The organism is Leclercia sp. LSNIH8 (assembly GCF_002920195.1).
Classification (GTDB): domain Bacteria; phylum Pseudomonadota; class Gammaproteobacteria; order Enterobacterales; family Enterobacteriaceae; genus Enterobacter.
The window spans coordinates 57,672-114,984 of the sequence record NZ_PQJY01000002.1 but is presented as its reverse complement, the minus strand read 5'-3'; the positions used below and the strand labels follow the sequence as shown (position 1 = coordinate 114,984).

The window sequence follows — 57,313 nt, the reverse complement described above, 5'->3', positions numbered from 1 at the left end:
GAATAAAGGCGTATTAAAAAATCTCGGCCTGCTGACGCCGGAATTAGAAGACGCCAAAAACGGCGATCTGATGATTGTGATTAAAGGCGAGGCCGCCAACGACGACACCCTGGCCGCCATCGAAGCCCTGTTTACCCGCAAAGAGAGCGCAGGCTCACACGAATCGCGCTACGCCACGCTCGCCAGCGCCAAAACCCACCGCCCGGACGCCAACCTGGCGGTCATTTCTGTGAACGGCACCTTTGCCGCCCGCGAGGCGCGCCAGGCGCTGGAGAACAACCTCAACGTAATGCTCTTCTCCGATAACGTCTCCCTAGACGATGAGCTGGCGCTCAAGCAGCTGGCCCACGAAAAAGGGCTGCTGATGATGGGGCCGGACTGCGGTACCGCCATCATTAATGGCGCCGGGCTCTGCTTCGCCAACGCGGTCCGTCGCGGATCCATTGGCATCGTCGGCGCCTCCGGCACCGGCAGCCAGGAGCTGAGCGCGCGCATCCACGAGTTCGGGGGTGGCATCTCCCAGCTGATCGGCACAGGGGGTCGCGACCTGAGCGAAAAAATCGGCGGCCTGATGATGCTGAATGCTATCGCCATGCTGGAAGCGGACGACGCCACCCAGGTCATCGCCCTGATCTCCAAACCGCCTGCGCCTGCGGTGGCGGAAAAGGTGCTGGCCCGCGCCCGTGCCTGCCGCAAACCGGTCGTAGTCTGTTTCCTCGGCCGCAATGAACCCCCAGCCGATGAAGCGGGATTAGTGTTTGCCCGCGGTACCAAAGAGGCGGCACTGAAGGCGGTGCTGCTCACCGGGATCAAAAAAGAGTCCCTCGATCTGCACCCGCTCAACTGGCCGCTGATTGAAGAGGTGCGCGCCCACCTGACCCCGCAGCAGAAGTACATTCGCGGCCTCTTCTGCGGCGGTACCCTGTGCGACGAAGCGATGTTCGCCGCGCTGGAAAAATATGACGACGTCTGGAGCAACATCCAGCCGGACCCGGCGAAACGCCTGAAGGACATCAACGTCAGCCAGGCCCATACCTTCCTCGATTTCGGCGATGACGATTTCACCAACGGCAAACCGCACCCGATGATCGACCCGACCAACCGCATCAGCCGCCTGTTGCAGGAGGCACGCGATCCGGAAGTGGGTGTGATCGTGATGGATTTCGTCCTCGGCTTTGGATCGCATGACGATCCGGTAGGGGTGATGATCGAGGCGATCAAGGAGGCGCAGGCGATCGCGAAAGCCGATAACCGACCGCTGGTCATCCTCGGCTATGTGCTTGGCACCGACCAGGATCCCCAGTCTCTGGCGCAGCAGTGCCAGCGGCTCACCGACGCGGGCGTCATCTGGGCCAGCAGCAGCACCAACACCGGATTACTGGCACGTGAATTTGTCTTCAAAGGAGAGAAAGCCTGATGACCACCTTATTTAACCAGCCGCTAAACGTCATTAACGTCGGCATCGCCCTGTTCAGCGACGACCTGAAAAAGCAGCACGTTCCGGTCACCCATCTCGACTGGACCCCGCCGGGGCAGGGCAATATGCAGGTGGTTGAGGCGCTGGATCAACTGGCTGAAAAATCGCTGGCGGAGAAGATCGCCGCGGCTAACAAGGTTGCCCTTGAACGCATTATTCAGTCGCATCCGGTGCTGGTGGGTTATGACCAGGCGATCAACGTCGTGCCAGGCATGACCCGCACCACCATTCTACATGCCGGTCCGCCGGTGGCATGGGAAAACATGTGCGGGGCGATGAAAGGAGCGGTCACCGGGGCGCTGGTGTTTGAAGGTTTAGCCAGGGATCTGGAAGAGGCGGCACGACTGGCGGCCTCCGGGGAGATCACCTTCTCGCCGTGCCACGAGCACGACTGCGTGGGGTCGATGGCGGGCGTCACCTCGGCGTCGATGTTTATGCACATCGTCGAGAACAAAACCTACGGCAACCGCGCCTTCACCAACCTCAGCGAACAGATGGCGAAGATCCTGCGCATGGGGGCCAACGACCAGAGCGTGATTGATCGTCTGAACTGGATGCGCGACGTTCTCGGCCCGATGCTGCGCGACGCCATGAAAATCATCGGCGAAATCGACCTGCGCCTGATGCTGGCTCAGGCGCTGCACATGGGCGACGAGTGCCACAACCGTAATAACGCAGGCACCACGCTGCTGATTCAGGCCTTAACCCCGGGGCTGATCCAGGCGGGCTATCCGGTGGCGCAGCAGCGCGAGGTGTTTGAGTTTGTCGCCAGCAGCGACTACTTCTCCGGCCCGACCTGGATGGCAATGTGTAAAGCTGCGCTGGATGCCGCCCACGGCATCGAGTACAGCACCGTGGTCACCACCATGGCGCGCAACGGCTACGAGTTCGGCCTGCGCGTTTCCGGTCTGCCGGGGCAGTGGTTCACCGGTCCGGCGCAGCAGGTGATTGGCCCGATGTTCGCGGGATACAAGCCGGAAGATTCCGGGCTGGATATCGGGGACAGCGCCATCACCGAAACCTACGGCATCGGTGGCTTTGCCATGGCGACGGCCCCGGCGATTGTCGCCCTGGTGGGCGGCACGGTGGAAGAAGCCATCGACTTCTCCCGTCAGATGCGCGAGATCACCCTCGGCGAAAACCCGAACGTCACCATTCCGCTGCTGTCGTTTATGGGTATTCCCACCGCCATCGACATCACCCGCGTGGCGGGCAGCGGTATTCTGCCGGTGATCAACACCGCCATTGCCCATAAAGATGCGGGCATCGGCATGATTGGCGCCGGGATCGTTCATCCGCCGTTTAGCTGTTTTGAAAAGGCGCTGTTGGCCTTCCGCGATCGCTATTTCCTTTAAGGTAAGCATCCATGAAAAGCATGAAACTGGAGTGGAAAAGAGGTGACTGGGCGGCGTACTTCGGGTTGATGACCAACAACCTGACGAACCTGCTGACCATGATGGGGTTGCTCATTTTTGTCGTCGGCATCCCGAAAGAGATTGTTTATGGACGTATTGCGCCAGCCTTCGGGCTGGCGGTACTGGTGGCGAGCATCTGCTACGCGTGGTTTGGCCTGCAGATGGCGCGCCAGACCGGGCGTAACGATGTGACTGCACTGCCGTCAGGGCCGAGCGCGCCCTCGATCTTTACCGTCACCTTTCTGGTGCTGATGCCGGTCTACCAGCAGACCGGTGATGCGGATTTCGCTATCCAGATTGGTCTGGTGTGGTGCTTCGTCGAGGCGATGATCCTCGCGGGCGGCTCTTTCCTTGGCGAAACCATCCGCAAGATGATCCCGCGTACCGTGCTGCTCTCATGCCTCTCCGGTCTGGGTCTGCTGCTGTTGGCGATGAACCCGATGTTGCAGGCCTTCGAAGCGCCGACGGTCTCCTTTATCGTGCTTCTGCTGATCTTCATTAACTGGTTTGGCAAAAAGCCGATCTTTGCCCGCATTCCCACCGGTCTCCTGCTGCTGATTGCCGGTACGGCATTAGCGTGGATCTCCGGCCTGCAAAGCCCGGAAGCGATCAAGGCGTCGATGTCCTCCTTCGGCTTTAACCCGCCGGAAGTGCATATCGACAGCTTTATGCAGGGTCTGCCGCACGCGCTGCCCTATCTGGCCTCTGCCGTGCCGCTGGGGCTGGCGAACTACATCTTTGACCTTGAGAACATCGAAAGCGCCCACGCGGCGGGGGATGAGTACCCGACCCGCAAGGTGATGCTGGCCAACGGTCTTTCGTCCATGCTCGGCTGCCTGATGGGGAACCCGTTCCCGGTGACGGTCTACGTCGGCCACGCGGGCTGGAAAGCGATGGGCGCGAGCATCGGCTATACGCTTGCCTCCGGCGTGACCATGTTCATCGTGCCGCTGTTCGGGCTGGGAGCCTTTATGCTCGCCATCATCCCGATGACCGCCATCGTGCCGATTCTGGTCTTTATCGGCGTGGTCACCGCCAACCAGGTGGTGAGGGAGACGCCCAAAGTGGAGGTGCCCGTCATCTTTATCTGTCTGTTCCCATGGATCGCCAACTGGGCGCTGACCATGATGAACAGCGTGATGGGGGCGGCGGGCACCAGCGCGGCGAAAATCGGTACCGACGTGCTGCACAGCAAAGGGATTTACTACGAAGGGCTGATGCACCTCGGCAACGGCGCACCGCTCGCCAGCATGCTGTGGGGCTGTATCGCCATCTTCGCCATCATCAACAAGCCGCTACGCGGTGCCGTTGCCGCCGCGGTCGGTGCGCTGCTGGCGCTGTTCGGGGTCATCCACGCCCCGGTGGTGGGCTTCGCCGAGGGCAGTTCTCTGACCTTTGTGCTGGCCTACCTGATGATGAGCGGCATGTTTGTGTTGAAGCATGTTCTGGATAGCCGCGAAGCGGCAAGCGCGACGTCGGGCACCGTTATAAAGGACAACGTATGAAAGAGCTTATGGTCGTTGCCATTGGTGGCAACAGCATTATCAAAGATAACGCCAGCCAGTCGATTGAGCACCAGGCGCAGGCGGTGAAAGCGGTGGCCGAGTCGGTGCTGGAGATGCTGGCTTCCGACTATGACATCGTACTCACCCACGGCAACGGCCCCCAGGTGGGGCTGGATCTGCGCCGCGCCGAGATTGCGCACGAGCGGGAAGGGCTGCCGCTGACCCCGCTGGCAAACTGCGTGGCCGATACCCAGGGCGGCATCGGTTACCTGATCCAACAGGCGTTGAATAATCGCCTTGCCGCCCGCGGGGAGCAGAAAGCGGTCACGGTGGTCACCCAGGTGGAGGTGGATAAAAACGATCCCGGCTTTACCCATCCTGCCAAGCCCATCGGGGCGTTTTTCAGCGAGACGCAGCGCGATGAGCTGCAACGCGCCCATCCCGACTGGCATTTCGTCGAGGATTCAGGCCGCGGATACCGCCGGGTGGTGGCCTCGCCCCAGCCGGTGCGCATCGTTGAGGCGGACGCCATCAAGGCCCTGACGCAACAAGGCTTTGTGGTGATTGGCGCGGGCGGTGGCGGCATTCCGGTGGTGCGTACCGAACAGGGCGACTACCAGAGCGTGGATGCGGTGATCGACAAAGATCTCTCTACCGCGCTGCTGGCGCGGGAGATCCGCGCCGACGTGCTGGTGATCACCACCGGGGTGGAGAGAGTGTGCATTAACTTCGGCAAGCCAGACCAGCAGGCGCTGGACACTGTCAACGTGGCGCAGATGACGCGCTATATGGAAGAGGGGCACTTCCCGGCGGGCAGCATGCTGCCGAAAATTGTGGCCTCGCTGGAATTTCTGCACCACGGCGGCAAACGGGTGATCATCACCTCGCCGGACTGCCTGCCCGCAGCCCTGCGTGGTGAAACCGGGACCCATATTGTGGCTTAACCCTGGCGGGCTTCCCGCCCGCTGTGTGAATGCGTAAGTAAAAGGACAAGACAATGAGTGAGAATAAAAGCCGCCGGGAGTTTCTCAGCCAGAGCGGTAAAATTGCCACCGCTGCAACCGCCTGCGCCCTGTTTGGCACTGCTGGCTCCGTCGCGTATGCTGCTGACACCGCAAAAGCGACCTGCGAGACGGGCAAACCGATGAACATTACCGCGACACATTACTATCTGGACAACGTGCTGCTGGAGGCCGGGTTTAACGTCGACGGGGACGTGGCCGTCAGCACCCGCACCGAACTGAAAACGCTGGAGATCAAGGACGGCAAGATCGCCGCCCTGCGCGACAACAACAGCCACGCCGACGCCACGCTGCCGCACTACGATGCGGGCGGCAAACTGCTGTTACCGGCGATGCGCGATATGCACATCCATCTGGATAAGACCTTCTACGGCGGCCCGTGGCGCTCGCTCAACCGCCCGGCGGGCACCACCATTCAGGATATGATCCGCCTGGAGCAAAAGCTGCTCCCGGAGCTGCAACCTTATACCCAGGAGCGGGCGGAAAAACTGATCGACCTGATCCAGTCGAAGGGCTCCACCATCGCCCGCAGCCATTGCAATATCGAGCCGACCTCCGGGCTTAAAAACCTGGAAAATTTACAGGCGGTACTGGCCCGGCGTAAACCCGGGTTTGACTGTGAGATTGTCGCCTTCCCGCAGCACGGCCTGTTGCTCTCAAACGCTGAAAAGCTGATGCGCGAGGCGATGCAGGCCGGAGCGCACTATGTTGGCGGGCTGGATCCCACCAGCGTTGACGGCGCGATGGAGAAATCCCTCGACCTGATGTTCCAGATTGCGCTCGATTACGACAAAGGGGTGGATATCCACCTGCACGAAACCAGCCCGGCGGGGGTGTCGGCGGTGAACTACATGGTGCAGACCGTGGAGAAGACCCCGGAGCTTAAGGGCAAGCTGACCATCAGCCACGCCTTTGCGCTGGCGACGATGAACGAGCAGCAGGTGGATGAGATAGCCACCCGCATGGCGGCGCAGCAGGTGACGATCGCCTCCACGGTGCCGATTGGCACGCTCCACATGCCGCTCAGGCAGTTGCGTGACAAAGGCGTGTTTGTCATGACCGGCACCGACAGCGTGATCGACCACTGGTCGCCGTATGGCCTGGGGGACATGCTGGAAAAAGCGAATCTCTACGCCCAGCTCTATATCCGCCCGAACGAGCAGACGCTCTCCCGCGCGTTGGGTATCGCCACCGGTGACGTGCTGCCGCTGAACGATCAAGGCGAGCGTGTCTGGCCGAAGGCGCAGGATGCCGCCAGCTTTGTGCTGGTGGACGCCTCCTGCTCCGCCGAAGCGGTGGCACGTATTTCCCCGCGTACCGCGACCTTCCATAACGGGAATCTGGTGTGGGGCACGGTGGGGTGATGTTGTGCCGGGTGGCGGCTACGCCTTACCCGGCCTACGAGGTAAAAGCAAAACGGTAGCGCCAGTTACCGTTTTTAGTGTTTGCGTACTCACCCTGTGGGCTGAGGGGGAGCATGCGACTCAGGAGGGGGTTCCGTTCACCTCACGTTCCTTGCTTCTCTGATACGCCTGAACCAGTGAACGTGCCAGGGGGGCTCGCCGCCTCCCCCCTGGCAACCCCGGCTCCCGGCAAAGAAAATCGCCGCTTCGCGGTCCCCTCAGCTTATTCCTTCAGGCTTTCGGGTCGGGCACCAGCCTGCATCCCTGCAGGCTATGCCCTCTCGGCGCGTCCCTGCGCCTCGCCCCGGCCTTCCGGAAACGCTTCGGCGATTTTCAGCCGGACCAGGGAGTCGCTGTAATTTATTTATTTTAATGTGATTATTTCATTGCTTTAAAGGCAATAAAATTACCGGGGATTCCTCAGCCTTGTGGAAGAGGATTGGGGTGAGGGCATCAGGCCGCACGTTCTGTAGGCCGGATAAGGCGAAGCCGCCACCCGGCGTTACAGGTGATACCCCGACAACCGCAACTCCCGGTCAATCCACTCGACAAACTGCTGGATCTTCCAGCTGCGCTCGTTCATGTGCGGCATCACCAGATGATGAGCGTTAATGGCGATCCCCATGCTGTCCGGCAGGACCTGCACCAGCGAGCCATCTTTCAGGTGATCGGTAGCCATCATTTTGCTTTCAAGAATAAATCCCAGCCCCATGCGCGCCGCCTCAAAGCTCATATAGGAGCGATCGAAGCTCAGGCTGAAGTTGAGCCAGGGCCGGTCGATATTGTGCCAGGCAAACCACTTCTCCCAGTTCACCAGGGTGCTGGTGGATGAAATCAGCGCCTGCTGTAAGAGATCCTGCGGTGACTGTACCGGGTGTTCACGCAGGTAATCCGGCGAGGCCAGCACCACCAGCGCGTCATTCTTAATGGTCATCACCCGATAGGCGTCCCAGTCCGGGATGCCGTGGCGAATATCGATGTCGATGTTATCCCGGGCGAACTGCAGGTTCTCATAAGAGCAGGTGAGGTTGAGGATGATATCGGGATATTCTGCGCGGAACTTGCCCAGGCGGCGCAGCAGCCAGGATAAACCAAAGGTCGGGGAGGAGTGTACGCGCAGCACCGCGTTCTCCTTCTCTTTGATTACCTGTTCGGTGGCGCGCCCGATGGCGCTCATGGCCGCCGAAACCTCCCGCAGATACTTCTCGCCGGTAGGCGTAAGGGTGACCCCCTTGCCGCTGCGGATAAACAGCTTTTTGCCCATCCAGGACTCCAGAGAGGCGATCTGATGGCTCACCGCCGAGGGGGTGACGTTAAGCTGCTCGGCCGCCAGGTGAATGCTCAGGGAGTTGGCGACCGCGATAAAAGACTGAATGTTTCGCAGCGAAGGGATGGGGAGCGTCTGGCGATCCTGCGCGGGCATAACCGGTCCTCCTTGAGGATGTTGCGGTAAAAAAACATAACATCCTGGCCCTGCACCGGCAATATTATTGCGGCTGAATGGATTAAACAGGATCCCCGCCACATTTTTTAAAAAACCTATATCCCCATAAACGAAGCCGTTATTTTTATGACGCGCTTCGCGAATCAAATTTATCTCAGCAATAAATGAGTTTTATTGAATGGTGTTTCAAACGTAAGCCGATATATTGAGTTCGAACGCGAAATTAAAACGACTCACGTTGTTCGAATAATGAGGTAAAATATGTCTCGTATAGAACAAGCTGTCCCCTACATAGCCACTAAAAAAACCAATTACCGCTTCGTGGTGCTGGCGTTAATATTTATTGTGTATGCCATTAATTATGCAGACAGAACCAATATTGGCGCCGTGCTTCCCTTTATCATCGATGAATTTCATATCAATAATTTCGAGGCCGGCGCCATCGCCAGCATGTTTTTTTTAGGCTATGCCCTGAGCCAGATCCCGGCGGGCTTTTTTATTGCTAAAAAAGGCATTCGCGGCATGGTGGCCCTGTCGATATTTGGCTTCTCTGCCTTCACCTGGCTGATGGGCACCGCCACCTCGGTGCTGGGGCTGAAGTTTATCCGCCTCGGGCTCGGCCTGACGGAAGGCCCCTGCCCGGTGGGGCTGGCCTCCACCATCAATAACTGGTTCCCGCCGAAGGAGAAAGCGACTGCCACCGGCGTCTATATCGCCGCCACCATGTTCGCCCCCATTCTGGTGCCGCCGCTGGCGGTGTGGATCGCCATGACCTGGGGGTGGCGCTGGGTCTTTTTCTCCTTCGCCATTCCGGGGCTGGTGATTGCCGTGCTCTGGTATCTGCTGGTGCGTACCCGTCCCGCAGAGAGCCCGATGGTCTCTAAAGCTGAGCTGGAGACCATTGTCGGGGGGCAAAACGCAGCGGAAACCCGGCGGGAAAACATCGTGATTGAACCGCGCTTCAACCGCCTCGACCGGCTGATCCGCGTGCGCGATCTGGCCCCGATAGAGACGGTGAAAGGGCTCTTCACCTCGAAGAATATTCTCGGCGATTGTGTGGCCTACTTCATGATGGTAAGCGTGCTTTACGGCCTGCTGACCTGGATCCCGCTCTACCTGGTCAAAGAGAAAGGCTTTACCTTCATGAGTATGGGGCTGGTCGCCAGCATGCCCTGCATCGGTGGCTTTATCGGGGCGATTTTCGGCGGCTACGTGTCGGATAAGCTGCTGGGGCGCCGACGTAAGCCGACCATGATGTTTACCGCCATCAGCACCGTATTGATGATGGTCATCATGCTCAATATTCCGCAAAGCACCGTGGCGGTGTGCGTGGGGCTCTTCTTTGTTGGCCTGTGTCTGAATATCGGCTGGCCCGCTTTTACCGCCTACGGCATGGCGGTAGCGGACAGTAAAACCTATCCCATCGCCGCGTCCATTATTAACAGCGGCGGTAATCTCGGTGGATTTGTTTCGCCAATGCTGGCGGGTTATCTGCTGGATAAAACAGGAAGTTTTAATTCCGTCTTTATTTATTTCGGTATTTGCGCAGCTATTGGCTTATTAATGATCACCCTTCTGGAAGAGCCGAAATAATAAATTAAACACCTCTCAATATTATGGAGTAAATATATGCTACTGAAAGATAAAGTCGCCGTTATTACCGGCGCGGCTTCCGTACGCGGTTTGGGGTTCGCCACGGCAAAACTCTATGCCGAACAGGGCGCGAAAGTGGTCATTATTGATTTAGATGCAGAGGCCAGTAAGCAGGCGGCGGCAAGCCTGGGCGAGGGGCATCTGGGGCTGGCGGCGAACGTCAGCAACGAGCTGCAGGTGAATGCCGCCATCGAGCAGGTGCTGGGCAAATACGGGCGCATCGATATTCTGGTGAATAACGCTGGCATCACCCAGCCGATCAAGCTGATGGATATTAAGCGGGAAAACTATGACGCGGTGCTGGACGTCAGCCTGCGCGGCACGCTCTTGATGTCCCAGGCCGTTATTCCCACCATGCGCGGCCAGCAGTCCGGCAGCATCGTCTGCATCTCCTCGGTGTCGGCCCAGCGCGGCGGTGGCATCTTCGGCGGGCCGCACTACAGTGCCGCCAAAGCGGGCGTGCTGGGGCTGGCGAAGGCGATGGCCCGCGAGCTGGGGCCGGATAACGTGCGGGTAAACTGCATCACTCCGGGGCTGATCCAGACCGATATCACCGCCGGCAAACTTTCGGACGAGATGAAAACCGCCATTCTGGCAGGCATTCCGCTTAACCGCCTCGGCGACGCGCAGGATATCGCCCGCGCCGCGCTGTTCCTCGGCAGCGATCTCTCCTCTTACTCCACCGGCATCACCCTCGACGTCAACGGCGGCATGCTGATCCACTAAGGAGACAGAATTATGACTGATACCACGATTCAACAGGTCGCCGCCGCCGCGTGGCGCATCCGCCGCTACGCCCTGCGGATGGGCGAAGTGCAGGGGCAGGGCTATATCGGCCAGGCGCTGGGCTACGCCGACGTGCTGGCTACCGCCTTTGCCCACGGCATGACCTTCAAAGCCGATGAGCCGGAGTGGGAAGGGCGCGACCGCTTTCTGCTCTCCCACGGCCATTACGCCATCGCCTGCTACGCGGCGCTGCTCGAGGCGGGCATTATTCCCGAAGAGGAGCTGGAGACCTACGGCGCCGACGACAGCCGCCTGCCGATGTCCGGCATGGCCACCTATACGCCGGGCATGGAGATCTCCGGCGGCTCGCTGGGGCAGGGCTTGAGCATCGGCGTGGGCATGGCCCTGGGGCTGAAGCACAAAGGGAGTGAGGCCTGGGTGGTGAACTCCATGTCCGACGGCGAGCTGGACGAAGGCTCCACCTGGGAAGCGGCGATGTCCGCCGCCCACCACGGCCTGTCGAACCTTATCGTGCTGGTGGATATCAACCGCCAGCAGGCCGACGGCAACTCCCACAAAATCCTCGGCTTTGAGCCGCTGGAAGATAAGTGGACCTCGTTTGGCTGGTACGTGCAGCGGGTCAACGGCAACGACGTGCCGGCGTTGGTGGCGGCGTTCGATAACGCGAAGCGCTATCCGGAGAATCAGCCCCGCGTCATTCTCTGCGACACCCTGATGGGCAAGGGGGTGCCTTTCCTTGAGCAGCGCGACAAGAACCATTTTATCCGCGTGGATGCTGACGAGTGGCAAAAAGCGCTCGCGGTGCTGGACGCGAACAAACCGGAAGGAGTGCAGTGATGAGCCAGACCACCGAGAAAAAACCGCGTTTAACCACCTCGGCGATGATCGCCTCTATTGCCGAAGAGGGGCAGGAGACCCGCGCCGCGCCGTTCGGCCACGCGCTGGTGAAGCTGGCGGAGCAGCGCCCGGAGATCGTCGGCATGACGGCGGATCTGTCGAAATACACCGACCTGCATATCTTTGCCCAGGCACACCCGGAACGCTTCTTCCAGATGGGGATGGCGGAGCAGCTGCTGATGGGGGCCGCGGGCGGGATGGCGAAAGAGGGCTTCATTCCCTTCGCCACCACCTATGCGGTGTTTGCCACCCGCCGCGCCTATGACTTTATTCATCAGGTGATCGCCGAAGAGCACCTGAACGTGAAGATCTGCGCCGCGCTGCCGGGGCTGACCACCGGTTACGGCCCTAGCCATCAGGCGACGGAAGATCTCGCCATCATGCGCGGCATTCCGGGGATGACGATTATCGATCCCTGTGATGCGATAGACACCGAGCAGGCGGTACCGGCCATGGCAGAGCACGATGGCCCGGTCTATATGCGCCTGCTGCGCGGCAAGGTGCCGGTGGTGCTGGACCAGTACAACTACCAGTTCAAAATCGGCAAAGCCGCGCTGCTGGAGGAGGGGAGCGATGTGCTGATTATAGCCTCCGGCCTGATGACCATGCGGGCGCTGGAGGCGGCGAAGCAGTTGCGTAAGGACAACATCAGCGTGGCGGTGCTCCACTCGCCGGCCATCAAGCCGCTGGACGAGGAGACCATTCTGGCGCAGGCGGCGAAGCCGGGCAGGCTGGTGGTAGTGGCGGAAAACCACAGCAGCGTGGGTGGCCTGTGCGAGGCGGTGGCGTCACTGCTGATGCGCAACCGGGTGCATGTCGATTTTGATACCGTCGCGCTGCCGGATGCCTTCCTCGACGCCGGGGCGCTGCCGACCCTGCACGACCGCTACGGGATCTCCACCGCGGCGATGGTGGAAAAAATCCGCCGCAGGCTCTGAACCAGACCGGGGCGAGGCCGACTCGCCCCGGATATCATCAGTAACCCACCTTATAGACACGCCCGCTCTGTACCCCTTCCACGCTGCGGCGATAGGCCTGGGCGACCGTTGCGGCGGGCACGCTTTCGAACCCCGGGAATAAACCGTCGTAGGCTTCAGCCGATTCGGTGAGTACCGTCGGGCTAATCAGGTTGATGCGGATCCCGCGCGGCAGTTCGCAGGCGGCGGCGCGGACAAAGCCTTCCAGCGCGGCGTTTACCGTGGTGGCATTCACCCCCTGGGCGATAGGCTCGTGGGCGACGATGCCGCTGATCAAAGTGATCGACCCGCCCTCATTCAGATAATGCTGCCCGGTGAGCGCCAGCCGCACCTGGCCCAGTAATTTGTCCTGCAATCCCTGGTTAAACTCGCTGTCGGTCATGGTCGACAGAGGGCCAAAGTGCAGCCCGCCGCTGGCAGAGACAATCGCATCCACCGGACCGATCTTTTCGAACAGCGCCTGCACGCTGGCCTGCGAGGTGATATCTACCTGATGATCGCCTTTTGTACGACCCACGCGAATGACCTCATGACGACGGCTTAGCTCTTCTGTAACAGCCTGACCGACCGTACCGCTGGCACCAATAATGACGATTTTCATAGCCGACTCCTCTGTGTTGTGAGCCTTGATTGTTTAACAAACCAGCGGGCGGATAAACTGGGCTAAAGTTAGATCATTATTAACCAGAGGTTTGCAATATGGATAAGCTTCGCGGCATGGAGACCTTTATCGCGGTGGTGGAGAGCGGCAGCTTTACCGGTGCCGCCGCCCGGCTGGAGATGTCGGCGGTGATGGTCGGGAAGTATATCGCCTGGCTGGAGGCGCAGCTTGGCACCCGGCTGCTGGAGCGCAATACCCGCCGCCAGAGCCTGACCGACGCCGGGCGGGTCTGGTTTGAGGAGGCAAAGCGGGTCATTGAGCAGGTCGCCATCGCTGAACGTTCGGTGGAGCGTCTGCGTACCGCGCCCGCGGGCACGCTACGGGTAACCGCGCCCACCTCGTTTGGCGGGTGCGTGATTGCCCCGCTGACCGCCACCTTTTTGCAGCGTTTCCCTGAGGTGCGCGTCGAGCTGGATCTCACTAACCGGATGGTCGATCTGGTGGAGGAGGGGGTAGATCTGGCGATCCGCATTGGCGACATCCACACCGAGGATCTGGTGGCGAAATACCTTTGCCCGTACCGGATGGTGATCTGCGCCGCGCCGGACTACTTAGCCCGCCACGGCACGCCGCAAACGCCGGACGATCTGGTGGAGCATCTCTGTCTCTCCCACACCGTCTGGACCGCGCGCAACGAGTGGCGGTTGCCGGGCATGGAGGGGGAGGTGCGCTGGAAGCGCGATGCGATCCTGCGCTGTAACGACGGGTATGGACTGCGGATGGCGGCGATTGCCGGCGCGGGATTGCTGTTGCAACCGGAGGTGCTGGTGGCGGATGAGCTGGCGAATGGACGGCTGATACGTGTTTTAGAAGGTTACACACCACAACCCCGACCGGTGCACCTGTTATGGCGTCAGGATCTACGTCCGTTACCGAAACTTACGCGGTTTATTGAGCATATTATGCAGGCACAGTGCGGTTTGTAACGCCCGGCGGCGCTGCGCTTGCCGGGCCTACAAAACCTTCAGACCGTAGGCCGGGTAAGGCATCGCCGCCACCCGGCATCAGGCCGCACCAATTAAAAACGGTAACCTACGCCCACATTCCAGCCGTCGATCCCATAATCGTCGCCCAGGTCGGCAGTGGTGCCTTCGTAACCGACGTGGATCGCCAGTTCAGGCGTTGGGTTGAACTGTACGCCCGCGCCGTAAGCGAAAGAGGTGGATTTCTCATTGATGCCGTCGCGCTGGGTATAGTTGTCGCCGCCGTTCACCCAGGTGGTGTGGCCGTCTGCTTTCACGCGTGCCACGCCGCCCAGCGCATACAGGGAAACGAAATCATTCAGGCGATACGCCGGGCCTGCCATCAGGGAGTAATATTTCACTTCAATGTGGTTTTTAACGGAGTCAGAGAAGAGATAATAATGCTCGTCCTGATCGCCGCTCATATAGGTGAATGAACCCATCAGGCTGACCGGGGAATCCCACTCGTAGCGATACTGAAAGTTCACGCCGCGGATATTTTTGAAGTCTTCAACGTTACTCTGCGCATAACCCACAGAAACAGTCTGATTATCCGCCAGAGCAGCCCCGCTTGACAGACTCGCCGCAACGCATACCGCCAGAGAGAGTTTTTTCATTTTCCGTAATCCTTGTTGTCATTTTTTATGTGTAATGCCATATATCCCCATCCGTCAGGCTGGAGATATTCCACTGCAAATAAAAGCGATAAAATTGTTGGTTTTTTTGGCAGGCGATGAAATAGGGAATAATCTTAAAGCCCGGAATAGTCCTGGAATTTGCCTCCCCTATATTGGTAGGGCGTCATATTTAAAGCTGATGCTTATTTTCTCTGCGGGTATTTCAACGGTGATATCGCAACCTGTCCAGGGCGCTTTAGCCTGCATCATATTATTCTGAATATAATAGTCCCGCAGGTTAACTAACAGGAGTCGAAGATGATAACTGGCGAGCTTATCCGGCACGAACCAGTCCAGGTTATCCTGCTGATCAACATAATCATATTCATATTCACAGGACTCGCCATCTTGGGCTAATTTTGCGCGAGCAATGATTTTCTTCGCCTCAGCAGGACCGGCATCAACCAGTAATTGACCAATTTTATTATGCAGATCGTCTAAGTCGCTCATTTATTTGTCCTGAAGTTTTATTTAGTGCGAGATTATTATCTGTTAATCAGTATACTTAAAATCAATCTTGATTCTGAGCGTTTCAACATCGACCGTTATTTCGCAGGCATGCCAGAACGAAGGCTGTTTTGAGGAGATGTTATTAACAAAAAATGTCCTCAGCTCAACCAGAAGGTCCAGCAAATCAGCATTGGCCTGTGCGCCTGCAGTAAACCAGTTTGTCTCACCTGAGGTGCTGTCCACATAATCAAACTCACATTTGCAGTGATCATTTTCGGGCGACAGCTCAGCACGCACGATGACGGTTGCGGCGTTATCGGGCGCAGCGGCAACTAAGACCGAGCCAATATCATTATAAATAGCCTGGGATTCGCGCATATTTTCATCCTGGGGTGACAAATCGTATTAATTAGGGCAAAGGCCGGTCGGCGCTTTAAGTGGGCCACACGCATCGTAACCGTACACCTTGTAGCCTTTACTTTTCATACAGCCTGAAATTTTTTCGTTCCTGGCAACGATCTCCTGAAGCGTTTGCTCCGGGCGGGCGCTGCCACCGTTCCAGCTACCATCATCAAGATTGGCATTTTTAGGTACGCCACAGCTATAGAGATCGGCTTTACGCTGTTCATTATCGGTGTAACCGCCTGCACCCGGCTTCTGAAACGTTTGCGCATAGCGCACGTATTGATAGTCGGTTGAATCCATATTGCCAACAACACAGCCGCTGAGCATGAAACAGAACAGGATGGGGAATATTTTCATTTGCGACTCCCTGTGATTGATAGCCATTACCTTGTCAAAATGAGCAGACATTTTCTGCGTCGGTGCTGATGCGATGCTGCCCTCAACTATGTATAGAGGCTATCGTCATAGGGTGCTTCAACCAGAATATTTTGAATTTCATTTCGTGCTTCTGACTCCCAGGCTGGGTTCATATTTGCCATTATTTCAATAAATTTTGGAAAAGCGATGCGCCTTCCATCTCTGCCTTCAACCCTGTGATCTAACTCATACTGGTATGCAATCTTATAGGCAAATTCGGAGATTATCCAATAAAGCAGCGTGTTTAAAGAGTGAGTGACTTTTCGGGAGAACTCATACCCTCTTTCGGAGTAAATATAGTTATATGAACTATTTTCGAATGAAATATAGGGAGTGCCATCGCCATAGGGAGCAGAACACAGATTAACTGAATGTTTTGGAAAGCCTGCTCGTAAAATAATTTCATTAACTTGTTTTTGTATTTCATCAATGTTGACTAACATATTATTGAACCTCATTGCACACTATTTTAACGTTAACTGGATATTGCTACCATCAGGAACGTCTCTTATTTGCAATGCAATATTGGCTCTTGCTTTCATTGCTATTGTCGATTTTTCTAAATAAAGATTATCTGGCTCATATTGGCCACCCACTACAAACGGAATTTTTGGAACCAGGCGATAGCCCGCTGGTATTGAACCATACTTCTTCTGCCATGCGTTTGCCAGTGGGTAGCCCGTTAATACCTCATAGTCTTCAAGAATATGTTTACACCATTCATTGATATCTGGAGCAAGGTAATCAAAAGCGCCTGTCTCTGGATCGAACGTGTATATGCCATCTTCTTTTAGACAAAATTGACCGCCGCAACCGGATAAGACTTTTTTCAAAAAATTAGACATTTTAGTCCTCATATTTAAAGTCAATATTAATACTGAGTGTTTCAACGTTTACCGTTACCTCACAGCCCTGCCAGAACGGCTTTTCGAGTGATTGAACGTTATCAACGAAGAAATTCCTCAGTTCGACCAAAAGATCTAAAAGTCTTGCACTGGCATCCGCTGTTTCAGTAACCCAATGCTGGTTTCCCTGTTTATCGACATAGTCATAAGTAAACTCACCGCAGTCGCTTTCAGGTTCTAACTTTGCGTTCAGAATGATTTCTACCGCATCCTCAGGCGCGATCGAAAGCAATACCGCACCAATGTCATTATAAATATCCTGGGATTCGCGCATCATTCCTCCTGACAGATAAATTAGCTCATATGAGCTCGATAGCGATGCTTAAAATAGAACATCAATACTAAATCGGTTCAAGTGATACCATCGATAACACGCCCCCTCGAACAACGCATTTTGCCAGGAGGGCAATGGGTTCACGTCTGATAGCATGCTCCCGGTGCCAGGAGAGGGAGCGTTGATGCCTAATCATCGTAGCGGAAGTCTATATTGAGTTTCATTTTTTCAATATCCAGCGTAACTTCACATCCATGCCATGCAGGGCGGCCATTGGTCAGATTGTTTTCGATATAGTAGTTGCGAAGCTCTACCAGATAACGAAGGATATCTGTATTTGCCCTTCCACCAGCCGTCAACCATTGAGTTTCATCAGCATCATCAAGATAATCATATTCATATTTACAATGATCGTTTTCCAGTGACAACTCTGCACGCATAATGATCTTTTTAGCTTCGTCGGGAGCAATACTGTATAAAACAGTACCGATATCTTTATAAATCTCTTGATCATTTCTCATTCTTTCTCTCCCGGTTCATTAATACAGGTTTTTCTATAGGGCGCTCGCCATTGATAGAGTAGCTCCAGTTCCAGAATAAACTGGAGCTATCTTAATACCGCCTACCCTGGCTTTTACCGGTGATAAAAAAACCAGATGATCAAACCCGCAGGGAGCCCCAGCCAGGTTAACTCAAGAAACATCAACACGTCCTTGAAAGAGAAGGGAAAACCCTCCTTCACGTTCCACGTTAACGCTGCGCCAACCAAACGGCCAAAGAGCGCCAGGATAAACACGGCCAGACCTATCGCGCAGCACAGATAAAGAAGGTTAAGAAACGATCTGCTGCTCTTTTTCATTGTTGAAATTCCCACCTGCGAATGCGGGACTTTCGTTCAGGAAAGAAGGTTAAACAGGTCCCGTCTGAGCTGATTAAGTTCATCGTTTTCACTCATCAAAACACTTCCGTTTCTGTATAGTACGAGATCATTCAGAGATCCCATGCCGCCATAGAAATTTAGAAAAATGTGTTTGGTGTAATCAGGATCAGGCTCATATTGGTCAGCCAGTTTAAAAATACTGTCTGACCATTTGGCATAACCACCTAATTCTAATAAAGTAGCCATGCGGTTCATTTTTTCTACGATGAGAGTTGTTTCATTGATTGCCATTTCACTGTCTTAATCTTCATAATTTCATCTCAGTCGACGCGTTTGTCAGGCAATGCCCAGGGAATCAGGACGATGCCATGACCTTGGCGTTTTTGGAGCACTGCTTCTACAGGTGCTCCAAAAATCATCTTTTATGGTGCCAGGGATTTTCAGGTAAAATAATTACCTTAGTTGCCATCGATCCAGACATCTTTCACCCAGGCGGCTAAATCAGGCCACTGCTCTTCACTATCACCATCGCCAGTCCAGTATCGGACACGACCTTGTTGATCTAAACAATAATAACTACCGTTATCTTCACATATCGGTAACCACGATTCAGGTACTCCAACTTCTTTTGCATCATTTATAGCCGTTAATAACTCGCCATAGAATTTTTTGTCTTCTGTGATAGACAACAATTCGATTGTTCCATAATAGATATTGCCAGCTTCCTTAAGAAGTTTCTTATAGTCAGGTGAAAAAGAAAAGCCTGTCTCTTCTTCATATTTAGAAATAAGAGCTTCATCCGGCAAAGGAATATTAGTTCTCTCGTTCCCGGATACAACCTTTAACTCTTCAATAACATTATTCAGGCTGTTAGTCATACCGTCACCTATTTGAAATCGTTAGCTCGTTGCTTCCACTAATCAGAGCGCCATCTGTTGAGTTGTGCACGATTTATACCAGAAGTTATGCTGTTATCGTTGTGGAAAGTTTGCGTCACTATCCGCAATAGGCCCATCCTGTCTTTGCAGCATAGGGTGTAGAAGCAGAGCTATCGTCCACCAACCCACCGGATAAGCCTGCCGCCAGCGCAGCGTTGACCACCGCGTGGGCGGCGGCTTTGCCCTCGATACGGGCAATATCCGCCACCCGATTACCAGTCTCGCCGATCAACTGCGCCTGCGGGAGCCATTCCTGCTCTTTCTCCTTGTCGCGCCTGACTGACAACGACTGGTCAACGCAAACCAAAGGTATCGGGCAGATCTTTGACAAAGTCGGACTCATCCCCCCGATACGCTTTCGCAATCTCTGTAAAGGAATCGATAACTCTCGCTTTCTCAGCGTCCGTTAGTCGCTGAAACTCGGCGGCAATACGTTCCATCATTTCCACAGCGGCATCTGGATTGAGCGAATGGTCGTCAGTGAATTCAAGAAAAATGGTCATATCAGCGATAATTTTAATCAAATGATGCGATTGAGTCATAGACCCTTTCCCCTTATTACTAACGTAAACCCAACATCCCGCCGGCAGGGGCGAGAGACTGTTTATTAACTCTCATACTTGAAGTCGATATTTATTTTCAGTGTTTCAATGTTTACCGTTACTTCACACCCATGCCAGAATGGCTTTTCTTGTGATTTAAAGTTATCAACAAAGAAATTTCTTAGTTCGACTAAAAGATCTAAAAGTCTTGCACTGGCATCTGCGGTTTCAGTGATCCAGTGCTGGTTACCCTGTTTATCTATATAGTTATAAGTAAACTCACCACAGTCACTTTCCGGATCTAACGTGGCACACAGAATGATTTTTTCCGCAGTATCAGGTGCGATCGAGAGCAGTACTGAACCAATGTCATTATAAATATCCTGGGATTCGCGCATCATTCCTCCTGACAGATAAATTTGCTCAAAGAGGGCAATATTTGTGCCCGTAATCGCTATATACCGATTCGGGCTAAAATTTGATTAAAATCGTTACAAATCATTGTGTTTTAATTTTTAATTAACGTTGCGTGACACAGATGATTATGCTCCGTGTACTGAATATGTACTGAGTGGTTCCCGTAATCATACTTTGACCATCCATTAATCCATCCAAGGAGCATGTCGACTTTGCCTTCGCCAACCAAAGTGGGTTTTCCAAGCAATTTTGTAATGTATGCTCTGTCCATTCCCGCTTCAATTCCATGGATGAAATTACCAGTAAACGGTGAATATTCATCTTCATTGCCAAAGTAAAAATGAATATGACTTAAGCAGTTTTTCCGAAACCCCATCTCGATACCCGAGTGGTAAAATTTATAGTACTTTGTTTTTCCATCCGGATCATTATATTCGCCAGCATCAGCTGATATAACCGGGGATTCACCGATAGCATGACACAGGTTGATAACTCCAATAGAATCTTCCCTTTCACCAAGAAAATTTATAAAACTAGCCCATTCCACTGTTATTTTATAACCCCATCTGGCGTGTACTTCCCAACTAAAAACCTTTCACTTTAAAAAGATAAAATAAGATCCAGCCAAAACCTAAAATCCCTCCTCCTACACCACCCAACTTAACCGCATGAAAAATATTACTCCACATAATATCGAAAGTCCCATATTGAAACCATGATATAGTTATTAATGCTAGTTCAATTATCACCGCAGCTAAGATCATGCCAATAAAACTAAAAATTAGCATTGAAATACATACAATATATTTTCCTATTACCACTCGAGAAGAATGTTTCATTTCTTGAGTTCCTCAGTTACCTTATCTGTCGCTTTGCCACCGAGTTCAGATCCTATTGAACCACCTATATCTCCCGCACTCCCCGGAACATTACTCGGCTTCATCCCTTCTCGAATGATATCGTTACGATTAACTTCGGCGTATTTTATCCCTGTCGGATCGTACTTCGGATCCCAGCCATTTGTCACCCATCGCCCTACAGCATTAGTGACTTTCTCGGTTCCCCAAGTAATGCCCTTCCCAATACCATACCCAGCAGCAGAACCAACTCCATTTGAAATAGCACCTGAAAGTGGATCCTTATCATCAATCCAATTGCCATAAGCTCCTCCTGCTGCATTCCAGCCAACAGTACCCAAAATTCCATTCCCCATACTGATAACATTCACCCAACCCGCAATAGCTGAGTTTGCCGGGTCTATAGTGCCATCAGCCAGATAACTGATACCAGCATTCGCACTTGCTCCAAGTCCCCACATAGCCTGAGCACCGCCAGGTAACAGTGCAACACCACCTGTAGCAAGCGCCAACCCTACCGCATCCCGCTCCTTCATTGCTTTCTGACATGCGGCCCCACCAGGATTATCGGAACAGGTCGCCATATCGACGCCATGCTGGCGTATCCATGCGGCCTGAGCATCTTCGCTACCGCCGAGTAAATTATTCTCAACCGTAGTCTTACCCACCTGCGCCCCCGCCACGGCAGACGCAGAGCTGTCGCCAACCAGTCCACCGGAAAGCCCCGCCGCCAGGGTCGCCAGCGCAGAGACCGTCTGCTTCTGCGTTTCATCCAGCTTATCGGCAGATTTGCCGTACATCTCGAGGGCGATCATCCCCACCAGCTCGCCCGTGGCGGCTCCGGCAGCGCCCGCCAGCGCGTTTTGCCCCTGAGCGGCGGCCAGCGCAGCGTTGACCACCGCGTGCGCGGCAACTTTGCCCTCGTCGCTCAACCCGCTGCGGTGCCCAATGACATCAGCCAGGTACGGTGCGGCACCGCCCGCAAGGGCCGCGCTGAGATCGCTCCCCGCCAGGCCCTGAACCGCCGCCGTCGCCGCCTGAATCGCCCGCTGATACTCCCCGCCGGTGCCAAAGCCGGAAGCATTCATCGCATCGTTGTACGCCGTCTGGTAGATCTGGCCGTTAATGTCTTCCAGCGTCGCGGTCTTGCCCGGGTTGGCTTTTTCCCACGCCGCTTTCGCTTCCTGCAAATCCTGCGCGTTGACGTTTTTCAGCTTCTCCTTCGCCGCGTTGGTGGCGCGGATGCTCCCCTCGGTGCGGGCAATATCCGCTACCTGATTGCCAATCTCGCCGATCAGCTGCGCCTGCTGGAGTCGCTCCTGCTCTTTCTCTTTGTCGAAGATAGAGGAGAGGGTCTGGTTGGCGTGCTCCACGTCGCGGCTGAGTTGATTGACATCCTGAACCTGACGATCCTGATCGCGGACAATCAGGGTGCCGTCCGATACTGCCGCGTGCGTGGTACTGCTGTCGTGCCCGTCGCGGTTCGCCCCCACCAGCAGGCCGTTCGCCATATTCCCGGCAAACTGGCTGCCGATGCTGCCCCCGGTGCTCATCCCTACGCTCTGGTGTTCCACCTCGAAATCGGCGCGGTTTTCGATATCGCTGAAGCCAATGGTGCCGGTATCGAGACGGTTTTTATCAGCGGTAGCCGTTGAGCCAATCACCGCCCCGTTGAGCTGGGTATGTTCGCCCACGGTGACGTCGTAGCCGCCTTTGCCGGCGAAGATCCCGGTCTGCTCCACGACAGAGTCGTAGTTGCTGTGCATCTTGTCGCGGCTGAGGTTGACGCTGGCCGAGCCGGTCATGGAGCCGATGCTGAAGCTGCCCCCCGCGCTGGCGTTCTGCTGCTTCGAGTCGTAGCGATCGCTGTCCTGCTCGGAGGTGAGGGTCAGGTTGCGGCCAATCTCCGCTTTCACGGTTTCGCCGCTCACCTGTGCCCCGGTCAGGGTGGCGTCACGTCCGGTCAGGATATTCACCTGGCGGCCCGCGTCAACGGTGGTCTCGCTGTGGGTGGTGCCGGTGCCGCTCTCGTTGCCCTTGCCGCGGTTGACGCTGGCGGAGATGTTAATGCCCGCGCCGCCGGAGCCGTACCCGATGCCCACTCCGACGCTGCCGCCCTTGCTCTCGTTTTTACCGTCCAGCAGCTGGGTGTTTTGCGCCGAGCGCAGATACAGATCGCGGTTGGCGGCGAGGGTCAGATCGTTGCCCGCCTTCAGCTGGCTGCCTTCCACGGTCAGATCCCCGTCGGCGCCGCGCACGCCGCTGCCAGTGGCAACAACGCTGAGATCGCGTCCGGCGTTAAGCGTGCTGCCCTGGGCGGTGTTCTGCTCGCTGTACTGGGTCGATTTCGACGACTGGCTGCCGTAAGAGAGGCTGATGCCCACGGTATTGGTGTTTGATTTGTCTGCCCCCAGCGCCTGGTCCATGCGTGCGGCCTGGGCAGCCTGCACGCCGGAGAGCGCGGCCTTCACGCCCTGCAACGCCTGCAGGCGGCTGCTGCCGGAGGATTTCGCCTGCTGCGAGGCCTCGACGGCGCTGTTCAGTGCGCTGCCGACGGTGCCGGAGAGCGCCAGGGTCAGGCCGGAGGTTTTCTGTTCCACCTCATGGGTTTGCTGGCTGCGGTTGTTCACCGCCGTGATGTCGACGTTTTTACCCGTGAGCGTCATGTCCTGACCCGCCACCAGATCGGAGCCGCTTACCGTCAGGCGATCCCCCGCCCGCAGGGTCAGGTCGCCGTCGACGCTGCCGAAGGTGCTGCCCGCCTGGGTCGCGTCCGCGCCGGTGTCGGTGGTTTTGATGCTCTGTGTACCGACGCTAAAGCCGATCCCGCCCGAGCTCAGCAGCCCCGATTTCTTCTCCTGCTTCTGGTGCAGCTCATTATTGCGTTCGGCCTGGGTCTCCACGCTCAGGTTGTTGCCCGCCAGCAGGGCCACATCCCCCGTGCCCGCCACGTTGCTGCCGCGCACGGTGAGATCGTTTCCGGCGGTGAGGTTTACCGTGTCGCCGTTCAGCTCGCTACTCTGCACCGTCTGGCGGGCAATCTGGTCGCGGGTGGTGGTGGTGGTTTTTGACAGCCAGCCGTTACCGCCCACCACTTTGTGCCGTTCGTCCAGATCCTGGCTGTTTTCACCCGCCGTCAGGGTCAGGTTATTCCCGGCGCTGACGTTCAGCGCCTGCCCGGCGGAGAGGGCAGCGGCGCGGGCGTTGAGGTCATTCCCGGCTGCCAGGGTCACGTCGCCTTTGCCGGTCACCTCGCTGCCGATGCTGTTGGTCTGGCCCTGTTTCAGGCTGTTGTCACCATCCCACACCAGGCTATCGCGGCTGGCGGTCTCCACCGTGTTGAGGGCCATATCCCGCCCGGCCACCAGCTGCGCTTTGCCGTTCTCGCCGCTGGCGATCACCTGCGCCCCGGTCAGGGTGATATCCCGCCCGGATTGCAACGCCAGTTTGCCGTCGTCGCCCTGCACGTAGATGCCGGAGACGCTGTCGATGGTGGTGCGGGCGAAGCGGTTCTCGCCGTTAACGCTGTCGGCACTGAGGGTGGTGCTGGTGAGATTGATATCGCGTCCGGCGCTGGCCAGCAGGCTGCTGTCGCCCACGATCGCACCGCCGATATTGTGGATATCGGTGCGCGCGTTGAGGTTGACGTCCGCCCCCTGGATGGTGCCGGTCTGGTTGGTGATGTTGTCGGCGTCCAGCTGCAGGACTTTGCGCCCGGCAAGGGTGCCGCGGTTAAACAGGTCGCCGTTAAGCTTGATGGAGACGTTGTTGCCGGCAATCAGCGCGCCGGAGCCGTCGATATCGCCCGGTTTCACTTTGGCGTAGACCTGCGGCACCAGCACGTTCTCGGCGGAGCCGTCCGGCATCTTCACCCGGGTGTTGACCAGCCAGACGATATCCCCGGTCAGCAGCGCCATCTGCTCTGGCGTCAGCGCCACGCCAATCTTCAGGTCGTACTGCTTGCCGAAGGTGATGCCGCGATCCATCAGCGCCTTGTACTGCTCTTCGTCGTTGTTGTAGCCATCCAGGTAGCGCTGACCGGTGATGCCAATCACCTGCTCGCGGATCAGGCGCTGCTCGTAGTAGCCATCCCCCAGCCGTTTCAGCGTGTTGTCGCCATCGGCGGTAAAGGCGTCCTGCATATAGTCGCTGCCGAGCCACTGGCGCTCGTTAGTGAAGCGCGGATCGGTCTCCACCAGGTACGGCACCTCCGCCGACGGGTTCACCTTAAACAGGCTGTTGTCCGGCAGGGTGGTGTTGGGCCCGATAATGCGGATCGCACCGTCGGCCGGGGTCACTTCAAACTGCTGCCCGGCAGGCGGGGTCACCGGCTCGCCCGGCGAAACGGTCTGCTGCGGGGCGGGTTTTACCCCCGCGGCCTGACCAATGGTCACGTCGGTGCCCTGCGCTACCCGCGGAGTGATGCTGAGATTGCTGCCCTCGACGCTGCCGTTGCTGATCAGCTGGCCCGGCTTCAGGGAGATGTCCTGAATGGTGGTTGGCGGGGTGTATGCCGTGCGATCCCGGCCCTGTTCATCGTCGCCTTTGTGGCGAATACGGTAGTAGTGGGTGACGGTGCCCTCATCGGTGGTGTAACGCTTGCCGGGCACGTCGTCGTTCTGCACGCTGCCCATCTGGTCAATCGCCAGGGTGCCGCCCGCGATCACCTGGCTATTGTCGTTAAACAGTTTGTCACCGGTCATCAGCAGGTTGCCCCCGGCGAGGATCTTCGCCGGGTCGCTCTCTTTGATGCGCGTTTCGTCGATGGTGCGGGTGTAGTCGTACTGGTTGAAGTTGTCGTTATTGGCGCCGGTATCGTCTGGCGTATTCAGGTTACGCAGCCCATCGGAGGAGTTGTCATCCACCCAGACGCCTTTTTCTGTCGAACTCCAGCGGTTGGTTGACCCCGTGTGCTGATAGTCGGTGAGCTCTTCCTGCGACACCCGCACCACTTCGGTGGAGAAGTGGTCGTTGATGTTATTGATCTGCCCGGCGGCAATCGCCATATCCCCGGCGGATTCAATGGTCGAGCTGTGGTTATTGAGGGTCCCGGCGCGGCCGGTGACGGCGCCGTTGTCATCCAGCGCGCCGCCGATGCTCATGCTGCCCGCGCTGTAGATCAGACCGTGATCGGCGTTATTCAGGGTCTGCACGCCGAGGTTGACGCGCTCGCGACCGGCCAGCGTCGCCGCGGTGCCGTTTTCCGCAAGGTTGTTAAAGGTGATCGTATTGACGCCCACCGCATCGCCATAAATCCGCCCGGTGCCGATGTTGGTCAGGGTGTTGGCGTTGATGCGGGTGGCGATCCCGTCGATCAGGCCGGTGTTGCGTACCGTGCCGCTGGCCGTCAGGGTGGTGCTGCCCGCGTTGATTTCACCGCTGGCGAGGTTATTAAGATTCGCGCTCTGCACGTCCAGCACGCTGCCCGCCATTAGCTGGCCGCTGTTGGTGAGATCGCCATCGGTGGTGAACGTCAGGTTGCCGTTGGCGAGGGTGGTGCCGCTGTTGTTCACGCCGCTGTTGCTGTGAAGCGTCATATCCCCCAGCGACAGCAGCTGGCCGCTGGCATCCAGAGACTGAGCCTCCACGCGCAGCGTTTTACCCGCTTTCAGGGTGCCGCCCGCGTTCAGCAGGTTCAGGGCGCTACCGCTGAGATCCAGGGTATCGCCCGAGGCCAGCACCCCCGCGCCGTTGTTCAGCACGCCGCTGTTATTGATGCTCAGGGTGTTATTCGCCAGCATACTGCCGCGCTGGTTATCCAGACTCCCGGTGTTCAGCACCAGGCTCTGGCCCTCCAGCCCCTGGTTCTCACCGAGCGTATTGGTGTTAACAAAGTCCAGGGCAGTGAGGGTCACGCTTTTGCCGCTGCGGATCAGCCCGGAGACGTTATCCACCATACCCTGGGCGCTGTCGAGCAGCAGGTCGCCCACCGACTGGATCTCTCCGCCGCCGTTTTGCAGGTTACCGGTATGCAGGGCGGTATCGGCCTCGCCAATAATGCGTCCATTGTTGCGGTTATCCAGGCTGGTGGCGGCGATCTCCGCCGCGCCGCTGGCCGCCAGGGTGCCAGCCTGGTTATTCACGTTGTCCGCCGAGAGGTTCAGTGCCCCCAGGCTGTTCAGGGTGCCCGCGCTATTATCCAGCGTGCCGGATGTGACAGCCATGCCGTCACCCTGCAGCACGCCTTTTTTATTGATGAGCTGCGAGGTGCCCAGCGACAGGCTCCCTGTCGCAGCCAGCTGCCCGGACGTATTGTTCAGCGTGCCGCCGTTGAAATTCAGGCTGTCGCCGGAGAAGGTAGTCCCCTGGCTGTTATCCAGCAGGCCGCCGCTGAGGGTCATAGCCCCGACCGATTTCAGCGCGCCGCCGTTATTGGTGAGGGTGTCGAACCCGGCGGTTAACGTCCGGTTCGCGCCAATCTGCCCGTCGGTGTTGTCGATAGCCCCCGCGCTCAGGCTAAAATCGCCCTCGCTCGCCAGGAAGCCGCGCTGGTTATTCAGCGCGCCGCTCTCGAGGTTAAGGGAACCCTGAGAGAGCAGGGCGCCGGAACGGTTATCAAATTCATTCAGGGCCAGGGTTGCGCCGTCGGCGACAATCCCCCCCTGCTGGTTGTCGAGGCTTCCGGCGCTTATGCGCTGGGTTTTTGCCGCCTCAATGCGGCCTTTGGCGTTGTTCACCGCCTGCTGGCTGGCAATCTCGCCGTCACCCGCGCCAGCTGAGATCAACCCCTGCTGATTGTTTACGCTCCCGGCCTCGAGCCGGGTGTTGCCCGCTACCGCCACGATCTGCCCGGCGGTGTTGTCGAGGGTCCCGGCCTTAAGCTGCACGCCGTTCGCCGCGCCAATCTGCCCCTGCTGGTTATTGAGGGTGCCCGGCAGGTCTACCGCCAGGGTGCTGCCGCCGCGCTGCGCGATGTTGCCTTTCTGGTTGCTGAGGTCGTGGGCGTTGACGCTGATGGTCTCCGCCCCCAGCGTGCCGCCGTTGTTATTGAGCATTTTGCCGGTACGCACAGTCAGTTCGCTGGCGTTGACCTTCGCGCTGGCGGTGCTCACGCCTTCCGCGCCGCCGTCCAGCAGCACGCGTTTGCCCTGGGTCTGGCTGCCGCTGACGTCCACCCCTTGGCCGCGGGCGCTGAGATTGCCGCCCGCCAGGGTTTGTCCGTGGGCGCTCAGCTGGCCGCCGGTGCTGATTTCCAGATCGCCCGCATCGGCGAGCTTGCCGTCGCTTTTCACCCCGGCGGCCAGCACGCTCTGCTGAGTGCCGGTGAAGCTGGCCGCGTTCACCCGGACGTTATTCGCGGCGGTCATCACGCCGCTGTTGTTCACTTCCCCTGCGGTTTGCAGGCTGGCACTGTCGCCGGCGCGCAGGGTACCGCTGTTCTCAATTCGTCCGTCAGCGGAGATCGTCACGCTGCCCGCCTGGGCGCCAATGGCCCCGGCGTTACGTACCCCGACGCCGCTCTCGGTGCCGACCATGCGGATTTTGCCTGCGTACATGCCGCCGAGGCTGGCCACGTCCACCGCCAGCTGCGGGCGTGTGGCAGGATCGTCGCTGCCTTTTTCGATCGTCTCGTGGGCGGCATCCACCTTGTTGCGCCCGGTGGTGACCTTCAGATCGTTGGCCCACAGCCCGGCGTTAACCTTCACCGAGCGGGCGATGATGTCGGTGTAATCCGCGCCGGAGGTATCCATCCCCGCGCCTTCAACCACCACTTCGCCGCGCTCGACGTTAAACCCGGTCAGCGCGCCGTCTTTCATCTGCGGCTGGCCGGTGGTGAGAGTGGCGCGGTTGGCGTTGATAAAGCCGCAGCCGCTACAGGTAATGCCTGACGGGTTGGCGATCACTACCTGGGCTTTTTTACCGGCCACTTCGATCATGCCGTTCAGCTTGCTCGGGTCGCGGGAGCTCACCTCGTTGAGGATCACTTTAGCTTCGCCTTTTGCCAGCCACGGGTTGCCCGCCACCATGCCGCCGATGTTGGTCTGCACGTTTTTGTGCGAGTTGTTGAGGATCGCCCCTTTGCTCTCCACGTCGAACTGGGTGTAGTTGTTACGTGACACCCCGGCAGCAGATGGCGTCTGGATATTGACCTGCGGCGTGCCGTTGGCGCTGTTGATGACCGTTGGCTGCTGGTTTTTTGGCGCACCGGCGTCGGCCACGATAGTGGCCTGCGCCGTCTGTACGGCCCCCATCGCCAGCCACAGGCTAAAGCTTAAGGCGCTCACCTTGCCGATAAGCTGGCTGTGGGTATGGCCAATGCCGGAAGAACGGGACGAACCCGCGCGGCCGGAGCGGGCGATATCCGCCACCACCATGAGCATGCCGCGCGCTTTGTTAAAGACAATTCGGTACAGGTTCTTATTCATGGTTCATTCCTTTAAACGCTTCCGGCAGGCTCACGGCGAGCGGGTGATTCTGTTGCCACTCTCTGGCGTGTTGACGGCTGACGCGGCTGCCGTGGAACAGCACCACGCGCTTGCCACGCGCCGCGCCGCGGTGATACAGCGCGCGGCAGACGTGGTCGGGGAAGATATCGCGACGCATCAGGTTGTACATCGCGGCGGTATGGCCGAAGGGGGCGATCCAGTCGCAGAACCAGATCCGATCCCCGCTGTCCCAGTCCGCCTCTCGCATCTCAATAGCGGGGCGGGTGAGGTAGCGGGCTTCCGCCTCCTCGTTCAGCCAGGCCCAGCTGAGGAAAAAGACCGGACGGTCGTTTTCGCTCACCAGTACGTACTGGCGGCGCTTGATGATCGGCAGCAGCAGGGTGGGCAGGGCGTGCAGGGGGGCGTCCCGGTGCATCGGGGAGTGCATCCACAGCCAGACGGTGGCGCCCAGCACTTCGGCCTCGCTCTCCTCACCGCCGAGGATCAGCGGCGCTTTGATATCCAGATCTCCGACGCGCATCACCAGCTCCAGTTGAGGTTAAAGCCGAGCGTCAGATCGCTGGTTTCAAAGCCGTCCGGCTTCGAGAACGGCGTCCCGGCGAACAGGTCGTAGCCGGTGTTAAAGGCGTTGCCGCGCAGGCCCGCTACGCCGCCCGCCAGGTGTTTACCTACCTGGAGATCGGAACTGTAACCGCCCACTTCGCCGTAGTCGGCGCCCAGATAGAACTCCTGGTTCGGCAGCGGCGTGCGCCAGGCCACATCATTACGCACGTACCAGCCGTGGCTGGCGCTGAGGGTGCGTTCGCCGTCAAAGCCGCGCACCGTCCAGCGGTTGCCGATGGCGAACTGATCCTGCGGCGTCAGCGGCGTGTTGCTGATCTGGCGCAGATACTGCACGTTGTAGCGGAAGTTTTGCGTGCCGATGGCAAACGGCAGGTCGAGCTGGGCGCTCAGCAGGGTAATTTTGCCAAGCGCAGTGGCATCGCCCCAGTACTCTTCCGGCGCTGGTTGGGCACCGAACCAGCGGGTGCCGCGCTGATAGCTGATGCCCGCATCCAGCGTCGCCTGGCCGATGTAGTGGCGATGATCCAGCCCGATGCGCCAGGCCGCGGTCTGACGGCGCTGGACACCCACTTCCGTGTCGTCGATATAGTTGCGGGTCTCCCGCGCCAGCACGTCGTAAGAGAAGGTGGTTTTTTGCGAGCCGCTGCGATGCAGCACGCGGCTGAGCTGAATGTCGAGGTTTTTACTTTTACCGCTGTAGCGATAATCCTCGTTCAGCCCGGCGACGGTCTGGTGGTAGTCGTAGTCGCTGCCGGTGACGCCCAGCATCCAGTAGCCGAAGGGCACCGAGTAGTGAGCGGTGACGTTTTTACTCCCTTTGCCGCCCTTGTCGTTCAGATCGTGACTGGCAGAGACATAGAGCAGATCGCTCAGCGAGAAGGGGTTATCCAGCGACAGCGTCACGCCGCCCTGGTAGCGCCCGGTGGTTTCGGTCCCGGCATCGTCCAGCGACAGGCCGATTCGCCACATTTTGCTCTGCTTGCGGGTGATGACCACGTCGCTCTCGCCCGGTTTTTTCCCCGGCAGCAGCTCCATACTGGCCTCAACCGTTGGCAGGCGCTGTAAGTTTTCCAGCCCCTGTTCAATATCGCGCAGATCCAGCAGGTTGCCCTCGTGAGCCGGAAAGGCGCTGTAGAGCTGGATATAGTCGTCGCTCTCTTTGGTCAGCTTCACGTGGCGGATAGTGCCCGGCACGATGGCCAGCTTCAGGGTGCCGCTCTTCAGATCCTGCGACGGGGCCAGCACACGGGTGGTGATCCAGCCGTGGTCGACGATGCGGTTCTGCAGGGTGCTCATCAGCAGGTTAATGCCCTTGCCGCCCAGACAGCGTCCCTGCGCCTGGTCCGCGATACGCTGCAACGGCAGCCAGTGGGGCAGGGCCTCCTCGCCGCTCAGTTCGACGCGGTTAATCGGAAAACAGGGCGTTTCGGTCGGGAAGGCAATGTTACCAGAACCGGACGACGGTTCTGAAAGGCGCACATCGGGGACCGGCGGGGTTAATTGCTCCTCTAATGCTCTTTGGCGCTGCTGCTGAATAATAAATTGATTATCGGGTGGCGCCGCGTGGGCAGAGAACATCAAAGGCAGACCAGAGGCTGTCGCCATTATCAGGGCGATATTATGTCGGGCTTTCATCGGCGAATCCGTGCTGTGTAAGCAATAAAGAAGGCAATGTGAATTTGTGTAAAATTGTTTAAGTATTGCGAGGGGAAGGAAAGGGGGATTAATCCTAAAGCCCGGAATTATCCGAGTTTTTGGCTCCTTAAATCTGGTAGGTTAAGGCTTAGAGAATATATTCCACAGGGTTCTCGTGGATATCCGGGAATATCCACGGGAAACTTAAGTGAAATTTATCGTTATTTCTGAATGCGGTCGACACGGACCACCGGTGGATTTGATTTTTTATCCAGACTACCGTTAATGCTGATCATATTATCGGGCTGGACGGTACGGCCATCAAATACCGCCTGAGGGATCACCATATCAATAGTGCCGGTTTTATCGCGGAATTTAAATTTATCGCCGCCGGAACCTTCAATGAGATTACCGCGCAGGGAGATCGTAGCCCCATCGTGCATCTCTTTGGCCTGCTCCACGGTCATGATGCGGGCATCTTCCGCCCCACGATAACCATCATCCAGCGCGTGCGGTGGAGGAGGGGCAGTATCTTTCTTCAGTCCACCATTATCATCGGCATACGCGGCCGGAATTATAAGACAACACAATAAGGGTGCGACGGATAATTTCATACGACCTCCTTGGTTTAGCCTGCTTGACAGATTAAGCCTGGTTGCTATTTTTTAATTTGCAAACAAGAACAGTCTTAATCAAATTTATCTATAAAAATCATCTGGCTGCATAATATTAATTAACGAGACGGTGCGGTGATATATGGCAAAGGCCAAAGGAAATCCCCCTGAATTGCCCGGTGTCAAACAGAGTCATGCTGCCCTGCAGTTTGAATACGATGCGCACCGCTTCGGTTTTGTTCTGTTAATACTCATTATCGTCGCTGCGCTGTTGGGGCTTTTTTCGGGCGGCTATTTTAGCGAAGCGACAAAAACTAACGCTCCGGGCAACCTGCAGGTGGAGTATGAACGTTTTGGACGCTTGCAAACGCCCATTGAGTTGAAAATTAGCGTGCCAGAACAGAGTACTACGCCGCTGACGCTGCGCATTGGCGGCGAATATATGGAACGGATGCAAACCGATAATATCTGGCCGCAGCCCGATGAAATGTACAGTGAGGGCGGAGAGATGGTGTTGGTTTATCAGGAACCGCGCAAAGATTTAACCGTCTGGCTCTATACCACCCCACAACGCCCCGGCAAAACCGACCTCTCTGTCACGGTAAATAATCAACCGGGCCTCTCTTTCTGGCAATTTATCTATCCCTAAGGCACCAACATGGAAATGATACTCAGGGCGGTGGCGATTTATCTGATTTTGCTGGTGGTATTTAAAATCGCCGGCAGGCGGGCGCTGCTGCAAATGACCAGCTTCGATCTGATCCTGTTATTAATTATTAGTGAGGCCACGCAACAGGCGCTGCTGGGGGATGATTTTTCCGTAACCGGCGCCATGCTCACCATTATTACGCTGGTGGTGGTGGATATGCTGTTTGGCATGGTGAAAAAATATATATCCGGTGCGGAATCGGCCATCGACGGCTCCCCGGTTATTCTGGTGGTGCACGGTGTACTGCAAAACGAAAAATTAAAGAAAGTCGATGTCTCCTGCGACGACATTCTGGTCTCCGCCCGGCAAAATCACGGCATAACCACTCTGGAAGAAATTAAATACGCCATACTTGAACGTAATGGTCATATTTCGATTATTCCTGAAGAGAGTGCATCATGAAAGAAAATGAAAATGTCTGGAACCAGGCCAAAACCACCAAAGAACTCACCCGCCAGGTATCAACTGTCCTGATCGATCTGGGCTGGCTGCTCACTACCGCAGAATCCTGCACCGGCGGCAACTTGGCCTCTGCGCTCTGCGCCGAGAAAGATACCGCCTCGTTCTTTGGTACCGGCGTGGTCACCTTTAACAACGAAGCCAAACACAAGGTACTGGGTGTCAACAATGCCACTCTGGAAAAGTACACCGCCGTCAGCAGCCAGACGGTGGGCGAGATGGCGCAGGGCGCACTGAAGCTTGCCGACGCGGATATCAGCATCGCCATCAGCGGTTATGCCGGGCCGGATGGCGGTGAGGATGGCACCCCGGCAGGCACCGTCTGGTTTGGCTGGTCTTTTCGCGGCGAGGTCACTACCGCCGTGCAGCACTTCACCGGCGAGTGCGAAGATGTGATTGAGAAATCGGTTCGCTACGCGCTATCTGAACTGTTGCGGCAGATCCCGCACTGGAAAAAGCAACTGCATTAAGGAGAGCATGATGAGCGTTGTGGTGATCACCGGAGCGACGGCAGGCGTGGGCAAAGCCACGGCGCTGCGTTTTGCAGAGGCGGGCTATCACGTGGGAATTATCGCCCGGGATGACCCCAGCCTTGAGACGGCGCGGGCCGAAATTGAACGCTTCGGCGTGAAGTGTCACACGGTGAACGCCGATGTGACGGACGCGTCGGCCATCATGGCGGCGGCTAACGCGTTCGAGACGCAGCTCGGCGCAATTGACGTATGGATCAACAACGCCATGTGCGGGGTGCTGGCGCCGTTTCGCGCCATGAGCGATGAGGAGTTTCGCCGGGTCACGGACGTAACCTACCTGGGCTATGTTAACGGCACCCGGGCCGCATTGTCCGTGATGACCCCGCGCGATGCGGGACAGATTATCCAGGTGGGATCTGCGCTGGCTTACCGCTCCATCCCGCTCCAGTCCGCCTACTGCGGCGCGAAGGCGGCGATCCGCGGCTTTACCGACGCGGTACGCACCGAGCTTATCCACGAGCGTATCAATATCCAGCTGACGATGGTGCAGATGCCGGGCCTTAACACGCCGCAGTTTAGCTGGGCGCGCAATAAGTTTGCCTTCGCCATGCGCCCCATCGGGCCGGTTTACGAGCCGGAGGTGGCCGCCGAGGCGATTTTCAACGTGACCCGCCGCCCGGTACGGGAGCTGTGGGTCGGGCGCAGCACCATGCAGGCGATTATCGGCCAGTTTCTCTTCCCCGGCCTGCTGGATCGCATGATGGTGAAAAAGGCGTGGGAAGGGCAGATGACCAACGAACTCAACGTCCCCGAGCGGCAGGATTATCTTTCCGGGCCGGTCAGGGGGATGCACCAGGTCCACGGGCGCTTTTCGGACGAGTCGAGAACCCGGGCGACAGCCATCACCTCCGGCGTGCCGGGGAAAGTACTGCTGGGTAGCGCTGCGCTGGCGGGGCTGCTGCTGGTGGGGAAACTGATCACCCGACGGAAATAGGGTAAGCAGTATCGTTTTGTAGGCCGGGTAAGGCGAAGCCACCACCCGGCTTTTTATTGCGCACCGCCCGGCGGCGCAATGCTTGCCGGGCCTGGGGGCGATTTGTAGGCCGGGTAAGCATTAGCGCCACCCGGCAATGCTGCGACGCTTAGTGGTAGCCCTCGGTGTCAGTCACCTTGCCGCGGAACACGTAGTAGCTCCAGGCGGTATAGACCAGAATCAACGGGATGATCAGCAGCGTGCCCACCAGCATAAAGAGCTGGCTGGAAGGCGGCGCGGCGGCGTCCCAGATGGTGATGCGTGGCGGGATAATGTTGGGCCACAGGCTGATGCTGAGCCCGCTAAAGCCAAGAAAGATCAGCCCGAGGGTCAGCAGGAAGGGCCGGGTATGGCTGTGCGGATCGCGGGTGAGTCGCCAGATCCACAGACCGAAGATCCCTACCAGCAGCGGCACCGGCAGGAAGTAGAAGAAGTTCGGCAACGTGAACCAGCGGTCGGCCACATATTGCCAGCCGAGCGGGGTCCAGACACTTACCACCGCCACCACAGCCAACAGCGCCAGCAGCACCTTGCGGGTCAAATCCCGCATATGGCGCTGTAATGCCCCTTCGCTTTTCATAATCAGCCAAGTGGTGCCCAGCAGGGTATAGGCCACCATCAGCCCCAGTCCGCAGAAGAGGTTGAAGGGGGTCAGCCAGTCCAGCGACGAACCCGCGAAGCGGCGGCCTTCAACGTCAAAGCCGTTAATCATCGCCCCGACGACAATCCCCTGGCTGAAGGTCGCCAGCAGCGAGCCCCCGGCAAAGGAGTAGTCCCAGAAGGCGCGGTGCGACGGCGTGGCTTTAAAACGAAACTCGAACGCCACCCCGCGGAAGATGAGCCCGATCAGCATCGCGGTCAGCGGGATGGTAAGGGCGTCGATAACCACCGCATAGGCCAGCGGAAAGGCGCCAAACAGCCCGGCTCCTCCCAGCACCAGCCAGGTTTCGTTTCCGTCCCATACCGGGGCGACGCTGTTTACCATCACGTCGCGCGCCTGCGGGTCGCGCTCAAAGTAGAAGAGCATGCCGATACCTAAATCGAAGCCATCCATGATGATGTACATCAGGGTGGCGAAAACGATGATGGCAAACCAGATAACTGAGATATCGACGCCCATTACAGTTTCTCCTCTTCCGGAACCGGTTCTGCCGCCGAGAGCGGGCGTGCGGGTCTGCCGTCGGTCTTCATCGAGAGATTGTCGGTAGGCTGCGGCCCCTTCTTAATTAACCGCACCAGGTAGACTAACCCCACGCCAAATACCGAGCAGTAAACAACGATAAACGCCAGCAGGCTGATGCTCATTTGCAGGGTGCTGTGCAGCGACACCGCGTCAATGGTGCGCAGATAGCCATATACGACCCACGGCTGGCGGCCCACCTCGGTCGTGACCCAGCCAGCGAGGATCGCGACTACACCCGCTGGCCCCATACTCAGGGCAAAGCGGTGGAACGGGCGAGAGTGATAGAGCCGACGGCGATGGCGCAACCAAAGGCTGATAACCCCCATCAGGATCATCAGCAGCCCCAGGCCCACCATCACGCGGAACGACCAGAAGACGATGAGCGAGTTAGGGCGCTCATCTTTCGGGAAATCTTTCAGCGCCGGGACCTGCTTATCCAGGCTGTGGGTGAGGATCAGGCTGCCAAGCGCCGGGATCTCCAGCCCATACTTGGTGCGCTCCTCTTCCATATCGGGCACACCAAACAGCAGCAGCGGCGTCGCTTCGCCAGGGGGATTTTCCCAGTGCCCTTCGATGGCGGCAATTTTTGCCGGCTGATGTTCGAGGGTGTTCAGGCCGTGCATATCCCCGACAAAGGCCTGAATCGGTGCCACCAGCAGCGCCATCCACAGCGCCATTGAGAACATTTTGCGCACCGCCGGGCTGTCGTTACCGCGCAGCAGATGCCATGCGCCGGAGGCACCAACAAACAGGGCGCTGCTCAGGAAGGCGGCGATGGACATGTGGATCAGACGATAGGGGAAAGAGGGGTTAAAGATGATGGCGAACCAGTCCTCGGGGATGACCTGGCCGTTCTCGATGCTAAAGCCCTGCGGCGTGTGCATCCAGCTGTTGGAGGCGAGGATCCAGAAGGTGGACATCAGCGTCCCCAGCGCCACCATACAGGTGGCAAAGAAGTGCAGGCCAGGCCCAACCTTGTTCCAGCCAAACAGCATGACCCCAAGAAAACCCGCTTCGAGGAAGAAGGCGGTGAGCACTTCATAAGTGAGCAGGGGGCCGGTGATGCTGCCGGCAAACTGCGAAAAGCCACTCCAGTTGGTGCCAAACTGGTAAGCCATCACCAGCCCGGAGACCACGCCCATGCCGAAGTTAACGGCGAAGATTTTTAACCAGAAATGATAGAGCGAGCGCCAGACATCATTTTTCGTTCTCAGCCACATCCCCTCCAGTACCACCAGATAGCTGGCAAGGCCGATGGTTAACGCCGGGAAGATAATATGAAATGAGACAGTGAAGGCAAACTGAAGCCTGGCGAGATAAAACGCATCGAGTTCGAACATCGTACTCTTCCCCTGTCAGCGAAAAGCCCCGTATAGAACGGGGCATCGTGGTACGGCTGTTGTTGCGGGCGGGGTTACGGTTTATTTTTACCGGCACCCAGCTCAGCGCCAGTGAGCGGATCGGCTGTTGGATCCGACTCGGTGCGGCTCGCCATCGCTTTGAGTAGTGCGGCCTGCTCTTTCGTGAGCGTAACCTCGGCGCTGCCATCGCCGCCATCAACGGCGGGTTGCGGATCGGCAACGTACTCAAAGTTTTCATCGCTGTTCCAGCTGCCGCGAAGATCATCACCTGCAGACATATTGTAGTAGGTGGTTGCGTATTGTTCGATTGGCGGTAGTTTCCCTGGTGGGAAATTATTGCGAATCGACTGCAACGCCTTCTCAAACGAGAGCTGGTGTGCGGCTTCACGGGTCATCAGGAACGCAAGGGCATCTTTTACTCCCGGATCGTCAGTGACGTTGATCAGGCGTTCATAGATGATCTTGGCACGCGCTTCCGCCGCGATGTTGGAGCGCAAATCGGCGGTGGCTTCCCCGATGGTGTCGATATACGCCGCAGTCCATGGCACGCCTGCAGAGTTGGTCAGCGGTGGTCCACCGCCGTACAGCAGGGAGGTGATATGGCTGTCGTTACCGTTTTGCGTCAGGGAGCGGTAGAGTTCCGCTTCGCTTTCGGTGCCTTCTGCCAGTTCGCCTTTGGCGCCTTTGTTCAGCATGCCTACCAGCGTACCGATGATCTCAAGGTGGCTGAGCTCTTCGGTCGCGATATCCATCAGCATCTCTCTGCGGCCTGCATCATCATCGCCCAGCCCCTGGGTGAAGTAACGGCAGGCGGCCGCCAGCTCGCCCTGAGGGCCGCCAAACTGTTCAAGCAGCAGGTTTGCCAGGCCGGGATTCGGCTCGGCAACGCGGACGGTATATTGCAATTGTTTTACGTGTCGAAACATACGCTCACTCCATGGTTATTTTTTCGCTTCGACACCGTCGGCATCTGAACGCAGCAGGAACTGCTCAGTCGTGTCAGGAATATGCTGGATCAGCCAGTCGGCCATGCGCTGCTCTTCCGCGAGGATCGATTCAATCGCAGGAATCGAGGCCACGTCTCCAGCTTTTCGCGCTGCGGCCAGCAGGGAGGTATAGCAGGCGATTTCGAACTGCTCGAAAACGTAGCCGCTAATAGAGCCTTTTACGATTTCATCCGAGGTCATAATGCCGCCGACAGACTGGCCGAACGCCATCATTTTGCTCATGGAATCTTTCAACATTGAGCGGGAAATATCGTTACGGTCGAGGATCTCTTCCAGGACATTTATTTGCTGTTTGGTTTCAGTAAGATGCTGCTCAATACGGGCGCGGACATCAGGATAATTATCGATACGGCTCGCCATTGATTCGAGCATGGATTCCGCTTGCTTTTCCATGGCGTGAGCATCGCGTAGCCAGTCATGGTAGTGTTCTACGTGATTCATATTTTCGTCCTCGGGTTCGGTTATTTCAGGCTTACTTTTCTGCTTTCTGATTAATATTACCGACTGCCAAATCGGTCAGTTTAAGATCGGTGGATTTCTCTTCTTCCAGCGTCTCGGCTAATAATTTGACTGCCTGGGTATACCCTAATTGCTCCGCCAGGGTAGCGAGCGTGCCGTAGCTGGCAATTTCATAGTGTTCGACTTTTTGCGCCGCAGCGATTAATGCTGCATCGCGGACTTCATTTTTTTCTGTGCTTTCAAGGACTTCATTGGCTTCTTCAATTAACCCTTCCATCGCCACGCATTTCATTCTTTTCAATTTAATATTTGGCGTTTTCTCGATGAGCTGATCGATACGCTCAATCTGGCCATGGGTTTCTTCCAGGTGCGCTTTAAACGCAGCGCTCAGATCAGGGCTGGCGGCTTCGCGGGATAATTTAGCCAGCGCACGAGTAAGCTGTTTTTCTGCACTATAGGTATCGGATAACAAATGAATAAATACATCCTCTATACTTTTCATATTCATACTTTTTCTCCAGTGCTATAAAAATTCTGCGAGCCCGCGGACCCGCAGAGGTTACCCATTAAAGTGAAGAACAGGCTTTAATAATGAGATGAATTAAGAGTTGTCAGACTTGCGTCCGCCACCATGGCTATGCTGACCGCCCTTTTTACCTGCTTCGGAAGCGCGCTGCGGATCGTTTTTGAAATTACCACCGCTCTGCTGACCGCCTTTTTTCCCTGCTTCAGAGGCCTTTTCACGATCCTGTGCGAAATTACCTGAACCACCACGTTGCTCTGCCATATTATGTTTCCTCATTTACATCGTTTATGTCAGTAAGATACGTTTTTATTCGTATCCGTTGTCGTTCAGGATTAAATTTAGCCCCTAGTTCCGAAGAGTCAAATGTGGTTTTGAAAATAAATTATCTTATGTTTTAAGATTTAACTGAATATATCGCTCCGCTTGTTTCACAAATAAGTTTCGCCAAGGTAATGTAAACAAACGACCTTCCGGGCGTTCTGCTTTATCGCTTGTTTTGTGTTTCGCTGAAACGGGCGAGTCCAGACGTGGTGGGGCTCTTTACGTAAGTTTACACTTAAGGTGGCTCGCTTATAGCGCATATAAAAATATTGTACGTGGGATTAATCTTAATTGATTTTTATATTATTTATGGACGTTATTGTCGGTTGTTAAATAATATAACAAATTGTTTACGTATATTATGTATGGATTCCAGTTACTCACCGGAATTACTACTTCAAAAAGAGTAAGCGAAGGGCAAATAAAAGAACCTGACAAAGTATGATGGTGGATCGCGTACTCCAGGCAATACTCAACCGGAACGGTGACGCGGTGTCACCCCGGAGGCGAAGGTGAACCCTATGCTTGATTTCATCTCTGGTGTCCTGATCCATACCCCCGTCTGGGTCTATCTGATTCTGCTGTTTTTGATAAGCAGAGGCATCCGGGCGCGTAAGCCCGCCACCGTTGCGCTGGAAAAGCTCGCTATCGTTCCGGCCCTGTTTCTGATCTGGGATATCTACGACCTGCTGGTCTTTCGCACGCTCACGCTCGCTACCGGCTCCCTGTGGCTGGCAGGTCTACTCAGCGGCGCGGCAATGGGCTATATCCTGATCAAAGGGGCGATAGTAAGCCGGGCTGCCGCCCCGCGCAGCATTTACCGTTCGGCGGACTACTCGGCACTGCCCATTATGATGCTGACCTTTACGGTGAAATATGTGCTGGGAGCGATCAGCGCCATTGCGCCCGAGACCCTGCAACGCCCCGGTGCAAGCGCCTTCGCCATCATTACCGGCGGGCTGTTCGCCGGGGTCTTTGTCGGCAAGTTTGTACGCTACGTGCGGGTCTATTTGTCGGCACCGGTGGGTGCAGCAGGCGGGGTGAGAGGGCTCATCGTTCTGGATTACCCGGATATCCCCATTCCGCTGCAAATCACCCGGACCGCCCGGTGGCGCGATGCAACATCAGGCGTGTCGCCGTTATGTCGGAACGCACTGAGAGGAAAATGGCAAACGCAACGGCAGGTAGACTGAGGCGGCATGATAAACCAGTAGCCCACAGGAGCCCGGATGTTCACCCATATGCGTATTGCCAGACCTGTCATAAACCTCGACAGCGCTTTCCTGATGTACAGCCAGGGGTTAGGACTGAAAAAGATTGCGGACTTTAGCGATCATCAGGGTTTCAGCGGGATCATGTTAGGGCGGGAAGATTTACCCTGGCACATCGAATTTACCGTGTGTCACCACCATCCCGTTCACCCTCTGCAAACGAACGAGGATCTGATCGTTCTCTATTATCCCGATAAAGCGGAATGGGAAGCGGCCTGCGGGCGAATGCGCAGCGCGGGTTTTACCCAGGTAAGTTCGTTTAACCCCTACTGGGAGGTCAATGGGCGCACATTCGTGGATGACAACGGGTACCGGGTGGTGATTCAGAACCAGGCGTGGGGCTGAACTGACAGAGAGCCGCGTGGCAAAATGGCACGATCAAAACGGGCTGGCATGGCGGATATGGACAGGCTCCCCGCTGACCGGATGCGCAAACCGCAGCTCGCTGGCGTGCAGCATCAGGCGCGGCGTGCGTTCGGTGCCGGGCATCTGCACTCCGCCATACAGGTCGCAGCCTAAAATCGGGTGGCCCAGCTGCTGGCAGTGAATGCGCAGCTGGTGGGTGCGCCCGGTTTCCGGCGTCAGTTCTATCCGCGTGACCGGCACATCTCCCTGATAATACCCGCGCTCTACCACCCGATAGCGGGAGCGGGCGGGCTTGCCGTTGATAGCGCAAATCGACATCCGCGGGAACAGCGCCGGATCTTTGGCTATGGGAGCGTCTATCACCCCTTCATCATCGGCCAGATGCCCGCAGAGCAGAGCGGTGTAGATCTTGGTTACGCTGCGCTGGCTGAACTGCTGGCAGAGGGCGGCATTGATCGCCTTATTGCGGGCAATCACCATCAGCCCGGAGGTGCCAAAATCGAGGCGATGCACCAGCGTGCAACCCGGAAAGGTCTGCACCAGCCGGTAATGCACCGAATCGAGGTTTTGCGGATTTTTCCCCGACAGGCTGAGTAGCCCGCTGGGTTTATTGATCAGCACCAGATGGTCGTCCTGCCAGAGCGTCTCTATCGCCTCATGGCAGGGCGGGGCAATAAAATTATCGATAATCACTGACATCAGTCTGACCGCAGAAACCAGAGGGAGGCGGATGATAACCCATTACGTATGCGATTTAAGCTGTGATGTGTTATCGAGTCGTCTGATGGCTGGCACCAGGCTGGCGGCTACCGTGGCGAGAACCACGGCACAGGCCGCCACCAGCAGCACGTTGCTGGTGCCATACTGGTTGGCCAGCGGCCCGGCGATAAGCTCGCCGAAGGGGATCGCCACAAACGATCCCACCGCATCGTAGGCATAGACGCGCGCCAGCTTATCCTGCGGGATATGCGTTTGCAGGGACTGGGCCCAGGCCACCCCAAAGAGGCCAAAGGTCACCCCGGCAATAAAGAACGCGGCAATCAGCCAGGGCGTGGAGGGGAGCAGGCTCAGCATAAAGATGGGCAGGGCGCAGCATGACACCAGCATCACGCCGATAAAGAGATCCCGGCGCGGTCGCCAGCGCAGGGCAAGGGAGGAGCCCACGATGAGGCCAATGCTCTGGCACGCCACAATAATCCCCCACTGCGCCCGGCCAAAAGAGGTATCCGCAATCACCGGCCCGAGCACCATCATTACCCCGCTAAAAGCGGCGTTAATAATGGTGAACTGCACGACGATCGACCACACCCAGGCCCGGCTGGCGAACTCCTGCCACCCCGCCTTTAAATCCTGCAGCATGTTGCTTTTAGAAGGCCCGGCTTCGAGGGCGGTCACGCGAATCATCAGGTAGAGGGGGGCGGCGGCGGCGAACCCCAGGGCATCAATGGCAAGCCCCCAGCCCGGTCCGACGGCGCCTGTCAGAACGCCGCCCAGCGACGCGCCGATGACTGTCCCGCTGTATACCCCCAGCTGAATGAAGGCGTTGGCTTCGCGCAGGCTTTTACCGGGGACCGTCTGGGGAACGAGGGCAGAAGAGGCGGGAAGGGTGATGCCCGCGGCGGCACCGTTTACCGCGCCAAGCAGGGTCAGGCTGAGTACCGTGGCGGACCCGTCCAGCACCGACCACGCCACGATAGCCTGCGAGATGGCGGCCACCACCGACGAGGAGACGAGCACCCGGCTGCGGGAGTAGCGGTCCGCTAATACTCCGCCCAGCAACAGAAACAGCACGTTAAAAATCGAGCGGGAGGCCACGACGATACCTAAATCAGAGGCCGAGCCGCCAATATCCAGCACCGCAAATGCCAGCGCGATGGGGGCGATACCGTTGCCCAGAACGGTAAGAAAACGTGCGGCAAAAAGATGGCGAAAGGGGGAAAAATGATAAGCACGAACGCGTTTATTATCGGTTTTCATGGTGTTAATGGCTACGGGATGAGGGGAAGTACTATAAATGACCTGAAAGGCAAAAACACCTGCTTGCGCCTCCCCTCACCGAAGCCAGCTTAACTCCGCGTTTCTGCAGGCGCCTTTTCATCTGACTTTTGCGTGCTGCTGGAGTAGATGAACCAGAGTGCGATCCCGAGACAGAGGACAGCGCCCAGGCGCGTCATCGAAAAGGGTATGGCGTCGTTCCCCAGCCAGCCAAAATTGTCGATCAGCATGCTCATGGTCAGCTGGCCGAAAATCACCGCCACCGTGGCCACCGCCGTACCGATACGCTGTACGGCCAGCACCATAATGACGATGTACGGCACGCCAAACATCGCCCCCAGCAGCTGCCATTTGGGCACATCCAGCAGGCTGACGGCATGGCGCGGTTCAAAGAAGAAGATCAGCAGGGCGGTGATCAGCGCGCCGACGGAAAAGGTCAGGAACGCGCTTTTGAATACGCCCACCTTGCTGCCCAGCTGGCCGTTAATGGCAGCCTGAATGCTCAGCGTCGCGCCGCCAATCACCGCCAGAATAATCATAATCAATGTCATCGTCTTACCCCTGTGCAACCAGAACCAGCGCGGCAATGATAAAAATCAGCGCGATGATGCGTTTAGTGTCAATTTTGCGGTGCGGCGTGCCCAGCAGGCCGTAGTGATCGATGATCAGGCTTTTAAAGACCTGACCGGCAAGGATGCCAATCATCGTCATGGCGATACCGATGGCGGGCGTCACCACGGTGAGAATAATGACGTAGACCGGGCCGAGAACGCCGCCCAGCAGCTGCCATGAAGGCTGTGAAAAAAACGACGGGCTGTTGCGTGGGCTGAAAAAGAGCATCAGCAAAAAGGTCAGGGCGGCACCGACGCCAAACACGCTGAACGTGGCCCATAAATCACCTACCTCACCGCCGAGCGGCCCCAGTAGCCCTGCCTCGACGGACAGTCCCATCCCCCCGGCAATAACCAGTAAAATCAATATCAGCTGCATAGTTACTCTTCTCCGTTTTCAAGGCGGGGAAGCGTACGCCTGAACATCCGTGAGAAAAATGCCATAATGTAAGAAACACCTGTGCAGGAAATGCATTAATGCGCGACCCCGCCACAATCAGCCTTCGCTGGCTGCAAACCTTTAAAGAGGTCTATGAATCCCAGAATTTTTCGGTGGTGGCACGCCGGGAGGGAATTTCCGCTTCGCAGGTTTCGCGGGTCATCCATCAGCTTGAGGATGCGCTCGGTCAGCAGCTTTTTTACCGCAACACGCGGGCAATTATTCCCACGGAAAGTGGTCACCTTTTTATCCGCTATGCCCGCCTGATGCTCGGTAATCTTGAGGAGGCGCGCCGGGAGCTGGATGCGCGCAAGCAGGAGCCCTCTGGTCTGCTGCGCATCAACGCTCCCGTCTTTTTCGGTCAGCGGCATATCGCGCCGGGTCTTCCCGGCCTGATGGAACGCTACCCCTGTCTTAGCATCGAGCTGACGCTGACGGACGACTATATCGATCCCCATCGGGATGCCGCCGACCTGATCTTTCGCATCGGTATGCTGACCGACTCCTCTTTTCACGCCCGGGTTTTCGGGCCGCAGTTTTATCACCTCGCCGCCTCTCCGGCCTATCTGTGCAAATATGGTGCGCCCGAGGTGCCCGACGACATAACCCGGCATAAATGTCTTGTCTACCGCGGTTCGTCCGGCCCCAACCGCTGGCTGCTGCGCGCGCCTGGCGGGGCGTGGGTCCACTATCCCGTGTCGCCGCTGTTATCGTCCAATAACGCGGAAACCCTGCTGACCTCGGCGCTGGGCGGGATGGGGATGGTGCTCTTTCCGGACTGGCTTATCGGCGACCGGTTCCGCAGCGGGGAGCTGGTAAAACTGCTGCCGGACCATGAGGCCGCCATTAATACCGAGCCGCAGAACATCTCGGCAATTTACCCCAATGCGCGCCACCCACCGCTGAACGTCAGGGCGGTGATTGACTACTACGTAGAGTTTTTCGGCACGCCCCTTTACTGGCAATCCGCAATGAAAGAGTAAAGAGGTACGGGCAATTCTAATGATTTCCTATTATTGCTCTAAGTCAGGCTGCTAATAAGAATGTAACTACGCTAATTATCTTGCAGGGTGACTCACATGTTTGTGTCATGGTGGTTAATTGTTCCTGTCATCGCCGGGGTCGCCATCCTCTTTATGATGGTTTCCCGGCTGACCAATGAGGTGGATAAACTTGAAACGGCGCTGGAGGAGAGCCGGGGGCAGCTGAAGTCTGCCAGTCAGCACGCTGAGGCGTGCAAGCTGGCGAATCTGCGCATGACGGAAAATTTGCTTCAGGTGAAAGGCTACACGCAGCAGTTGGCCAGCAGCAGCGGCCCTGAACAGGAAAGGCTGCTGTATGAAATGCACTGCGCCCTTAATCTGGCGACAAACAATGCTATTCATCACCCTGATTTTATCGAACACCCTTCAGCATCAGGCGCATCCCGACCGCAGCAGCTTGGCGAAACCTTGCCGTTAATGTTTCGTTGAGAGTATTGCCTGGTGGGTTTGCACCGGTGCGACCTGTTTGCCGGGCGGCGCTTCGCTTGCCCGGCCTACAAGCGTGTGCCGGTTTGGTAGGCCGGGCAAGGCGCAGCCGCCACCCGGCGCTCTTGCTACCGCTCCCTTAGTGCCTCTTTCGCCCGGTTAAACGGCTTGATCATATAATCCATCACCGATTTCTCGCCGGTCTTGATATCCACCGTGGCAATCATCCCCGGCACAATCGAGAAGTGCCTGCCCGCTTTGTTCACCAGGTAATCCTGGCTGGTGCGGATAAACACCCGGTAGTAGAAGACCTCCGGTTTGGCTTCATCCTGAATGGTGTCCGGGGAGATGGTCTCCACCACGCCATCCAGCCCGCCGTAGATGGCGTAATCGTAGGCGGTGATCTTCACCAGCGCCTTCTGGCCGGGGTGGATAAAGGCGATATCCCGTGGCGACAGGCGGGTTTCAATCAGCAGGTGATCGTCCACCGGCACAATCTCCATCACTTCGCCGTTCGGGGGAATAACGCCGCCGATGGTGGTCACCTTGATGTTCTTCACAATGCCGCGCACCGGCGAGGTCATCGTCAGGCGGGTCACCGAGTCTTCACGCCCTTTCAGCACCGCCGAGAGCATATCCACTTCGGCGTTCGATTTAGAGAGCGCCTCCCGGGCCTGAACATAGTACTGCGAGCGCAGGTCGGTGAGCTTCAGCTCAAGATCGCTCTTCTGGCGTTGCAGGCGCAGCGCCTCGACGTGGCTGGCGGCGCCGGTTTTCAACAGCCGCTGGGTGATCGCAAGCTCCTTATTCACCAGATCCAACGCCTGGCGCAGCTCGCGCCGGGAGTCTTCCAGCTGCTCGCGGCGGGAGTTGTAGAGCCGGGTTTCGGCGGCGATCAGATCGGTCCATTTCGCCAGCTCCGGCGGAAAGGTGAGGGGCAGATCGTTTACCTCCGCACGCAGACGGGCGCTGGAGGCCAGCGACGCGCGGTAGCGGGCGGCGCTTTCACCGACGTTGGATTCAGAGCGGGTCGGGTCGAGGCGCGCCAGCACCTGGCCGGCCTGCACCTGATCCCCTTCGTGAACTTTCAGCTCGGCGAGGATCCCGCCGTCGAGAGACTGCAACACCTGCTCCCGGGAGCTGGGGATCACCTTCCCGGTGCCGGTGGAGACCTCATCGAGAATGCTGAACCACGCCCACACCCCGGCAGCGACAAACAGCAGCAGGCTGAATAACACAATGCTTCTCGCCCCGGTATAGCCGCTCTCGGAGCCGAGGGCGTTATCCAGGTCATCCATCGCCGCAACATCACGCTGATTGATTTTCATTTTTCCACTCCCGGCCATTTGCCTGCTGCGGTTGCTGCATCCGGCTGTTGCTCAGCGCCTGCGCTTTCGGCGCGTCCATCACCAGCATGCCCTCTTTCAGCACCACCACGCGCTCCACCAGCTCCAGCATCGGTACACGGTGGGTGGCGACAATCAGCGTGCGGTGGCCGAGCCACTGGCCCAGACGTTGGATAAATTCGCGCTCGGTGTGCTCATCCAGCGAGGCGGTGGGTTCATCCAGCAGGACGACGTTGGGATCGCGCAGGAACATACGCGCCAGCAAAATTGACTGGCGCTGGCCGCCGGAGAGCCCGACGCCGTTCTCCATAATCGGGTGATCCAGCCCCTTCGCCAGCTTCTGCACAAAGCTGGCCGCGCCGCACATCTCCAGCACGGCAAAGATCTCCTCGTCGGTAGCCCGCGGCATCCCGAGGGTGATGTTCTCCCGCAGGGTGCCGTAAAACAGCCGCGCGTTCTGGCTCATCAGGCCGACGTTGCGGCGCACATCCGCCATGTCGAGATGGGGCAGACTGAGGTTGTCGAGCCGCAGCTCGCCGCCCACCAGATCCATGCTGCCCACCATCGCCTGCAGCAGGGTCGATTTGCCCGCGCCGTTACGCCCCAGCACCGCCACATGCTCGCCGGGTTTAATCTCCAGCCGGTTGATGCGCAGCGCCGGGTTCTGCGCGTCACCGCCGTAGGCGAACTGCGCCTGCTCGAACAGGTAGTGTCCACGCAGCACATCCTGGCGGATCGGCGTCTCTTCACGCTGATTCTCGGTGGGCAGCTGCATAATGTTGTCCAGCCCCTCTTTGGCGGCCTTCACCTGCTGCCAGCGGGCCAGCACGCCGCACAGGGTCGCCATCGGGGCGATCATCCGCGAGGCCAGCATTGAAGCGGCCACCACCGCACCGGTGGTCATTTCGCCTTCGATCACCATCGGGGCACCCACCACAATCACCGCGGTGTAGACCAGGCTCTGAATGGTCATCCCCCAGCTGATCAGGCCCTGGGTCAGCTCCCGGGTCTTAAGGCCCGACTCGGCAGTGATCTGAATGTAGCTGTTCCACTGTTGCAGGAAGCGGTTCTCCGCCTGCATCAGCTTGATGTCCTCCAGCCCCTGCACGCTCTCCACCAGCACGGCGTTACGCAGGGTCGCCTCGTGGGCCGACTGCTTCGCCAGCGCCGCCAGCTTTTTCTGCAGCAGCAGGCCCGGCAGCACCATCACCACCGCCGCGACCGGGGCGATCCAGGCGAGTGACGGGGCGATGATCGCCAGCACCACCACAAACAGGAAGAAGAAGGGCAGGTCGACGATGGTAGAGATGGTGGAGGAGGTGACCATCTCGCGGATTTGCTCCAGCTCGCGCAGCTGGGAGATAAAGCTGCCGGTGGAGCGGGGCACCGCGCTGTTGCGCAGGCGCAGGGCGTGGCCAAACACCCGGTCCGAGACGCGCATGTCGGCCCGTTTGCCCAGCAGATCCATAATGTGAGACCGGGCGATACGCAGGATAAAGCCGAACAGGGTGGCAATCAGCACCCCGATGGTCAGCACATAGAGGGTGGGGTAGGACTGAGCCGGGATCACCCGGTCATAGACCTGCATTGAAAAGAGAATGCCCGCCAGCGACAGCAGGTTGATGAACAGCGCCGCCAGCATCACGTAGGTATAAGGCCGCAGGTCGCGCATCACCAGCCGGTAGAGCCAGTCCGGGCGGTATTTGGAGATATAGGCATCCACCCGGCTGTCTTTCAGCGCCGCCAACGGGCGCAGGGCCACCACCTGGTGAATGGCGGGCAGCATCTTCGCCAGCGAGATGCGGTTGGTCTGCGCCTTGCCGTCAAAGAAGCAGACATCCAGCAGATCCTCGCCGTCGAAGTGCTCAATCACCCCAATCTTGCCGTCATTAAGCTCCACCACCACCGGCAGGCGCCAGCTGTTGATGGACTCCTGGCCGTTGGTGAGCAGCTGAAAGGAGAGGCCCGCCTCGCGGGCAAGCCCGGTCAGCGCCGGGATTTTACTCTTGCCCTGTAGCCAGGGCGCGCCCGCCACCAGCGCGCCGGGGGAGCAGGCCACCCGGTAGCGGGTGGCGACGTAGCCAAACGCCTGCGCCCAGTGCTCCAGCGCCTCTTGCGTCAGTGTCTCCTCATAAAGGATATCGTCTCGGATCATGGTTGGATCTCCACTGACTGAATGGTGTGGTTTTCAAGGCCGAAGGCATTGCGCATCCGCCCGGTGTTATAGAGGCAGTTGATTTGCAACTGGCGAAGCTGCCCGGCGGTTTGCCACTGAGTAAAGCGGGCCTGGTAGACCTCCTGCTCGGCGTTCAGCACGTCCAGCAGGGGGCGGGAGCCCAGATCCAGATACTGCTGCTGATAGAGTTCGCGGGTGCGCTGGCTGAGCGTCTCCTGGCGGGACTGGATCTGCAGGGTGCTCATCAGGCTCATTACCTGGCTTTTGGACTCCAGCAGCTTTTGCCGCACATCCAGCCGGGTGCGCTGAATATTGGATTGCGCCGCTTCCACCGCGTGGCTGGCGGCGTTGCGCCGGGCGCTCAGCCCGCCGCCCTGGTAGATGGGCATCTCGACGTTCACCGAGACGTTGTACTGGGTTTTGTCCAGCGTATCGTGGCCGGGGTAGCGGTTGTTCATGTAGTGACGCACCTGCGGCTCCAGCGAGACGGTAGGGGTCATCTGCGCATTGGCGTAATCGAGGTTCGCCTGCGCCACGTTAGCCTGCGCCCAGGAAGCCAGCACTGCGGGCACCAGCCGGTCATCCGGCTCGTTGATGTCGCAGCTGCGGGCGAGTTTTTCCGGGAAGGCGTTGCTGACCGCGTTCAGGTTGCTCCAGCCGAGGTTGCTCATCAGCGTGGCGCGGGCACTGTCGAGGTTGGCCTGATACTGCATCAGCTGCGAACGCGCCCCTTCGATACGGGCGTCGGTCTGCACCACGTCCGAGAGCGAGGTGGCCCCTTCGTCGTTACGCTGGCGCGTCAGCTTGCCAATGGCGCCGAGCGCCTCAAGCTGCTCTTCGGCGGTCTCCACCATCTGCTGCCACATCTGCACCTGCACCAGCGCGATGGCGGTATCCCGGGCGATAGTGTCGATGCTCAACAGCACGTTGGCCTGCTGTTGCACCACGCCCGCGTCTTCGGCGCGCACCTGGCTTGCCACCTTGCCAAAGTCATAGAGCATCTGGGAGAGGGAGACCACCACCGAGGGGGTGAAGCCGGTATCGCTGGAGTTATTGCTGTAGCCGTTGTCTATCCCGGCGCTGATCTGCGGATAGTATTTCGATTTAGCGACATCGACCTGCTGGATCTGTTCGTAAAGTTTGCCCACCGCTTCGCGAATGGTGGGATGCCAGTTGACGGCGCGGGTCACCGCATCGCCGAGGGTTAAGGTTCCGGGGGCAGCCTGACTGGTGGGCAGGGCGACCCGTCCATCCAGAGCGGGCAGCGCCTGATTTTCATTTAATTGTCCAAAACTGATTACCGCAGGCGAATCGGCGGCAAGGACCTGTGCAGACAACAGGCAGCACCCAAGCCACCAGCAAGGTACTTTGTTCATGGCATTATCCCTAAAAAAACTGAACAACTTTATAATGTTAAGCCCGGGCGACGAGCGCCCGGGTCTTGTTATTAGCGCTAACCGGTGATGATGTGATTCTGGTTAACCAGCTCCTCATAAGTTGTCTGAACGTTATCCAGTGTTACCAGTGTAGTATTCGTGTAAATATTTGCCGCTCCGTCCCGGTCGACGGAGATCACGGTATTGCCATTGCTATTTGTGACGTGCAAATAATTACCGAGCGTCGCGCTACTTCCGTTCCAGCCCACCAGCAGATCGCTGATATCGATCTTGTCTCCCTGCGCCAGTGAGAAGTTGGTCCAGTGGTCGTTACCGCCGTTGCCTGCCGTCCCGTTCCCCGCCGTGTTGTTCAGCACTTCGTAAATCAGCGTGTCGCCATAGGCGCTACCGGTAAAGGTATCGTTATGCTCCGTACTGACGAACTTCGGTGCCATGTTGATGGTGAGGGTGGCGGTGTCGGTCGTGCCGTTATCGCCGGTCAGTTTGTAGGTAAAGGTCTCCTTCGTGGTCATTGAGGCCAGTGAGACGCCGCTGTTCAGGGTGTAGGTGTAGTGACCATCTACTCCGATGTTCAGCACGCCGTAATGGCCCTGAATGTTGGCGGTGGCGTTGGCGGTGGTGTACGGATCAAGGGTAGTGGTGGTGCCGTTATAGCCGGTGATGCTCAGACGGCTGTCCACCGAGTGCAGTTGATCCAGCACGCCGCCGGAATCCGTCCCGTCGAAGATATTGCCGGTGACGGTGTGGCCCGCAGTGGTGAGCTCATTGTTCAGGTAGACGGTGGTACCGGTGACATAAGGCGTGATGGAGATCTGGCCTAACCCCAGCGGCCCCATGGAGCCGGTATAGCTCAGGGTGTAGGTTCCGGCGTCCAGATCCAGACCGGTGACGTTAATGGTCGCCACGCCACCTAGCAGCAGGCCGCCATTGAATGAACCGCTTCGGGTAACCCCTCCCCCGGTAATGGTCCAGTTTACGTTCAGTCCGCCCAGCGAAAGCAGGGAGGCGACGTTAAAGTGGAGCACGATGTCATGCAGGGCGGTGTTGGCGTCCACCACAAACGTGCCGCTGCCACGGCCGGTGGTGGATGCCAGCAGGGCGGCGTTCCACGTCGCGTTACCCACCGTGTCATCGCGGTAGGCGGCCACCTGCGGGGTAGTATCCACCACCAGCTCGCGGCTGACGTCGTTCACCGCATCCAGCGCCACCGGTGTCGGGGTGATGTTCAGCGAGGCGGTGTCCTTATCGCCATTCGGTGCCGTCACGGTATAGATGAAGCTGTCCGGGGTGCTGATTTGGTCGGCGCCCACCCCGGCGCGCAGGGTATAGGTATATTTGCCCTGAGCGTCGATCAGCAGCGTGCCGTACTCTCCCTCGATGCGGGTGGTGCCGGTGGCGTTCACGTTAACGCCGTTCACCTGGGTGACGAGCGTGCCCGCAGGCGCGATGTCACTTTGCAGCACGTCGCCGGTGGTGCTGGCGGTGGTGCTGGTGACGGCATAAACGTGGTCCTCAAGCACGTTCAGACGGTAGCCGGTCAGGGCGGTGATCCCCGAGACGGTGTTCATCAGGAAGATGTAATCCCCTGCCGGCAGGGTCAGGGTCAGCGGTGCCGAGGTGCCACCCAGCAGCGGCGCGCGCAGCCAGCCTGCCTCGGTGCGTACCCGCTCGTAGCTCTGGGTTGCCGGGTTGAACTTGTAGATATAGAGGTCAAACACCGAGGCCAGGGCTACCCCGCCGACGCTACTCTGGATGGTCATGGTGCGGGTGGTGCCCTCCGCCACGCTGTACTTCATGGTCTCGCTACGATCGTCCAGCAGGTTAAGGTTCAGCACGTTGCCGAGGTTAACCCCCACCACGGTAAAGCCGCCCTGGCTTGACGGGCCGTAGTCGATGGCCTGTACCTGCGTGCCGAAGGTCAGGGAGGCGGTGTCGTCCACCGCCGTCACGCTGTTGCGCACCGTGTTTTCACCCAGGGTGATCACCAGGCGGGCGTCGTCCGTGGCCCCTTTTCCGGCGATGTTATAGGTGAAGGTATCGGTCCGGCCCAGCACCGAGGCGCTGGTATTGGTCAGGGTGTAGGTGTAGCTCCCGTCGGTATGCAGGGTCAGGGTGCCGTACAGCCCGTTGATGGTGGTGCCCGCTGCACCCGCCGCCACGTTGACGGTGACGCCGTTGGCGTTGGTCACGCTGGTCACCACCGTGCCGTTTGGCGCGATGTCGCTGCCGCTCACCGGATCGATATCGGTGATGACGTTACCGTTTTGCACCAGCGTGCCGGACAGGGTACCTGCCGTGGTCTGGGTGACGTCCACGTCCAGGCTGGTGTACGACCCGGTCGCCAGCAGGTTGGTGTTGTAGCTCACCACGCGATACTGCCCGCCCGGCAGACCGGCCAGGTTCAGGGTCACGCCGCTGGCACCCAGGGTCAGCAGGTTGGCGAACTGCGGCAGGCCAGTATCCACTTCGGTGGTCCAGGAGCTGCCGTTCCAGCGCTGCACAATGATCTCCAGGGTGTTGAGCAGGGAGAGCACGATGCCCGTGGCGCTGGCGTTGATCTCCATATCTGCGCTACCGCCGGTCGGTACGGTGAAGGTCACCTGGGCGGAGTTCTCTCCCAGCAGCGACAGCACGTTGCCGACGCCGCCCACCAGCTGCACGCCGTAGTCGCTGTACTGGGCGGTGCTGGTGGTGGCGTTGGTGGTCAGGGCCAGCCCTACCACGTTGTCACTCGCCGACAGCGGCAGGTTTGGCGCAATCACCGTGCCGGTAGCGGAGGTGTTGCCCGCCGCATCGGTGGCGGAAAGCGTGATCCGCTCCCCTTCGGACTGTCTGTCGAGGAAGGTGTAGCTCCAGTTGCCCTGGGCGTTAGCGGTGGTGGTCACCACGCTGTTATCGCTCAGCAGCAGGGTGATGGTGCTCCCCGCTTCGGCGGTTCCGCTCAGAACGCTGCCGTCGGCGTTAAAGGTCCCCTGCGGCGTGCCCGGGGCGACGGTATCCACGACAATCGAGCTCAGCGGCGTTACCGCGCTGGTGCCAGCCGCATTGCCTGCGGTGGCGGTAAAGGCGTGAGGGCCATTACCCAGCGGCACGGTTGGGGTGTATGTCCAGACCCCGGCGCTGTTGGTGGTCACCGTGGCTAACAACACATTGTTGTCATACAGGGTGATGGTGGAGAGCGGCTGCGCGGTCCCGGTCAGCGTTGGGGTGGTATCGTCGGTGCTCTGTCCGTTGATCAGATTGCCAATGATGCTGCCCACGTTGTCGTTGACGCTGGTGATGACCGGCGGATTCGGGATCACCGAGTACGGCACCCGCAGATCCACCGTCTGCCCCACGTTGCCGGCCCGGTCAGTGGCGAAGAGGTGCAGCAGTTCGGCATTCACCTGCGGCGTGGAGAGCGCGATGCTGAAGCGCCCCGACGCGTCGGCGACGCCGGTGCCCAGCACGGTCACGTTGTCGGTGCCGAGAATGGTGACGGTGCTGCCCGCCTCGGCGGTGCCGTTAATCCGGCCCCCGCTCTCCAGTACAGTCAAGCCGCCCGGTGCCCCCGGAGCGATGGTGTCGACGGTGATGGCGGTGACCGGCGACGCTGCGCTGAGGTTGCCCGCCGCATCGGTGGCGGTGGCGGTTAAGTTATGCACCCCGTTGGTGAGGGCGGTGGTGGTCTGCGCCAGTGTCCACTGACCCTGGGCGTTGGCCGTCACCTCGCCTACCAGCGTGGTGCCGTCGTAGATGCGCACTATTGCGCCCGCTTCGGCGGTGCCGTTGAGGGTTGGACGGTTGTCGTTGGTCGGATTACCGTTGATCACCGGGCCCTGGATCGAGCCGACGTCATCCACCACCGAGGTGATGACAGGCGCAGCCGGGGCGCTGGCATCGACATTCACGGTAAAGCCCGCGGTCGGCAGGCTGACGTTGCCCACCGCGTCGGTGGCGGTCACCGTCAGGGTGTGCAGGCCATCCGCCAGCGGGGTAGTCGGAGTAAAGCTCCAGGCGCTGTTGGCATCGGCCACCACGCTGCCGAGCAGCAGGGTGCCGTCGTAGATGCTCACCGTCGCGCCCGCTTCCGCGGTGCCGCTGAGGGTCGGTCTCGCGTCGTTGGTCAGCTGGCCGCTGGTGAGGGTCGTCACCGTGCCGACATCATCCACCACTGAGACCAGCACCGGCACCGCTGGCGGCAGGGTATCTACCGTCAGGCTGAAGGTGTTGGACGGATCGCTGACGTTACCCGCCGCATCCGTTGCCACCGCCGTGAAGTTGTGCGTGTCGTTGGTGAGCGGCGTGGTCAGGGCAATCGACCAGTTGCCGCTGGCATCCGCGGTGGCGGTGCCCAGCAGGATATCGCCTTCAAACACCTGCACCCGGGCGTTCGCTTCGCTGGTCCCGGTGAGCACCGGCAGGGTGTCATCGGTGCGCTGCCCGCTGGGGAGTGCCCCGGTTATGCTGCCGACATCATCCTGGGCCAGGGCGATCACCGGTGCGAGCGGTTTGACGGTATCGACAATCACCGTAAAGCCCGCCGAGGCCTCGCTGAGGTTGCCTGCCGCGTCGGTGGCGCTGGCGGTGAAGGTGTGGCTGCCGTTACCGAGCGCCGTGGCCGGGGTAAAGCTCCACTCCCCGGCGGCGCTGGCCTGTACGGTGCCAAGGGCCACGCCGTTGTCATAGATCGTCACCGTGGCGCTGGAGGCCGCCTGGCCGGACAGGGTTGGGGTCGGATCGTCAGTCACCTGGCCCGAAACGGTGAGCGGCGTCTGGATGCTGCCCACGTTATCGGCGGCGGCCACGATGGTCGGTGCTGCCGGAGCGGTGGTGTCTACCGTCAGGGTAAAGGCTGCGCTTGCAGGACCGGTGTTCCCCGCCGGATCGGTGGCGGTGAAGGTGACGCTGCGCAGCCCCTCGGCGAGGTCGGTGTCAGGGGTAAAGGTCCAGTTCCCCGCGGCGTTAACCACCGCGGTGCCGACCGCTTCTCCATCCACAAGGATACTGACAATCGAGCCCGCTTCACCGGTGCCGTTAAAGGTTGGGCGGGTATCGTTGGTGATGCCGCCGTTGTTTACCGTGCCGGTAAGGGTCCCGACGTCATCCACCACGTTTGCCAGCACCGGTGCCAGCGGCGCGACGGTGTCGACGTTCAGGGAGAAGGCCGGAGAGGTGCCCGAGACGTTGCCTGCGGCATCGGTGGCGCTGACGCGCAGCTCGTGCGGCCCCTGGGCCAGATCGGTGTCCGGGGTAAAGCGCCAGTTGCCGCTGTCGTCTACCAGCGCGGTGCCGATCTGCTGGCCGTTATCCAGAATGCGCACGGTGCTGCCCGCCACGCCGGTCCCGGTCAGTTCCGGACGCGCGTCGTTGGTAATCTGGCCGCTTACCAGCACGCCGGTATTGCCCGCCACGTCATCGTTAACGCTCACCAGGACTGGCGTCGCTGGCGGCGTCATGTCCACGGTCAGAGTGTAAGCCCCGGACGCCGCGCTGACGTTGCCCGCCAGGTCGGTGGCAATGGCGGTAAAGCTGTGTTGGCCCTCCGCCAGCACCACCGTCGGAGTGAAGCTCCAGATCCCGCTGGCGTTGGCGACCACGGTGCCGAGCAGGCGGGTGCCTTCATAGAGGGAGACGCTGCTGCCCGCTTCCGCGGTGCCCGTCAGGGTCGGGGTGTTGTCGTTGGTGCTACCGCCGCTGGCCACGTTGCCGGTCACCGGCCCGACGTCATCATTCGCCCCGGTAATAATCGGTGGTGCTACCACCGTATCTACCACCAGCGAGAACGGTGCCGACGGCAGGCTCTGGTTGCCCGCCGGATCGGTGGCGGTGAGGAGCAGGGTATAGGTGCCATCCGCCAGCGGCTCGGCGGGGGTGAAGCTCCAGGCTCCGGTTGCGCTCACCGGTACGGTGCCGAGCACGGTATCACCGGCATAAATGGTGATCACATCCCCCGGCGTCGCCGTGCCGTTCAGGGTTGGCTGGTTGTCGTTGGTCGGGTTACCGCTAACCACTGAACCGGTGACGGTGCCGACGTTATCCACCAGCGTGCCCAGAGCAGGTGCCGCAGGCGGGGTGAGGTCGATATTCACCGTCGCTTCCGGCGACTGGCCGCTGGTCTGGCCGTCGACGGTGGCGGTGACGCTGAAGCTGTGGCTGCCTTCGCTCAAGGCGGTGGCAACCGGCAACGTCCAGGCCCCGGTGGTGGCGTCAGCGGTGACGGTGCCCAGCGGCGTGGTGCTGCCGTCGAGATAAACGGTCACCACGCTGCCCGGGATCGCCGTGCCGGTAAGGGTTGGCGTAGCGTCGTTGGAGCTCAGGCCCTTGACGTTGATGCTGCCGCCGGTGCCGTTGTCATCCACGATGGCGTCGATAACCGGCACGTCTGGCAGCGCTGGCGTAGCCGGAACGTCATACGATCCCGGCAGGCTGGTGTTGCCCGCCACGTCGCTGGCGGTCAGGCTCAGGGTGACCGCGTCGCTTTGCGGCGGGGTCAGGGCGACGGAGAACTGCCCCTGGGCGTTGGTGATCCCGGTGCCCAGCACCACGTTGCCCGGGCCGGTCACCGTAATGATGGAACCCGCTTCGGCGGTACCGGTCAGCGGCGT

General features: G+C 58.4%; 54 protein-coding genes (2 of these 54 only partly in view). 18 read left to right on the top strand and 36 right to left on the bottom strand.

Annotated elements, in window-relative coordinates; genetic code table 11:
• The 5 genes in view from fdrA to C3406_RS05340 are tightly spaced (at most 53 nt apart) and all read left to right on the top strand, a layout consistent with a single transcriptional unit that may run on beyond the window.
• Positions 1–1,417: the 3' portion of an acyl-CoA synthetase FdrA gene (fdrA, locus tag C3406_RS05360; protein WP_103822641.1), read on the top strand. The gene continues 125 nt to the left of window position 1, outside the view; only the last 1,417 of its 1,542 coding nucleotides appear in the window; its start codon lies off the left edge, out of view; the stop codon is at positions 1,415–1,417.
• Positions 1,417–2,832, top strand: coding sequence for a YlbE family protein (locus C3406_RS05355; RefSeq protein WP_199182719.1), 1,416 nt, complete (start codon positions 1,417–1,419; stop codon positions 2,830–2,832). Before fdrA ends, C3406_RS05355 begins: the two co-directional genes overlap by 1 nt.
• Before the next feature lie 11 nt (positions 2,833–2,843).
• Complete coding sequence (locus C3406_RS05350) at positions 2,844–4,397, top strand: xanthine permease (protein ID WP_103822639.1); 1,554 nt, start codon at positions 2,844–2,846, stop codon at positions 4,395–4,397.
• A complete protein-coding gene (locus C3406_RS05345) occupies positions 4,394–5,341 on the top strand; it encodes a carbamate kinase family protein (protein WP_103822638.1) in 948 nt (315 codons plus the stop codon). The genes C3406_RS05350 and C3406_RS05345 overlap by 4 nt, the downstream gene beginning before the upstream one ends.
• 53 nt (positions 5,342–5,394) lie before the next feature.
• Positions 5,395–6,783, top strand: coding sequence for an amidohydrolase family protein (locus C3406_RS05340; protein ID WP_103822637.1), 1,389 nt, complete (start codon positions 5,395–5,397; stop codon positions 6,781–6,783).
• Positions 6,784–7,324: 541 nt separating this feature from the next.
• Here the strand turns inward: C3406_RS05340 and C3406_RS05335 are convergent.
• A complete protein-coding gene (locus tag C3406_RS05335) occupies positions 7,325–8,245 on the bottom strand; it encodes a LysR substrate-binding domain-containing protein (protein ID WP_103822636.1) in 921 nt (306 codons plus the stop codon).
• 282 nt (positions 8,246–8,527) lie between these two features.
• Between C3406_RS05335 and C3406_RS05330 the strand changes: the two genes are divergently transcribed.
• Genes C3406_RS05330 through C3406_RS05315 form a run of 4 tightly spaced genes read left to right on the top strand, consistent with a single transcriptional unit; the run spans position 8,528 to position 12,501 of the window.
• Positions 8,528–9,859 carry an MFS transporter gene (locus C3406_RS05330; protein ID WP_103822635.1) on the top strand — a complete coding sequence of 444 codons (1,332 nt, stop codon included), beginning with the start codon at positions 8,528–8,530 and terminating at the stop codon, positions 9,857–9,859.
• Between the two features lie 36 nt (positions 9,860–9,895).
• Positions 9,896–10,645, top strand: coding sequence for an SDR family NAD(P)-dependent oxidoreductase (locus tag C3406_RS05325; protein WP_103822634.1), 750 nt, complete (start codon positions 9,896–9,898; stop codon positions 10,643–10,645).
• A gap of 12 nt (positions 10,646–10,657) precedes the next feature.
• Complete coding sequence (locus tag C3406_RS05320) at positions 10,658–11,503, top strand: transketolase (RefSeq protein ID WP_103822633.1); 846 nt, start codon at positions 10,658–10,660, stop codon at positions 11,501–11,503.
• Entirely contained in the window at positions 11,503–12,501 is a 999-nt protein-coding gene (locus C3406_RS05315) for a transketolase family protein (protein WP_103822632.1), read from the top strand. The genes C3406_RS05320 and C3406_RS05315 overlap by 1 nt, the downstream gene beginning before the upstream one ends.
• A gap of 37 nt (positions 12,502–12,538) precedes the next feature.
• Here the strand turns inward: C3406_RS05315 and C3406_RS05310 are convergent, their stop codons facing one another.
• Positions 12,539–13,141 carry a short chain dehydrogenase gene (locus tag C3406_RS05310; RefSeq protein ID WP_103822631.1) on the bottom strand — a complete coding sequence of 201 codons (603 nt, stop codon included), beginning with the start codon at positions 13,139–13,141 and terminating at the stop codon, positions 12,539–12,541.
• Positions 13,142–13,239: 98 nt separating this feature from the next.
• Between C3406_RS05310 and C3406_RS05305 the strand changes: the two genes are divergently transcribed.
• Positions 13,240–14,127, top strand: a complete 888-nt coding sequence (locus tag C3406_RS05305) for a LysR family transcriptional regulator (RefSeq protein WP_103822630.1) — start codon at positions 13,240–13,242, stop codon at positions 14,125–14,127.
• A gap of 92 nt (positions 14,128–14,219) precedes the next feature.
• Here C3406_RS05305 and C3406_RS05300 read toward each other — a convergent pair whose 3' ends face one another.
• The 20 genes from C3406_RS05300 to C3406_RS05205 all read right to left on the bottom strand — a co-directional run bounded on the left by C3406_RS05300 (position 14,220) and on the right by C3406_RS05205 (position 32,125).
• On the bottom strand, positions 14,220–14,780 hold the full coding sequence (locus C3406_RS05300) for an Ail/Lom family outer membrane beta-barrel protein (protein ID WP_103822629.1): 561 nt from the start codon (positions 14,778–14,780) through the stop codon (positions 14,220–14,222).
• 168 nt (positions 14,781–14,948) lie between these two features.
• Positions 14,949–15,290, bottom strand: a complete 342-nt coding sequence (locus C3406_RS05295; RefSeq protein ID WP_103822628.1) for a hypothetical protein — start codon at positions 15,288–15,290, stop codon at positions 14,949–14,951.
• A gap of 42 nt (positions 15,291–15,332) precedes the next feature.
• Positions 15,333–15,668, bottom strand: coding sequence for a hypothetical protein (locus tag C3406_RS05290; protein WP_103822627.1), 336 nt, complete (start codon positions 15,666–15,668; stop codon positions 15,333–15,335).
• A 27-nt stretch (positions 15,669–15,695) separates the two neighbouring features.
• Positions 15,696–16,052 (bottom strand): hypothetical protein, encoded by a 357-nt coding sequence (locus C3406_RS05285; protein WP_103822626.1) that lies wholly within the window; start codon positions 16,050–16,052, stop codon positions 15,696–15,698.
• An 86-nt stretch (positions 16,053–16,138) separates the two neighbouring features.
• Complete coding sequence (locus tag C3406_RS05280; RefSeq protein ID WP_197080109.1) at positions 16,139–16,555, bottom strand: Imm63 family immunity protein; 417 nt, start codon at positions 16,553–16,555, stop codon at positions 16,139–16,141.
• A 21-nt stretch (positions 16,556–16,576) separates the two neighbouring features.
• Positions 16,577–16,957: a hypothetical protein gene (locus C3406_RS05275; RefSeq protein ID WP_103822624.1), complete on the bottom strand. Its 381-nt coding sequence runs from the start codon at positions 16,955–16,957 to the stop codon at positions 16,577–16,579.
• A gap of 1 nt (position 16,958) precedes the next feature.
• Positions 16,959–17,291 (bottom strand): hypothetical protein, encoded by a 333-nt coding sequence (locus C3406_RS05270; RefSeq protein WP_103822623.1) that lies wholly within the window; start codon positions 17,289–17,291, stop codon positions 16,959–16,961.
• Between the two features lie 188 nt (positions 17,292–17,479).
• Positions 17,480–17,812: a hypothetical protein gene (locus C3406_RS05265; RefSeq protein WP_103822622.1), complete on the bottom strand. Its 333-nt coding sequence runs from the start codon at positions 17,810–17,812 to the stop codon at positions 17,480–17,482.
• A 113-nt stretch (positions 17,813–17,925) separates the two neighbouring features.
• On the bottom strand, positions 17,926–18,150 hold the full coding sequence (locus tag C3406_RS05260) for a hypothetical protein (RefSeq protein ID WP_103822621.1): 225 nt from the start codon (positions 18,148–18,150) through the stop codon (positions 17,926–17,928).
• A 36-nt stretch (positions 18,151–18,186) separates the two neighbouring features.
• On the bottom strand, positions 18,187–18,462 hold the full coding sequence (locus tag C3406_RS05255) for a DUF6966 domain-containing protein (RefSeq protein WP_103822620.1): 276 nt from the start codon (positions 18,460–18,462) through the stop codon (positions 18,187–18,189).
• A 167-nt stretch (positions 18,463–18,629) separates the two neighbouring features.
• Positions 18,630–19,049, bottom strand: coding sequence for an SMI1/KNR4 family protein (locus tag C3406_RS05250; protein ID WP_103822619.1), 420 nt, complete (start codon positions 19,047–19,049; stop codon positions 18,630–18,632).
• A gap of 118 nt (positions 19,050–19,167) precedes the next feature.
• A complete protein-coding gene (locus C3406_RS05245) occupies positions 19,168–19,395 on the bottom strand; it encodes a hypothetical protein (protein ID WP_146052338.1) in 228 nt (75 codons plus the stop codon).
• 7 nt (positions 19,396–19,402) lie between these two features.
• Positions 19,403–19,651 (bottom strand): hypothetical protein, encoded by a 249-nt coding sequence (locus C3406_RS05240; protein WP_103822617.1) that lies wholly within the window; start codon positions 19,649–19,651, stop codon positions 19,403–19,405.
• Between the two features lie 65 nt (positions 19,652–19,716).
• On the bottom strand, positions 19,717–20,049 hold the full coding sequence (locus tag C3406_RS05235) for an immunity protein YezG family protein (RefSeq protein ID WP_103822616.1): 333 nt from the start codon (positions 20,047–20,049) through the stop codon (positions 19,717–19,719).
• Between the two features lie 110 nt (positions 20,050–20,159).
• The gene (locus C3406_RS05230) at positions 20,160–20,615 is read right to left on the bottom strand and encodes a hypothetical protein (protein WP_103822615.1); all 456 of its coding nucleotides are present in this window, start codon (positions 20,613–20,615) and stop codon (positions 20,160–20,162) included.
• 37 nt (positions 20,616–20,652) lie between these two features.
• The gene (locus C3406_RS05225; RefSeq protein WP_103822614.1) at positions 20,653–20,907 is read right to left on the bottom strand and encodes a hypothetical protein; all 255 of its coding nucleotides are present in this window, start codon (positions 20,905–20,907) and stop codon (positions 20,653–20,655) included.
• Positions 20,904–29,291, bottom strand: coding sequence for a hemagglutinin repeat-containing protein (locus C3406_RS05220; RefSeq protein WP_103829357.1), 8,388 nt, complete (start codon positions 29,289–29,291; stop codon positions 20,904–20,906). The genes C3406_RS05225 and C3406_RS05220 overlap by 4 nt, the downstream gene beginning before the upstream one ends.
• Positions 29,284–29,832: a toxin-activating lysine-acyltransferase gene (locus C3406_RS05215; protein WP_103822612.1), complete on the bottom strand. Its 549-nt coding sequence runs from the start codon at positions 29,830–29,832 to the stop codon at positions 29,284–29,286. Before C3406_RS05215 ends, C3406_RS05220 begins: the two co-directional genes overlap by 8 nt.
• Positions 29,832–31,481 (bottom strand): ShlB/FhaC/HecB family hemolysin secretion/activation protein, encoded by a 1,650-nt coding sequence (locus C3406_RS05210; RefSeq protein WP_476629928.1) that lies wholly within the window; start codon positions 31,479–31,481, stop codon positions 29,832–29,834. Before C3406_RS05210 ends, C3406_RS05215 begins: the two co-directional genes overlap by 1 nt.
• Positions 31,482–31,732: 251 nt before the next feature.
• Entirely contained in the window at positions 31,733–32,125 is a 393-nt protein-coding gene (locus tag C3406_RS05205) for a YdeI family stress tolerance OB fold protein (protein WP_103822610.1), read from the bottom strand.
• 142 nt (positions 32,126–32,267) lie between these two features.
• On the opposite strand from C3406_RS05205, the gene C3406_RS05200 reads away from it, so the two are divergent.
• The 4 genes from C3406_RS05200 to C3406_RS05185 are packed head-to-tail and all read left to right on the top strand — an operon-like array spanning position 32,268 to position 34,760.
• Complete coding sequence (locus tag C3406_RS05200) at positions 32,268–32,774, top strand: hypothetical protein (protein WP_103822609.1); 507 nt, start codon at positions 32,268–32,270, stop codon at positions 32,772–32,774.
• A 9-nt stretch (positions 32,775–32,783) separates the two neighbouring features.
• Positions 32,784–33,236 (top strand): DUF421 domain-containing protein, encoded by a 453-nt coding sequence (locus C3406_RS05195; protein WP_103822608.1) that lies wholly within the window; start codon positions 32,784–32,786, stop codon positions 33,234–33,236.
• On the top strand, positions 33,233–33,763 hold the full coding sequence (locus tag C3406_RS05190; protein ID WP_103822607.1) for a 2-oxo-tetronate isomerase: 531 nt from the start codon (positions 33,233–33,235) through the stop codon (positions 33,761–33,763). Before C3406_RS05195 ends, C3406_RS05190 begins: the two co-directional genes overlap by 4 nt.
• Before the next feature lie 10 nt (positions 33,764–33,773).
• Positions 33,774–34,760, top strand: coding sequence for an SDR family oxidoreductase (locus C3406_RS05185; protein WP_103822606.1), 987 nt, complete (start codon positions 33,774–33,776; stop codon positions 34,758–34,760).
• A 148-nt stretch (positions 34,761–34,908) separates the two neighbouring features.
• Here the strand turns inward: C3406_RS05185 and cydB are convergent, their stop codons facing one another.
• The 6 genes from cydB to C3406_RS05155 all read right to left on the bottom strand — a co-directional run bounded on the left by cydB (position 34,909) and on the right by C3406_RS05155 (position 39,596).
• Positions 34,909–35,919 carry a cytochrome d ubiquinol oxidase subunit II gene (cydB, locus tag C3406_RS05180; protein ID WP_103822605.1) on the bottom strand — a complete coding sequence of 337 codons (1,011 nt, stop codon included), beginning with the start codon at positions 35,917–35,919 and terminating at the stop codon, positions 34,909–34,911.
• Complete coding sequence (locus C3406_RS05175) at positions 35,919–37,322, bottom strand: cytochrome ubiquinol oxidase subunit I (RefSeq protein WP_103822604.1); 1,404 nt, start codon at positions 37,320–37,322, stop codon at positions 35,919–35,921. Before C3406_RS05175 ends, cydB begins: the two co-directional genes overlap by 1 nt.
• A gap of 74 nt (positions 37,323–37,396) precedes the next feature.
• Positions 37,397–38,269 carry a manganese catalase family protein gene (locus tag C3406_RS05170; protein ID WP_103822603.1) on the bottom strand — a complete coding sequence of 291 codons (873 nt, stop codon included), beginning with the start codon at positions 38,267–38,269 and terminating at the stop codon, positions 37,397–37,399.
• Between the two features lie 15 nt (positions 38,270–38,284).
• Positions 38,285–38,791, bottom strand: coding sequence for a ferritin-like domain-containing protein (locus C3406_RS05165; protein WP_103822602.1), 507 nt, complete (start codon positions 38,789–38,791; stop codon positions 38,285–38,287).
• Between the two features lie 31 nt (positions 38,792–38,822).
• Positions 38,823–39,317, bottom strand: coding sequence for a YciE/YciF ferroxidase family protein (locus C3406_RS05160; RefSeq protein WP_103180816.1), 495 nt, complete (start codon positions 39,315–39,317; stop codon positions 38,823–38,825).
• Positions 39,318–39,410: 93 nt separating this feature from the next.
• Positions 39,411–39,596: a con-10 family general stress protein gene (locus C3406_RS05155; protein ID WP_103180815.1), complete on the bottom strand. Its 186-nt coding sequence runs from the start codon at positions 39,594–39,596 to the stop codon at positions 39,411–39,413.
• Positions 39,597–40,177: 581 nt separating this feature from the next.
• Here C3406_RS05155 and C3406_RS05150 point away from each other — a divergent pair.
• Together C3406_RS05150 and C3406_RS05145 are read left to right on the top strand one after the other, a co-directional pair.
• Positions 40,178–40,849: a hypothetical protein gene (locus tag C3406_RS05150; protein ID WP_476629927.1), complete on the top strand. Its 672-nt coding sequence runs from the start codon at positions 40,178–40,180 to the stop codon at positions 40,847–40,849.
• 36 nt (positions 40,850–40,885) lie between these two features.
• Positions 40,886–41,272, top strand: a complete 387-nt coding sequence (locus C3406_RS05145) for a hypothetical protein (protein ID WP_103822601.1) — start codon at positions 40,886–40,888, stop codon at positions 41,270–41,272.
• A 33-nt stretch (positions 41,273–41,305) separates the two neighbouring features.
• On the opposite strand, the gene C3406_RS05140 is transcribed toward C3406_RS05145, so the two are convergent.
• The 4 genes from C3406_RS05140 to C3406_RS05125 all read right to left on the bottom strand — a co-directional run bounded on the left by C3406_RS05140 (position 41,306) and on the right by C3406_RS05125 (position 44,278).
• Positions 41,306–41,992, bottom strand: coding sequence for an RluA family pseudouridine synthase (locus tag C3406_RS05140; RefSeq protein ID WP_103822600.1), 687 nt, complete (start codon positions 41,990–41,992; stop codon positions 41,306–41,308).
• 42 nt (positions 41,993–42,034) lie between these two features.
• Positions 42,035–43,270 carry an MFS transporter gene (locus C3406_RS05135; protein WP_103822599.1) on the bottom strand — a complete coding sequence of 412 codons (1,236 nt, stop codon included), beginning with the start codon at positions 43,268–43,270 and terminating at the stop codon, positions 42,035–42,037.
• Positions 43,271–43,359: 89 nt separating this feature from the next.
• A complete protein-coding gene (locus C3406_RS05130; RefSeq protein WP_103822598.1) occupies positions 43,360–43,839 on the bottom strand; it encodes a DMT family transporter in 480 nt (159 codons plus the stop codon).
• 4 nt (positions 43,840–43,843) lie between these two features.
• The gene (locus C3406_RS05125; protein ID WP_103180810.1) at positions 43,844–44,278 is read right to left on the bottom strand and encodes a DMT family transporter; all 435 of its coding nucleotides are present in this window, start codon (positions 44,276–44,278) and stop codon (positions 43,844–43,846) included.
• A gap of 98 nt (positions 44,279–44,376) precedes the next feature.
• On the opposite strand from C3406_RS05125, the gene C3406_RS05120 reads away from it, so the two are divergent.
• Together C3406_RS05120 and C3406_RS05115 are read left to right on the top strand one after the other, a co-directional pair.
• Positions 44,377–45,321, top strand: coding sequence for a LysR family transcriptional regulator (locus C3406_RS05120; protein WP_103822597.1), 945 nt, complete (start codon positions 44,377–44,379; stop codon positions 45,319–45,321).
• A gap of 96 nt (positions 45,322–45,417) precedes the next feature.
• The gene (locus C3406_RS05115; RefSeq protein ID WP_103822596.1) at positions 45,418–45,810 is read left to right on the top strand and encodes a hypothetical protein; all 393 of its coding nucleotides are present in this window, start codon (positions 45,418–45,420) and stop codon (positions 45,808–45,810) included.
• A gap of 125 nt (positions 45,811–45,935) precedes the next feature.
• On the opposite strand, the gene C3406_RS05110 is transcribed toward C3406_RS05115, so the two are convergent.
• The 4 genes from C3406_RS05110 to C3406_RS25955 all read right to left on the bottom strand — a co-directional run.
• The gene (locus tag C3406_RS05110; protein ID WP_103822954.1) at positions 45,936–47,105 is read right to left on the bottom strand and encodes a beta-barrel domain-containing protein; all 1,170 of its coding nucleotides are present in this window, start codon (positions 47,103–47,105) and stop codon (positions 45,936–45,938) included.
• A 10-nt stretch (positions 47,106–47,115) separates the two neighbouring features.
• Positions 47,116–49,308: a type I secretion system permease/ATPase gene (locus tag C3406_RS05105; RefSeq protein ID WP_103822595.1), complete on the bottom strand. Its 2,193-nt coding sequence runs from the start codon at positions 49,306–49,308 to the stop codon at positions 47,116–47,118.
• On the bottom strand, positions 49,305–50,705 hold the full coding sequence (locus C3406_RS05100) for a TolC family outer membrane protein (protein ID WP_103822594.1): 1,401 nt from the start codon (positions 50,703–50,705) through the stop codon (positions 49,305–49,307). Before C3406_RS05100 ends, C3406_RS05105 begins: the two co-directional genes overlap by 4 nt.
• A gap of 77 nt (positions 50,706–50,782) precedes the next feature.
• Positions 50,783–57,313, bottom strand: partial view of a BapA/Bap/LapF family large adhesin gene (locus tag C3406_RS25955; protein WP_146052337.1) — the 3' end only. The gene runs 9,672 nt beyond the window's last position; the window shows 6,531 of its 16,203 coding nt (coding positions 9,673–16,203); its start codon lies beyond the right edge, outside the window; it ends in the stop codon at positions 50,783–50,785.

Bases quoted from the DNA above. Each gene is read 5' to 3' on its own strand.
- C3406_RS05355 (WP_199182719.1), top strand. From the start codon at position 1,417: ATGACCACCTTATTTAACCAGCCGCTAAACGTCATTAACGTCGGCATC.
- C3406_RS05350 (WP_103822639.1), top strand. From the start codon at position 2,844: ATGAAAAGCATGAAACTGGAGTGGAAAAGAGGTGACTGGGCGGCGTAC.
- C3406_RS05345 (WP_103822638.1), top strand. From the start codon at position 4,394: ATGAAAGAGCTTATGGTCGTTGCCATTGGTGGCAACAGCATTATCAAA.
- C3406_RS05340 (WP_103822637.1), top strand. From the start codon at position 5,395: ATGAGTGAGAATAAAAGCCGCCGGGAGTTTCTCAGCCAGAGCGGTAAA.
- C3406_RS05335 (WP_103822636.1), bottom strand. From the start codon at position 8,245: ATGCCCGCGCAGGATCGCCAGACGCTCCCCATCCCTTCGCTGCGAAAC.
- C3406_RS05330 (WP_103822635.1), top strand. From the start codon at position 8,528: ATGTCTCGTATAGAACAAGCTGTCCCCTACATAGCCACTAAAAAAACC.
- C3406_RS05325 (WP_103822634.1), top strand. From the start codon at position 9,896: ATGCTACTGAAAGATAAAGTCGCCGTTATTACCGGCGCGGCTTCCGTA.
- C3406_RS05320 (WP_103822633.1), top strand. From the start codon at position 10,658: ATGACTGATACCACGATTCAACAGGTCGCCGCCGCCGCGTGGCGCATC.
- C3406_RS05315 (WP_103822632.1), top strand. From the start codon at position 11,503: ATGAGCCAGACCACCGAGAAAAAACCGCGTTTAACCACCTCGGCGATG.
- C3406_RS05310 (WP_103822631.1), bottom strand. From the start codon at position 13,141: ATGAAAATCGTCATTATTGGTGCCAGCGGTACGGTCGGTCAGGCTGTT.
- C3406_RS05305 (WP_103822630.1), top strand. From the start codon at position 13,240: ATGGATAAGCTTCGCGGCATGGAGACCTTTATCGCGGTGGTGGAGAGC.
- C3406_RS05300 (WP_103822629.1), bottom strand. From the start codon at position 14,780: ATGAAAAAACTCTCTCTGGCGGTATGCGTTGCGGCGAGTCTGTCAAGC.
- C3406_RS05295 (WP_103822628.1), bottom strand. From the start codon at position 15,290: ATGAGCGACTTAGACGATCTGCATAATAAAATTGGTCAATTACTGGTT.
- C3406_RS05290 (WP_103822627.1), bottom strand. From the start codon at position 15,668: ATGCGCGAATCCCAGGCTATTTATAATGATATTGGCTCGGTCTTAGTT.
- C3406_RS05285 (WP_103822626.1), bottom strand. From the start codon at position 16,052: ATGAAAATATTCCCCATCCTGTTCTGTTTCATGCTCAGCGGCTGTGTT.
- C3406_RS05280 (WP_197080109.1), bottom strand. From the start codon at position 16,555: ATGTTAGTCAACATTGATGAAATACAAAAACAAGTTAATGAAATTATT.
- C3406_RS05275 (WP_103822624.1), bottom strand. From the start codon at position 16,957: ATGTCTAATTTTTTGAAAAAAGTCTTATCCGGTTGCGGCGGTCAATTT.
- C3406_RS05270 (WP_103822623.1), bottom strand. From the start codon at position 17,291: ATGCGCGAATCCCAGGATATTTATAATGACATTGGTGCGGTATTGCTT.
- C3406_RS05265 (WP_103822622.1), bottom strand. From the start codon at position 17,812: ATGAGAAATGATCAAGAGATTTATAAAGATATCGGTACTGTTTTATAC.
- C3406_RS05260 (WP_103822621.1), bottom strand. From the start codon at position 18,150: ATGAAAAAGAGCAGCAGATCGTTTCTTAACCTTCTTTATCTGTGCTGC.
- C3406_RS05255 (WP_103822620.1), bottom strand. From the start codon at position 18,462: ATGGCAATCAATGAAACAACTCTCATCGTAGAAAAAATGAACCGCATG.
- C3406_RS05250 (WP_103822619.1), bottom strand. From the start codon at position 19,049: ATGACTAACAGCCTGAATAATGTTATTGAAGAGTTAAAGGTTGTATCC.
- C3406_RS05240 (WP_103822617.1), bottom strand. From the start codon at position 19,651: ATGACTCAATCGCATCATTTGATTAAAATTATCGCTGATATGACCATT.
- C3406_RS05235 (WP_103822616.1), bottom strand. From the start codon at position 20,049: ATGCGCGAATCCCAGGATATTTATAATGACATTGGTTCAGTACTGCTC.
- C3406_RS05225 (WP_103822614.1), bottom strand. From the start codon at position 20,907: ATGAAACATTCTTCTCGAGTGGTAATAGGAAAATATATTGTATGTATT.
- C3406_RS05220 (WP_103829357.1), bottom strand. From the start codon at position 29,291: ATGAATAAGAACCTGTACCGAATTGTCTTTAACAAAGCGCGCGGCATG.
- C3406_RS05215 (WP_103822612.1), bottom strand. From the start codon at position 29,832: ATGCGCGTCGGAGATCTGGATATCAAAGCGCCGCTGATCCTCGGCGGT.
- C3406_RS05210 (WP_476629928.1), bottom strand. From the start codon at position 31,481: ATGGCGACAGCCTCTGGTCTGCCTTTGATGTTCTCTGCCCACGCGGCG.
- C3406_RS05205 (WP_103822610.1), bottom strand. From the start codon at position 32,125: ATGAAATTATCCGTCGCACCCTTATTGTGTTGTCTTATAATTCCGGCC.
- C3406_RS05200 (WP_103822609.1), top strand. From the start codon at position 32,268: ATGGCAAAGGCCAAAGGAAATCCCCCTGAATTGCCCGGTGTCAAACAG.
- C3406_RS05195 (WP_103822608.1), top strand. From the start codon at position 32,784: ATGGAAATGATACTCAGGGCGGTGGCGATTTATCTGATTTTGCTGGTG.
- C3406_RS05190 (WP_103822607.1), top strand. From the start codon at position 33,233: ATGAAAGAAAATGAAAATGTCTGGAACCAGGCCAAAACCACCAAAGAA.
- C3406_RS05185 (WP_103822606.1), top strand. From the start codon at position 33,774: ATGAGCGTTGTGGTGATCACCGGAGCGACGGCAGGCGTGGGCAAAGCC.
- cydB (WP_103822605.1), bottom strand. From the start codon at position 35,919: ATGGGCGTCGATATCTCAGTTATCTGGTTTGCCATCATCGTTTTCGCC.
- C3406_RS05175 (WP_103822604.1), bottom strand. From the start codon at position 37,322: ATGTTCGAACTCGATGCGTTTTATCTCGCCAGGCTTCAGTTTGCCTTC.
- C3406_RS05170 (WP_103822603.1), bottom strand. From the start codon at position 38,269: ATGTTTCGACACGTAAAACAATTGCAATATACCGTCCGCGTTGCCGAG.
- C3406_RS05165 (WP_103822602.1), bottom strand. From the start codon at position 38,791: ATGAATCACGTAGAACACTACCATGACTGGCTACGCGATGCTCACGCC.
- C3406_RS05160 (WP_103180816.1), bottom strand. From the start codon at position 39,317: ATGAATATGAAAAGTATAGAGGATGTATTTATTCATTTGTTATCCGAT.
- C3406_RS05155 (WP_103180815.1), bottom strand. From the start codon at position 39,596: ATGGCAGAGCAACGTGGTGGTTCAGGTAATTTCGCACAGGATCGTGAA.
- C3406_RS05150 (WP_476629927.1), top strand. From the start codon at position 40,178: ATGCTTGATTTCATCTCTGGTGTCCTGATCCATACCCCCGTCTGGGTC.
- C3406_RS05145 (WP_103822601.1), top strand. From the start codon at position 40,886: ATGTTCACCCATATGCGTATTGCCAGACCTGTCATAAACCTCGACAGC.
- C3406_RS05140 (WP_103822600.1), bottom strand. From the start codon at position 41,992: ATGTCAGTGATTATCGATAATTTTATTGCCCCGCCCTGCCATGAGGCG.
- C3406_RS05135 (WP_103822599.1), bottom strand. From the start codon at position 43,270: ATGAAAACCGATAATAAACGCGTTCGTGCTTATCATTTTTCCCCCTTT.
- C3406_RS05130 (WP_103822598.1), bottom strand. From the start codon at position 43,839: ATGACATTGATTATGATTATTCTGGCGGTGATTGGCGGCGCGACGCTG.
- C3406_RS05125 (WP_103180810.1), bottom strand. From the start codon at position 44,278: ATGCAGCTGATATTGATTTTACTGGTTATTGCCGGGGGGATGGGACTG.
- C3406_RS05120 (WP_103822597.1), top strand. From the start codon at position 44,377: ATGCGCGACCCCGCCACAATCAGCCTTCGCTGGCTGCAAACCTTTAAA.
- C3406_RS05115 (WP_103822596.1), top strand. From the start codon at position 45,418: ATGTTTGTGTCATGGTGGTTAATTGTTCCTGTCATCGCCGGGGTCGCC.
- C3406_RS05110 (WP_103822954.1), bottom strand. From the start codon at position 47,105: ATGGATGACCTGGATAACGCCCTCGGCTCCGAGAGCGGCTATACCGGG.
- C3406_RS05105 (WP_103822595.1), bottom strand. From the start codon at position 49,308: ATGATCCGAGACGATATCCTTTATGAGGAGACACTGACGCAAGAGGCG.
- C3406_RS05100 (WP_103822594.1), bottom strand. From the start codon at position 50,705: ATGAACAAAGTACCTTGCTGGTGGCTTGGGTGCTGCCTGTTGTCTGCA.